Origin of the sequence: Pedobacter africanus, assembly GCF_040548825.1 — a bacterium.
Classification (GTDB): Bacteria; Bacteroidota; Bacteroidia; order Sphingobacteriales; family Sphingobacteriaceae; genus Pedobacter; species Pedobacter africanus_A.
In genome coordinates this window covers 230,687-288,357 of sequence record NZ_JBEPSL010000001.1, presented here as the reverse complement: position 1 = coordinate 288,357, position 57,671 = coordinate 230,687, and the positions used below count along the sequence as shown (strand labels likewise).

The window sequence follows — 57,671 nt, the reverse complement described above, 5'->3', positions numbered from 1 at the left end:
AATACAACCACAAAGTCATAGTAATTACCGTAACTGCTGCTGCAATCGCTGCTATTCTACGTGGCCAAAGGTTTAGCTTTTGGGCTTTGTAATGCAGAGGCAATCCATTTCGGATCTGGTTTAATTCAATCTGAATTTCCTCATCAGACAAATCCAGGTCACGCACCTTGCCAAGCATAATCCATTCCTCAATTAGGGCTAAGTCTTCGGGAGTTTCCTGCCCTGCCTTGTATTTACCTATTAACTCCTTTGCATTCTTTTTATTCATAAAGCTTGCCTATTGGGGCAATTCACTTACATGACAACTTACAAAGCCTAAAGGGTTAAAAAAAAATGAGAAAACTTTTAGAGCCTAATTTAGACTTCAAAATCTTAAGCGCATGGTGCATGTGACTCTTAACGGTTTCTTCCGAAAGATCTAATTCCGCGGCTATATCCTTGCGGCTATATTCTGTTTTACGGCTGAGTTCAAATACTTGTCTCATTTTACGAGGAAGAGCAGCAATCTCTTTTTCAATCAGAGTGGTAAGTTCATTGTGTCTTAAGAGATGATCAGCACTGTCTTCGCTAAACTCAAGGTAATTTTGGAAAGCGTCCAAATATCTCGCAGAAACCTTTTGATGCTTAATTCTATTCAATATCCTGTTCTTTACGGCAGTAAAAATAAAAGGCAGTATTCCTTTAATGATTACCACTTGCTCATGGTGTTCCCATAAATACAAGAAGACCTCGTGCAGGATGTCTCTGGCGTCTTCCTTATTCCCAATACGTTTGTAGGTAAACACATAAGCGACCTCTTCATACCGATGGTAAATTTCAGTATAAGCATATTGATCACCCTGCTTCAACAAAGCAAGAAGTTCTTGATCGGAATATGTGCGGTAAGGTAACATTTACTTATTTGCGCTCAGGGAAATTTTCAACATATCACAACAATGTTAATGCATTTCCTGCAAATAAGTATAAAATATCAAGGATATTTATATTAAGTTGTATGCTCCTCTATAGTATTACGAATAAGACAAAAGCTATTTCTGAACTTTAAAAGAGGATGCCTTTGACATCCTCTTTTGTTTACACTATTTATCAAAAATAACCAGACATTCAATTTTTCTCTCGACCTCTTCTACTGAGAAGCCATTACTTTCCATTGCTTTTTTCAAACTCACTAAATCATTGACCGCGAATTGGGATGCAACTCTTGTAATTAAAGGTACTCCTTCGATGATCAATGGTGGAAAATCGGGATTAGCGATTTCCAAGAGTGTTTTCCAGTTACCTATTTCAATATCACCGGATTGAACTTTATTTTTTAATTGGGGATCGGGTCTGATTAGCCATACCCTAGCTTTTTGATGCTCATAAGTCGCGTGAATATTTAAACGATTAGCAAGTTCTGTGAGTAAAGCACTATTCCTTTTAGAAGATTCCATGCTAGTTGGCCAATCCGAGGAAAAGCAAAAGGCATTTTTTTGTAGCCAAAAAGATTTTGGAATACTGTCTACATTAATAAATCTATCCAGATTACGGACGTTCAATATAATACGTTCCTTTTTCATCAGCGGCAATTTCTTTTCCAAGCCAATAACATAAAGCAAAGCGGGTATCGGATCCACATTGGTCATGTGATAGGTTAATTTTTGATTTGAAGTGTCGATCCGATACTGAAGCGGATAGCCGATTTTGTAGAATCCAAACTTTGAAATATAACTATCTTCCAGCTGTGAACCCCCAACTACGGCAGAATCAACCGCAAAGTCATTTTTAACCGGCCAATTGGTAATATCTTTTTTGCCCAAAACCTTTTCAATATTGTCCGAAGTGACCATATCTTTGCCCGTAATAGCTATCACGGTATCTTTATAAATCCACACCACATGTGGTACACCCTTGTGCGGAAAAGATCCACTAAACCATTTATCTTCTATCACAATCGGTAGCTTATTCCCTTTCACATAATCGTTCTTACTGAAAAACTTTTCGACAACAGTCCTACTTTCGGGCGTTACCATCAGCACCTGCACCTGATCTTTGAATTTCACCTGAAGATCATTCATAAACGGAAAGGACGCAATACAGGAGGTACACCAAGTCGTAAAAAAATCGAGCAACACCAGCTTGGATCCAAACTTTTTAATAGGCAGTTCGCTCTTCCCATCCAATAGCGTGTGATTTTTTTGCCATTGGATCACATTTTGAATAGCGAGTTTTCGTTCCTGCGCATTTAATACTACAGTATTGAATAGCATCCAGCAGATGAATAAATATTTTATATAATTTTTCATAATTCAATGTTATTATCTTGGATTTTGTTGAATAGTGTTCGTTAGGTTGACTACCCGAATTGGAATCAAAAATGCAAACCGAAGATCGCCAGTGGGTAGTATGTAGGTCTGATCTCCCAATTTTCTTTTCAGCTCGACAGCATATTCTTTTTCGGTGCTGAGGCGTTTGATATCCATCCACCTCGTATTTCTCAAGATCAGTGATTTGCGACGTTCATCTAAAATCTTCTGCATGGATTTCACAGCTCCTTCGTACTTTATATCAGCATAACTATCCCTTAGCCAGCGCTTACGCAATAGGGTATTGAGGGTCTGCAATCCCAAGTCCAATTGGCCGGTCCTTCCTGCTGCCTCTGCATGGATGAGGTACACCTCATCCATGGTCAGTCCACAAAAAGAAAACGAATTTTGAGCACCATCAAACTTTCCTTTGAATACCGCCTTTCCCGGGCTTCCCTTTGAAAAATAAATCACCTTTCGCAGGTCATTATCGTCATAGGAGCTGTACAAAACAGTATCTACAAAACAAGTACCCGGCGATAATGTGACATTCGCCCCAGTGACGGCATGGAACAACACCTCTTTATTGAACAACTCAAAAGGTGTCAGTGAAGTGCTGTTCAGCTGATTAAAATCAATCAGTTCACTGTTGATTGCCAAGCATTCTTGGGCAGCGTTCTGTGCCAAGGGCCAATCCTGCATGATCAATGCTACCCGGGCCAATAACGCATATGCAGCAGCCTTGGACGGCAGTGTCTTGACTGCCGCCTGAGCCGGAAGAAGGTCTATCGCCTGCAGCAATAGATTTTTGATCTCGGCATATGAACTTTCGAGGTCAGTGCGGTATGATATTTCATCCACATTGGGCGAATTACGCAATACAATACCCAGCAGTGACGCTGCTGTACTGTCGTCATACGGAAGTGTAAAGGCATCTGCGATCTGCTGATAAGCAAAGGCTTTAAAAAATAGTGCCTGCCCTTTGATCAGGTCATACTTAGTGGGATTATCGCTCCGATTTAATCCTGATAGGATATCGATCACCTGATTAGCTATTGCCACCACCTTGTAGCTTGCCTGCCAGTTGGTATAGTTGACGTCGAGCTTTGCTTCCCAGATGTATATGTTCTTTTCCGCTAGATTCGTAAAAGCATCAAAATTTGCCTTTTCAAGGTAATAGTTGTCGGCTGCAGCTTCAGCAATCGGCGAATAAGCAGAATTCATACTGGCGCGATCATTCAATAAAGCTTCGGCATCTTCCAAACTCGTAGGCACCCGCATTTTAGCATCGGGCTTTAGATCCAAAAATTTGGAACAGGATACAAACAGTATCCCCATTATTACTGGTACACATATTTTTAAGTTCATCTTTAACAATTTAAAATCCAACATTGATACCAAACGAAGCGGAGAAAGGCAGCGGAATAGCATCCCGATATTCTGGATCTATTCCATATTTATTGGCCCGCCATAGTATGGTATTCATATTCTTCAAAAAGGCGTTGACGGAAAGTGACCGGATCCCCTTCCATTTACCCAGGTCATAGGACACAAAGATATCCTGCAACCTGATGTGATCCCCCTTGATGACCAGCGCATCTGACTTCTGAAAGAAGCTATCCCTAAAGGAATCCATTGGATATTTAAGTGACGGTATAGCTGTCCCAGACTCATCACCTGGATTCCGCCACCTTAGCGCGTAGTCAGGGTGTCCTATCCGCGAATCTGCTGCACCGATCTGGGAGAATGTGCTCCTGAAAAATTTAAAGCCGAACCGTCCCTGTATATTGAAGCGCATCGAAAACTTTCCTACCACAAATTCATTAGCGATATTACCATAGTAAGTAGGTCTGCCCGGCCCTAGATCAACCAGATTTTCCGTACCACCATATAATATTGATAGATAATCTCTTGACAGCTCGCCGTTTAAGTAACCCTGCGGATCACCCGTATTCGGATCCAGACCTGCAAAAGGAAAGGCCAGTACGGCAGCTTCGTCATGTCCTTCCAGGAGAAATGAGCCCGCAGACCCCGAGTTGTAGACATAAGAATCCGCAGTAGGCAGTTTATAAGCGTATTTGACCACCTTGGTCCTGTTTTTACTCAGCATCATGGTCGATAACCAAGAAAAGCTGTTGGTCCTGACATTCATAGTATTCAGTGTTAGTTCAAATCCTTTTGAACGGAACTGCCCACCATTCATGATCATATTATCATATCCGGTTGTCGGATCGAGTTGCATATTGGCCAGCAGGTCTTTAACATTCCTGACATACCATTCAAAAGACCCCGAGAGCTTGTTGTTAAACACACCGAAGTCGACCCCAAGATTTATAGTCTGGCTCCGCTCCCACCTGAGCGAAGGATTGGCGGGCGTAGCAATATTGGCATATCTCAATCCAGTCAATAGGTCATTGCCACGATATTCAATGATCGGCAGCGCGGCATAGTTGCCATTCACCCTTCCCGAAAAGCCATAAGTTGCCCGCAGCTTGAGCAGATCAATCTGCCAATGCTTTAAAAAAGATTCTTTGGATAATATCCAGGCCATTCCGGCAGACCATAGCGGTTGCCATTTTTGGTTAGATTTGACCCCCAGTAAATTGGAAGCATCCTGCCTGACACTAGCATTCAATATATACCGCTCTTTAAACGTATAGTTCGCGTTTGCAAAAGCGGAAAGATAACGGTTGGTCAGCTGCTCTAAAATAATCCCTTCCTGAATACGTGATCCTCCAGTTTTGCGATTGAAAGTCGGAAATAAAGATATAAAATCCATGGATACAAAAGACAGGGTATTCGCATCATAGCCATAGATCAGCCTGTCATCCGATTGATAGTTCTTTTGCCTGACCTCAGCCCCAGCCAATATATCCAGCTTACTATTGCTGCTGTTTAGATCAGTACTATAATCCAGCTGTAACCTACCTGTATGTGCATTAGAATATCGATTCCCTTTGGACAATATCCCCCCGATCGGAACCGGAGTCCTGAGCACCACTTTATCATTGTACTGCGTATACAGATTAATCCGGTTGCGCGCACTAAAAGATCCTTGCCCTACCCAGTCATCTACCGCTGATGATACCGTCTGATATGCATAAATACCCTGGATACTTAGCTTAGGAAGTATCTTGTAAGATACATTCAGATTAATCATCAGGTCGCCAGTTCTATATTTATTAAAATTATCCTTCCGTTCTTTTAGCGGGTTGTAGCTCCAGTCCAGCAGCTTGCCATTCCCTGCTGTATCGCGGTATATCTTCCGATAAGGTACCGCATCCGATGTAATGAAATTACCCTGACCATCCGTCAATCTGAGATAAGGCCATTCCTGTCCTATGGTAGAGTTTTGGTAGCTAACCTCCTGGTTCATACTATAGTCCCGCGCCCCTACATGCGTATAATTAATATCCGTATTCAGGTTTAAATTTTTGATTGGATTGGACTTAACGGAAACGCGGAGTGTCTTACGGTTATTTTCCGAATAGTATTTCGAGTTTTTATTATCGTCCAGTCCAGCAGATACATTGTAGGCTATCCTAGAATTCCCACCCGATAAATTCAGTGCATACTGTTGCATGATGGATGGCCTGTACACATATTTGTAATAATCATCCCTGATGTCATAAGTACGGTATTCATCTATCAATCTATTTCCATCCGCTGCTGTCATCTCACCTTTCTTAATTTTATTCAGGATTTCGACTACTGGAGTGAGCGTCGGAAAGCTCGTTTTATTATTCAGTTTGCTATTAAAATAACTGTTGTTAAACAGATAGGTCTCATAATCTATGAAATCTGTACTTTTCATAAATGGGAGGGCATAGATATCTGGTCGCTCCTGAACCGTCAAATTGCTGGCGATAGAAAGTCTAAAGGGGCTATTAAAATTCCCCTTTTTCGAGGTAAGTACAATGACACCACCGCCACCATTGGTCCCCCATATGGAAGTAGCAACCGCATCTTTCAGCACCGATACGGACTCAATATCATTGGGATTGATATCCCGCAGGTCACCTTCAAACAATACATTATCCAAGACAATAGTCCTGGATGTATTACCAACCATCGCTGTACGCCCCCTATTTTCAAAATTGAACTGGGGTAAATCCGCATATTGGCTCTGATCTCCCCATTGATAGTCTTTTTCAAAACGGGTGCTTACGCTCGCATTTTCCAGACGATCCAAAATGGTCGCCCCCATACGCTTGTTTAGCAGTTTACTGTCGATGAGCTCAAAAGAACCGGCAGCCCGCTCTTTGGGTATTTTCTGAAAACCAGTATTTACAACCGCCACCTCTTCCAATTGATTCTCCAGCGGTATCAGTTTTACAGTCAATAATACTCCGGCGGTATACGGCACTTCCAATCGCTTGAATCCCACATGGGAGAAAGAGACAGTACCTTTAGCATTTGAGACTGGCAATGAAAACGAACCGTCCTTATTAGACGAGGTCCTACCCTTTTCACCTTCGACACGGATGGAAACACCTTGGATCGGCTTACCGTCAACAGAAGATACGACAGTACCGCTGATATCAATATCAGCCCAGCGCTTAGCCAGACGGTCAAGAAAGGCAGGTTCCTCTTTCTTCTTTATAGAAACACTCCTCCCCTCAATCTGAAAAACCAGATCCAGGCCATTCAAAGTATTTTTTAAGGTCTCTTCAATCGTAGCATTGGATACCACAACACTCACTTTCTGATTCTGGGAAATCGTATTCGCATCATAATAGAAATCATACCCGCTTTGTTTCCTGATCTCCTTTAACACAGAAAATATAGAAGCATTGGATTTATTCATCGTAATGCGCTGCCCGAAGCTCGCTGCACTCACCTGAATGAGGGATGCTATCAATATAACGGTAGTTAATCGCATAATTAGCATAATTTTATGGTACAGCCGAAGCCTACCAAATGGTGATATTTTATCGTACATTTGTTCAGTTTGGTTCTATGCAGGCGCCTCCTGTCTTCGAAAACTATGGCGTACTGCGGTTGACACTTTGTTGTTTAATAAATTGTTCCAAACACAAACCAGGGGTGTAATCACTTCTGGTTTGCTTGGTCTTTAATTTTTCTGTCGTAATAGTTTGTTCATGCGCTCGCTTTTGGTATAATTCTATTAATTGCTGTAATAAATTGATGAACGTTACTTAGTTATGAATACCTTCTTTCCTTCAATCCTGAAGTGCACCTGCCCGGACCGTTCAATTAATTTTAATACCGCCGATAAATCATTGTTACGGGAAATCACTCCATTGGACTTTATCGTATTAGGCACCGAACTATCGTAAACCAGTTCCACATCATACCAGCGGCTAATCTTTCTCATGACCGATCGGAAATCCACATTTTCAAAGTAAAAATCCCCTTCTTTCCAATCTACCACATCCTCTGTATTGACTTTTGCAGTCCTTATTGAACGGCCATCATTAACCGCCTGAAAGCCTGGTTTCAATACCTGCCGTACCGTACCAGAACTCACCTGAACAGCTCCTTCCAGCAGAGTAGTTTTAACTGCCACCTCATCCGAATAAGCATTCACATTAAAATGCGTACCCAGCACTTCCACCTCTTGTCCAGCAGTTTTCACTACAAATGGATGCACTTTATCCTTAGCAATTTCAAAATAACCTTCACCGCTTAGTTTGACTATGCGCTTCCCACGCTCATTTAAAGAAGCAGCATAGGTCAAACTCGAAGCAGCGTTTAAATAAACCAAAGAGCCGTCTGGCAAACGCACTTTATAAGTTTCCCCTTTAGCTGTAGATAAGGTATTGATCCTGGCAGGATCAGCCTTTCCCGCTTTTATTTCATAAACCAGCTGGCCATCCGCAGATTTGCTGATCGAAACACCCGCCTCACTAGCCAGCTCTCCATTAGCCACATCATCCAAACGGATCTTTTTACCATCAGCTAGTGTAAGCGTAGCCCCAACTTTTCCTGGCTTCGCGTCATGAATCGAAGCGCTGCTCAGACCAGCATCTGTTTGATCATTCCTATAATTAAAGAAATAAACACCTGAAACAATCAATGCTACTGCTGCAGCAACCGCCACTATACGTGGCCATAATTTCTGAATCTGTTTTCCCGATTTCAACCTTGCTGCTATGCCGGCATAGATGTCATTTACCTCTTGTACTGAGAGTTTGCTTTCTTTACCAGAACTCAGTACATCTTCCGCCTCATCATCAATCACCTTTTGCCATTCCAATGGATACAGACCATTTTTTAATATCGCAAATACTTCTTCAAGCTCCCCTTGGGTGCACTGCTCATTGATGTATTTCTGAAAGAGGGTTATGATTTGCCTATCCAATTTTCGCCATTTTGTAACTTATACAACTGGCAGCAGCACCCGGTATATTCCAGGTATTAAAAAAATGTGAACTAATTATTAACTCACTGATTTAAAGACTAATAATTTTTAAGATAAGCGAGCAATAACAGGATCGCATTTTTAAAGGTAATGTACTCCTTTATCAATCTTAAAGCTTTAACCATCTGTGCATGTACAGTACCTTCAGCGATTCCTAGCTCCTGGGCTGCATGCTTATAAGACATTCCCTGGATTTTACATTTGGTGAAAACCGCCTTACACTGAGGTGGCAATTTCTCTATTGCTTCTTTCAGCAATTCATTACTCTCAGTATAGTCCAACTGAAGATCAGTGGTATCTTCAGAGAAAGGAGTATATTTTTTGATCTGGTCCAGTATCAGCGTCTCATGCTGTACCCTTTTCAGCATATTCAGTAAATGACGCTTTGCAATGGTATACAAAAAAGTCTTAAAGGGTTGATCAGGATCGATCTGCCCACGGTTATCCCACAATTTAACAAATACATCCTGTACCACATCTTCAGCCAGTTCCTTAGATTTAGCAATACGCAGAATGAAATAATGCAATGGTTTTAGATGGCTTTCATACAATGGGCGTAATGCGCCCTGGTCACCTTGCTGAAGCAAAATAATCAGTTCTCTTTCTGTAAGCCCTTTATATTTCCCCATTACCTGAAATCATGAAATATTCGCAATTATAGATAATTTTGAAGTATAACCGTTATAAGAGCTGCCAAATTATTAAAAGAACATGGCACAGAAGGCAAACAGATCATCTATATCATTTACTATAGTCGATATGTCAAGTCCTATAACCTCATACAGAATAAAGATCTGGCGGCTTACCTGCATAGGAATGTCAGTTACTTCAGTCAATTGCTTAATACACCTATTCACATGGTAAACTTGGGGAGACAAAAGTTCAAGGGTAAAAAAACGGTCTGGCAAAAGGGGCACCCCGCCAGACTGTTAGTTATCAATGATGGTAGCTATTATGGGGGCCGGTATGGCTGCAGCGTACTGATCATTAACTTAAATTATTAACATTTTAAACCTTACAATTATGAGTTGGTATAGCTTCACAGGGTCAAACCCTGCCAATGCAAATGATTATACTCTGGTGAGTGGAACACCAAGCTGTTCTACCCCTACTCAACGATTGTGTGCCATTCAAGCTAATGATGATGGTTCAAATCATCCAGATTTGGATAATGCTATCTTATCTGAAATGGTGCAAGCTTTAGATTCGCAAAATAATACGGCAAATGTTCGACTTAAAGCAAGATAGTTGTTGAATTAAGTATATCCATGAGGAAAAGGATATGGCTATGCGCCATATCCTATCCTTTTTTAGTACTCTTCGATAACCAAAACATCCATTTCACTTAAGCCATATTCAGCCTTAATCCCATAACGGACAAGTTGCTTATTCAATTCTTCCAGACTATTGTATGGCGCAATTCTTAATTTAACATCGCTATTTACCTCGTCCAGTATCGGTGGAAATTGCATGCTCATATCCGTAAAGCCAGCAAATACCGCTGTCCCTCTATAGGTAACCGCATCAGTAGGTTCTGGGTTGTTTTCCGTTTGGGCCTTAGTTGGAACTAGGCGTAAAACCTTGATTTTACGCACATCAGGTTTTATGGTTACACCGTAGAAGCTTTTAAAGTCTTCTAGTATAATATGTGCGAGTACTGAATCTGGTCGGGTTACATGATCATATCGTTCATAGCAAATGCTATTTTTAGTCTCCCAAAACGGGTCGGATTGTTCGAAATCATAAAACTTCGAAGAGTCTTTCACCTGCCAGATCACTCGATCCATTCGTGGCACGTACATTTTCTTTTTCAATTTAGCTTTCGCTGCCAGTCCAAGCAATGCACTATAGATAGATGTATTATAAACTGAACTTTTGTAAAGTCCAGTTGTCGAGTCTGATTCCATTCTCCATGATTGATAAGGTATTCCCTCTTGAAAGCCGGAAATTAACGTACCTGCTTTAAAATTTGTTGATGCACTTTGCATCTGGCCTTTTAGGTCAGCCTTTCCATACTCGTCTCTTAAGGGGAGATTGATCTGCTTTTCTCTATGTAACTTAAGCAAATTTTCCGCAGTGATATAATTTGGGCCCGTTATAGCTTGCACACGACCTTGATAGATAAGTACTTCATGTGGCACAGACTGATGTGGAAATAGATCTTTTAAATAGGTGTCGTCATAAATTACGGGCAAATTTACTTTATGATCGATCAAATACTTATTTTGAGCAAAGAACTTCTCCATCGTTTCCCTATCTTGCCAGGTAACGGTAATTATTTGGATTTTATCACCATAGGTATTTTGTATATCCTGCAAATGCGGCATCAATTGTATGCATGAAGCACAATAGGTATCGAAAAAGTCTAATAGGACAACTTTTTTTTTCATCTTTTTCCAATCTATTTTCTTGAGGTTACCACGTATTAACGACACGTTATCTGGTGCTATGAAAGTATCCCCTACCAATAACCTTTTTTTAAGATCTATTTTATAATTTGGCTGAGCTTTCGCTACAAGTACACTGCATATCAGCGCAATTATGTATATGTATAATAGTCTATTTTTCATGTGTTTTGTTTTTATATTCTCATCTTTTATTTTGAGAAAGACCTGCCAAGTTTATCACCGTTTCTGATAACATGTAAGCATATTTAGGACTATTGGGCGCTAGAGAGTAACTCTTCTCCCCGAGTGTTCTTACTAATGTTTTCTGAAAGCGAGGGTCTAAATTGAGCCTTTTGAGGTCTGCCCAACGACGTCCTCTAAAAAGTAATTCTTTCCTGCGCTCGTTGACTATAAGTGACAATAACTTATTAGGATCATTCTCAGCAATTTCCTCATAAGATGTATTCTTGTTCCAACGGTTTTTGAGCAACTTATTTGTACAGGCTAAAGCCTCCCTCATATTTCCAATACGACAGGCTGCTTCTGCTTTGATCAAATAAACCTCACTGGTGGTAAGCCCCATAAAAATATTGGCTGAAGATTTATCATAACTACCTTTGAATAAAAAGGAATTTGGGGGATTGTTAGTAGCCTTAAAAAAGATGCCTTTGCGCAGGTCATTTGTATGATAGCTGTTATATAATTCTTTGTCCATCAAGGCAAAATTGGCTCCCATGATCCCTAAAGTTGTCGATAATGCTGAATACAAAACTTCAATATTAAACTTTGGAATTGGTAAAGCATCTGTTGCCTTAAGACTATTAAAATCGATCAACTCAGGTCTCAACCGCAGACAAGAGTCTGCGTATAAATATGCATTGTCGTAATCTCCCATATCTAAATAAGCTCTGGCAAGTCCCGCATAGGCCGATGCTTTAAAAGGCCTGCCTTTCACGCTTTCTACAATAGGGAGATAGGAAGCCGCTGATTTAAAATCGGAGATAATCTGATCGTACGTATCTTTCAGATTAGCACGGTTTGACTTACCGTCTATTCCGGGATCCAGGCGTAAAGGGATTCCAAAGTCATTAGGTGCTGTATTTATTGTATAAGCCGGACAATGCAATTCTGTCAATATATGAAATGAATACGCGCGTATAAAATGAGCGGCTCCTTTACAACGAGCATACTCCTCCATATTATCAGCGGCATTAAGCCGTTTTAAAATGTCCAATACTTGGTTTGCAACATAAACAGCTTTATATGGTCTTTGCCACTGAATAGCATCCGTGTAAGGTTCATCGGCCCAAATATAGGCATTGCGCTGATCCAATGAAGATGCTGCATTCCAGGTCGCATCAGTTACATAATAGTCATCCGTGCCCAGTTCCCCGTATATAGGAAACCCTCCTGTCAAATTGGTATAATCGTTTAACAACAGCTTTGCATCCTCCAAGGACTTGGGTATAGTCATATGGATATCGGATTTTTTATCCAAAAATGAATTACATCCTGTTAGTAATACTACCCATACAATGAAATAATGATAATATAGTTTCATATTCTTCAAATTATAAGTTAAAATTGATCCCTAGTGAACACATCAACGGATCAGGATAAGAATTTCCAAATTCAGGATCAATACCTTTTTTATTTGCGCGCCATAATGTTCCTATATTTTGAAAATAGCCGTAAAGACGGCAATCTTTCAGTCCAAAGCGACTTAAGTAAGGGATCTGGACACTACATTGGATGTCGCGCAACTTGATTTGTCCAGCATTTTCTACCAGTGTTGAGGATTGCATATAAATCTCACTTGCAAGCGAACTATTGGGATAGGTAAAAGCTGGTACATTGGTCGTCAGCTCATCTCCGGGCTTTTGCCAACGGAGCGCATAATCCGAATGGCCAATGTATCGGTCGATAAAATAACTATTACTGAATGATGAACGCAAAAATTTGTGCCCCAGTTGGAAAGCAATATTGAAAGAAAGTTCAACATTTTTAAATCTGACAGTATTCTGCAGTGAACCAAAATAGAGCGGCCTTGTCGACCCATTGTTCTGTAACTGATCCAATTTGCTATTTCTGATTGCCAGGTAATCCTTGCTGATTTCGCCATTAAGATAGGCCCTCGGGCTACCATCTTCCGGATCCAGTCCAGCCCAACTATAGCTCAGTAGCGCATATAGGTCGGCGCCCTCCACAGGAGTCATTGGACTCGAATTATTTCCAGCCATATACAGGTATGAAGGGTTTGACGGACTGGTATAAGCTTTGGTCACCAAGCTTTTGTTATAAGAAAAAACCAGATTATGCTGCCAGCCCCAATCTTTTGACTCTACGGATTTTGCCTGTAGTGAAATATCCCAACCCGTAGTTTTGGTATTTGCATAGTTCACTGTAAGTGTACTGTATCCTAGCGTCGGGTCCACTGGTGCAACCGAAATTAGATCTTTTCCCCACTTTTGATAATATTCGACACTACCATTCAGACGATGTTTAAATAAGCCAAAGTCAACGCCGAAGTTGAGATTAGCAATTCGTTCCCATCGTAGTTTAGGATTGGGCGGTGTACTCATTATTGCATAGTTCTGTCCCGTGATACTGTTTACCGCCGATTGAACACTGATAATGGGATAGGCTGCGACAGAATTGTTGACGTTACCATTATAACCATATGTCGTCCTAATTTTAAGCATGTCAATCCAGCGACTGCTCAGGAAGTCCTCTTTAGAAATAAGCCAAGCTAGTCCTGTAGACCAAAAAGGCTGTCCCCGATCATTGGCCTTGACACCAAACAGATTTGAGGCATCCTTTCGGAAACTAGCGCTTACGATATACTTTTGATCGTAGCTGTAAGAACCGTTGGCATAATACGATAAGTACCTATTCGTGAGTGCTTCTATTCGGCCATCGTCAGGTAAAGCATATGTACCAAACATTCCGTTGAGGTATGGTACTTCCTTTCCAAAAGCGGTCGATTTAAATGTTCCTGTCTCCCTATCGTAGCCATAGTACTGAGACACCAAAAGGTTCTTTTGCAATTGCCGGACATCATAGCCCGCCAGAAGATTTATCTCGTTTTTCAGATTCCATATTTTATTGTACTCCATATTTAATCTACCGTGATGGATATAACTGTTCCAGTTATTTGTAATTAACTGTTCACCTACAGGCAGATTCCATGTGACCTGCTTATCATCCCATGACGCATAATCGTTGATCATAGAACGGAGATAATAAGATCCGAGGCCACGCCAGGATTCTATTGGATTTTGGGTATTTTGATAAGAATATAGGGCATGGAGCTTCAGACCAAAGTTCAGGGAATAAGAAGCCGAAAAATTAGCCAGAATTTCATGAAGTTTTTGGGTTACTTTTGACTCATTGATTTCATTTAGCGGCGAATAGTTAAAGCTTTGCAACCTTCCATTGGCCAATGTATCACGATAAATACGGTTAAAACCTGAAATATCATAACTTAGCGGGATACCCTGTTGATCGGCCAAACGCAGGTAAGGCGGGTTTTCAACACCTTTCCCCAAGATGTTATAGCCAACAAAATCCCAACTATCCACTGATTTTGACCGGGTATAGGTCATCGATACATCTAGCAGGAGATTTTTTACGGGCTTAAACTGAGATGCCGATCTCAATACCACCCGATTGTAAGAAGAAGTGACAAGTTCGTTGTTGTTACCGTCATAGCCTATGGAGAACAATGTATTTGCTTTGTCTCCACCACCTGAGATCTGCACATTTACCTGTCGGTTTATCGCTTTACGGTAGATATATTTTAAAAAATCATTTCTTTGGTCCTGACGGCCAAGCTTATCCTTTAGCGCTTCTAATTCACCCTTGGAAATATTCCCATCACGTTGATCTTTCATTGACCAGACAATATCTATCGGGTTATAATACAAGTCATTAAAGTACGAATCATATCGCCCCTTATCAAATAAGAGTTGTGTCAGATCAATATAGTCCTTTGTTGTCATCTGGGGATAGTAAAAAAGATCAGGCTTGTTCTTAATACTTATATTTGAATTGAATGCGATCTTAGGCCGAGCATTAAATTTCCCCTTTTTGGTTGTAATGACTATGACACCATTACCCGATTGAGCTCCCCATATTGATGCTGCCGAAGCATCCTTTAAAACTGAAATATTCTCAATATCATTTGGGTTGATATTATTGAATTCACCAAGCCCATAATCAGCAAGTTTACTTTCATAGGGTACACCATCCACGACTATCAGCGGGCTTGCAGCTGTCAGCGAACTTTGCCCTCTGACATTCATCCGCATCAGAAACCCCTTCGTCTCCCGTTGCCCCTTATCGAAGATTGCTATACTGGGCACCACATCCTCCAGCCTGCTTATAAAATCTGTTGACACCTTGCGATTAAGCAGTTTATTATCCACAAACTCAAAACTCCCCGTTGCCCTTTCTTTCGGAATCTTTTGATATCCTGTCGACACCACCTCCACCTCTTCCAGCTTATCGGTACTTAAAACCAGCTTAATCGCTCCGATCTCCTTTGCTGCAAGTATCTCCCTATTCTGATACCCCATGAAACTAATGATCAGTACAGCTTTCTCGTCTACATTCTGCAAATAAAACTCGCCTGTAGCATTGGCTACTCCTCGCTGATTCGTTCCTTTAACTTTAATCGTTGCCCCTGGTAACGGCAAACCATTTTCGTCCAATACTTTCCCCCTCACATCTATGTTCTGGAATAAATTAAGAATGGCATCTTTGGTTTTATCAATAAACGAGGGCACTTTCTTCCGCACAACCACCATCTTCTCCTGAATTTCGAAATCAAGCCCCTGATCTATGAAAATTTTATCCAGCACTTCTTTAAGCTCCATGCTTTCTACCTTGATATTTATTGGTTTAGCATTACGGAGTAACGAAGCATGGATTACAAAATCGAAGCCTGTTTGAACATAAATCTTATCGAAGACTCTTTCTAGCGGTGCATTTTTCTCTGACAGGGAAATTTTCTGGGCAAGGCTAGCTGCACTAACCTGCATAAGAGATGCTATTAATATAACGGTGGTTAAGCGCATAATTAGCAGTATTTTTAGGTATACGCCATTGTGTATACCAATTTTGTTGGTATTTATTTTATACATTCGCATTGGTTTGGTGATGCAGAAGCCTTAACTGTCCAAGGCTCGGGCGACTGCGATTCAGTTGATAATTTATTATTGGCAAAGCCAAACGTACCAGATTCCGACCCCTTCGGAATCTGGTTAATTTAATTCCTGCTATTTGCTCACAATCACCTTCCTTCCCTCAACTTTAAAGTGAACTAACTTGGTGGCTTCAAGAGCTTTCAATACCTGACTAATATTTTTTGACCGTGAAACCCTTCCGGCTATACTTTCTTGCGGAATTTCTCCACTAAACACCACCTCAATATTATACCATCGGGCAATCTGTCGCATAATATTTTCTATCTTTTCATCCTTAAACTTAAAATATCCGTTTTTCCAGGCCACTGCTTGCTCAGTATTTACATTTTTAATGTTAAAATTGGTAGCACTAAGCAGAGACTGCTGGTTTGGTTTGAGTATATGGGCTTCACTACCTTTAATTATTTTCACACTTCCCTCAAGCAAGGTCGTGGTAGTCACAGGTTCATCAGCATAACTATTGACGTTGAAATGTGTTCCTAAAACTTCAATTTCCTGACCCGAAGTACTCACAACAAAAGGATGTAACTTGTCCTTATAAATTTCGAAATATGCCTCCCCTTTAAGCTTGATCTTTCGGACTCCATGATCCAGCAGGTCTGCAGAATAAGTCAGACTGGAAGCTGCATTTAACCAGACCCTTGATTTATCCGGTAATGTTAACATGTAAGTTTCGCCAACTGCTGTAGAGAGGGTGTTTGCAGAATTGCTCACTTGGGGAGAGCCTCCTTTTGCCAGGTCGGCGTTAATCTCGTATACAAGTTTTCCATCTGCTGTTTTTGTAACAACTACTCCCTCTTCTGTAGCTATTTCACCATTTGCTACATCGGTTAAACTAATTTTCTGGCCATTTGCAAGTGTTAAGGTTGCACCAGCTTTACCGGGGGCAATATCCTGAGCGGAGGCATTACTTTGTTCTGTTAAATTGTTCTCTTTTGAGAAGTAAAAAAGGCCAGCACCAAAAATGAATGCTGCTACAGCCACCGCCGCAGCAATACGTGGCCATAAGCTAAAGTTTCTTTTTACTGGTAAATTTTGACTTATTCTAGATTTCCAATAATCATAATCAGGCTCTGTTTCTAACTCTGCACTTTCCTGTTCAAACAGATTGTAACCGTGCATGATCAGTAACTTTTCTTCTGCTGTACAGTTTCCCTCAAAATATTTTATAAGTAATTCTTCAGCTTTTTCCTTCTCCATTTGAACTTGGTTTTTGTTCTATAATGGTAAAGACGTTTAAAGTATACCCGGGTAGACTTTTTTGGAAAAAATAATTTAAAAAATTAGTAGCAGGGTAGTAATTATAATAAGTTGGATACGCATTCGTAAAATTTTAATCGCTCTACCAATCTGTTTTTTTACTGTCGTTTCTGAAATGTCCAGTTTATCTGCAATTTCACTTTGTGAAAGACCGCTTTTTCGGCTCAACTCAAATACTCTCCGCATTTTTGGAGGAAGTTTAGCAATTCCTTCCTCAATGCGCATAGCCAGATCCTGTGCAATCAAATCTTCGTTTAGATGATAATGATTCTTTTCGCTTAAGGACATCATTGTCGTAATAAATTTATCACGGACTTTGCTACCCCGGATAAAATCTAAAGTTTTATTTCTTACTGATGCATATAAAAATCCAGAAATAGAGCCTGTGAAATTTAAACTATCTGCCTTGTTTAATATCATCGCAAAAATATCTTGTACAATATCAGCGGCCTCCTCCTCATTGCGAAGCATTTTTTGAGCATGCCGAAAAAGTCCAGCCCAGTAACGTTCATAGATTTCAGTAAATGCAGATTGATTGCCCTCCTTTAGGAGGAGGGTTAACTCTAAATCCGAAAGTTTTTCTAACGAGTCCAAGTCCCAATATTAAATAAATATTTCGTAAATATACTTATAGGACAAGGACCAATCAAATTACTTAATTTAAGAAACTGTCATCCACGACACCTTCTCTTATAAGATTTTAAGCAAAAATAACTGTGAAGGTCATTCAATAACTTTTTAAGGTCCATGTATGAAGATTCGCCCCCAACCTTTAACACTATTAGTTCCAGCCGTGGTATATAGGTAGGCTTTTTAATTCTTGACCATTTCACAGCGCCAAAAGTTCTGGTCAACCAGGCCATGCGTATTCTGTACAAAACAGCAATGGTCAGTTATTATGTCTATCTACTTTCCTCTTTAAACAAATCACTAAAAAACTTCTCTATTCTCAGAATACTTTGCCGGCCTTTTCTTCCTGGGCACTGTTCTTCGTAAAAGGCGGGAGCATAAAATGAAAGCTTCTTAATTTCTCCTTTTGTAATCAAATAAAGGTTTGTGGTGCCACCATCCAAAATTACAGATCGGTCTTTTTTGGGTGGACATCCTCGGCCATCAACTTTATCATCCGAAATACTCCATGGCCTTTCCGCCATCAAAATGGCCCACGCTTTTCCTTTTAACCTGCCAGGCATGGCAACGGGTCTGAAAAATTGATTTACTTCTATCTTCCGGAGTGGATCAAATCCACTCGCCTTTTGTATAGCTTTTCGAATAGCATTTGGAACCAGAGCATCGGCCTTGTGCGGCAAATCATAGATATAGGCAGTTGTGGTATCGCCTTTTTTACTCAGAATCCAATACTGAGGTGGGCCGATCCAGCCGCTTGCATGCTCAAGAAGGATCGTCGTATCGGCATTTACCTGCATAAATTTATGCAGGGGTGTTATTCCGTTTGTTTGTGCATTGACATCAAGGAATGGTATCAAACCGAAAAATAAAAGCAACGAGTAGATTTTTAAATACATCACAAGAATTAGGCTTATTTTCTATTGACTTCCGCCACAAATATCCTGCCCCTTCTTGCCTGGGAAATTCGGAGAATGTTGCCGAAATATACAAATAAGATCAGATAGCCAATTCTGAAAATGCTCTACCCGAGTCGCAATGGGATTAAACGGCATAATCATTCTTAGTTTTTTTCGATATTATAATAAATAAATTTGCTTGCCTGAGGATCTTTAGATGAAACTATTTCTTTTGCATCTAAAAATACACCTGCTATAGCGGCTTGGTTTCTTTCAAATATCCAATTGGTTACAATTGTTTTTACATTTTCTGTCCCAGTTATTTTTACATTTTTAATGGAAACGTTAATTGTTTTCAGGAATTCATCAGGCATACTGTGGCATTGAATCTGCAAGTATTTTTGATCCCCAAACATCTCAATTCTGAATGAGTTTGAAATTACTTTCCCATTTTCACTCGTTACGGTAATATATTCTGAAAAATTGGTTTCAGTTACACTATTTAGTAAATTATTGCCATCGACATCTGAAAATTTCAAATTAATCTGATATAAATGTGGAATAGGGGCTGGCCGATCTTTTGATTTACCACAACTCAAATTAATCTACACCATTTATCTTAACTGGAAGACCTTTCAAAGAGATATTGACAACTATATAACGGTTATTACCCATAAAAGATAAAATATCTATTTTATACGCTTTCCAGTAAAAAATCACCGCTGATTCCCAGTTTCGAGTGAACTGCTTTTAGAAATGGAACATCTGGCTCTCTTTTGCCGGTAAGTATTTGAGATAACTTAGAGGTTCCAATTCCCAGTAAATCAGCAAGCTTTGCCTGCGTAATGTTCAATTCCTTTATTTTATGCTGAATAACGGCATTTATAGTAACGGGGATTGGCATCACCTTTAACACCTTATCTTCGTATTGTTCTGCCAGCACACTTAATTGTTCCAGTTCATTCGCTTCAGCTTCAGAAAGTGTACAAAAACCACCATTATCTGTAGCTTTTTTTATAAATGATTCTATCAATTGTAGTATCTGATGATATTGTGCTTCAGTTCTTATTTTGCTTATCATATACTGGTGTTAAATCGTTGAACAATCAATTTTATCATACTCACTATGTGTGCCCACAAACCTGATAAAGACAGTACGTTTATCGAAAAAGATCATTGCTACTATCCTAAAGTCATTTCCCTTAATGTTAAATACATACCTGTCATTACCTACGTAGTCTACATGGTTAAAATCCGTGGCAACATCTGTCAAACGGCTCCAATCAGCACTTTTAACAGTATTATACCATTTGTTTAAAGCTGGTGCCGCTATAGGATGCTTCATTGCAAATTCCTGTATTGTCTTTTTAATAAGTATAACCATTACAAATGTACTGATATTTTATTTATTGAAATAAATTTAAAAAAACGAAATACACAATTACGATACTATATCGTTTCTATTGGTAAACTTATGAGGTCAATACCCTACTATCCACAAAAAATGGAGTATTTATTTTATAGCATTCTCTCTTTCTTAAGGCGTCTGTGCTCTTGAAAAGTGAAACAAGATGTGTAAAGTTGCCAGTGATATCTTTCCCAGATGGCAAAAGAATTTCCTTTGCCCCTACTCGGCTATTCTTCGGGTATTGGTTGAGTACTGGCCGGCCTGGGCCTTTGAATGGCCTATTTTTACACCAGCAAAAAAGGAAAATAACTTTACGCAGGCTAAAGTTTATTGCCGGTTTAAGCTAACCAAATTAGCTTAGTACCAGACTTAAACAAGCGCAGTATGGCAAAGCTAAACAATGGCATCTTTGGTGCCATAAGTGGTAAAATAGGCAATATTGAAGGTTACATCAGAAAAGGGCAGCCCTTAATCAGGCTTAAAAAACGAAAAAGCAATATTCCTCCCAGCTTAAAACAACTGGCCGTAAGGCAAAAAATGAAGGTAGTAAATACCTTTATCGGCAGCATGACCGAATTTGTGGCTGCTGGCTTTGGCCTGGCAGCGGCTAATGAAACCTATACTGCAAATAATGCCGCCAAATCTAACCAGCTGTTAAATGCCATACAAGGTGAGTACCCCGATTACAGTATAGATTATTCTAAAGTACGGCTTACCGAGGGCATATTGCCAATGGCCGATGATCCGCAAGTAACAACGTTGGCCAATGGCCTGCTTTTTACCTGGGGTTTTGATGTAAACGAGGGGTATTATTACCAGCGCCAGCAGGTAATGTTACTGGCATATGCACCGGCAATCAACAAGTCTTTTTATACAGTAAGCGGTGCACGCAGAATTACCGGTGCCGAAACCATGGAACTCCCCCATGAGCTTAGCGGCCAGGTATTGGAATGTTATATCAGTTTTGTGGCTGATGACAGGAAGGCGATATCGAATAGTGTTTATGTTGGGCAGATAACATACTGATTGCCTGTCAACTTATCTGGTAACAAGAGGTTCGTTGGTTATTTTTTCCATTTGAACTACCAAGCCATCCAGACATTCCATTCTGTCGTTGGTAAGGGTTAACAAAGGCGATGCTTTTAATGCGGCAATTTTTTCCAATAGCTTCTCGGCCTCAACTTTCATTGCTACCAGCTCGGTAATGGCATTTTTACTATCAGGGTTCATACGGTACAATCTGATGCTACTTTGTACCTCAGTGGCATATAAGAACTGTAGTACATCCCAATAGTTATCGTCATACTCTGGAGTTGATAAAAGATTTATCATTTTGTTCATCAGGGCAAAAAAATCTGGTTTTTGAGTAGACATGGCTTTACTATAGTTTAATTTATTCAAATGTATGAAAATGATTGGGTTAGTTGGTAATGCAGCTAAAGGGTAGAAAGACGGTTGTAATTGTAAATAAATAGCTTAAATAGAAATTTTATTTTCTTTTTAAAACTAGGTTTAAAGATAATTCAAAGCAGATTTTCTACTTAAACTACTGTGTGTAAGGCATACACTATTAAAATATTTCTAAAAATATTTTACCAGGCAATATATTTTTCTGTTTACACTTGCGATGTTAATGTCTATAGATTTGAGATTGGCGGTACTATCACTAACCTTCCGCATCGCTTCCTTTGAAGCGATTTTGCTTTCTGTTTTTGTCTCAACCAACTGGTCTTCAAACTGATCTTTACAGGATTGCAAGGATGCAATACCTGCAATTACTAAAATTGATAAAATGATTTTTTTCATGGATTCATTAGTTTAAATATTATTCTGGTCGGTTATTTAGGAATTATCATCAAGGAGACATTGCCCAATTTCGCTATCGTTTTTCTGTAATCCTAAAAGACACTAAATTATGTTTCCCAAGCACGACCTACGGCGAAAATAGATTAAACTTTTCATTTCCAAAAGAACGGAATATCGTAAAAGACAGTGTCAAAAACAGCCTTTACTAAGCAAAAATGATTCTGTATGCTCTTTTTGCTAAAAATTTAATAGTGGGGAATTAAGGAAATATCTTTAATATTGACCTTTATTTTTCGTAAATTTAAAGGGATAGGAACAAGGTAAATGGGAATAGAAACCCTTCATGATGAGACCGATTTGCTAGGTAGAATTGCCCGGGGGGATCAGCGTGCCTTCAGTACTATCTATCACTCCTATTACGATAAAATCTATAAATTTTCCTTCCGTTTGCTGCTCTCCGAAGAGTTATCCGAAGAAATAGTGCAGGAAACTATGTTGCTCATCTGGCAGGGTGGCGATAAGCTAAAAGAAATCAGAAACCTCGATGCTTACCTAAAGACAGTGGCCAAAAGGAAAGTAATTGCCCTGTTTCGACGTAAGGCTATTGAAGATCGTGCGGTCAAAGAATTAAAGGCGGCCTATTCTGATGTGCACAATGAAACTGAAGAAGGTATCTTGCATAGGGAATCCCGCAAAATCCTCGATGAAGGCATCATGCTTTTGCCGAGTCAGCAACGGCTGGTATACCAGTTATGTTATCAGGATGGCCTGAAGTATGAGGAAGCAGCCGAAAAGCTGCATATTTCTCATGGTACTGTTCAAAGCCACATGAAACAAGCATTGAAATTCTTACGAAACCACCTTTCCAGTCATTCGGACATTGCAGCACTTGTGATCGTTTTCCGCTTGCTTTAATTTTTTTTTCCAGTTCGACTACCCCGAAAGTCACAGGAGTTCTACTTACTATTAAGGGGATGTTAAATTCATGTGAAAAACAACCTCCAATCCCATATAGAAATGAAAAACGAAAGAGCAGTTTTCCTCTACGAAAAATATATCAAAGATGACCTTAGCGCTGAAGAGCAGCTGGAATGGGATAACCTTGGTCTGGATTTGGATAATGATCAAGTGTTCCAGGAATTGGTCGACAGCTTCTGGGACAGTAAAAATGAAGATGTGCCAGGAATGAATGCTGCCCATGTTTCCAATGTGGAAGCGTATATTCTTGCGCAACCTCAGCCAGAACTTAAGTATGAAAAACCGTTTGTCAAAAAACTATGGCCTAGGATTGCGGTTGCTGCTGCCATAGCGGTAGTTGTTTTTGGAGCAGGGTTATTTTACATCAATCAGAAGCCTCAAGGTAATTCACAAATAGCTGTGCATCAAAAGGATATTGAGCCTGCTGGCAATAAAGCTTATCTAACGCTTGCCAATGGAAAACGTATTGCGCTTACCGATGCAAGCAATGGTAACATTGCAAACCAGTCCAATGTCCAGATTACCAAGACCGCTGATGGGCAACTGGTTTACACCATAGCCGAAAACAAATCGAACGTTAATTCTCCTTTGGAGTACAATACCATAGAAACCCCCAATGGTGGCAAGTATGACATCACGCTACCGGACGGAACGGCTGTTTCACTAAATGCGGCATCAACTTTAAAATTCCCGGTGTCTTTTGCTTCCCAAAAAGAGCGAAGGGTTCAACTTCAGGGTGAAGCTTGTTTTCAGGTGGCACATAACAAACAAATACCATTCAGAGTGTCTTCACCTGGACAGACGGTTGAAGTATTGGGTACACATTTCAACATCAATGCCTATGCAAATGAGATGGTAGTGAAGACCACGCTGTTGGAAGGCTCGGTAAAAATATTGCCTGATCATTCCAAAAATTTCAAAATACTAAAGCCTGGTGAGCAGGGAACATTACAGGATGATGCGGTAGAAGTCTCTAAAGCTGATACAGAACAGGCACTCGGCTGGCGAAATGGAGACTTTGTTTTCAACGGGGAAGACCTAAAAGCGGTTATGCGCCAGGTGGCCAGATGGTATGATGTAGAGGTTGTATATAAGGGAGAGGTGAATATTTCTGGTATTGTGAGTGCTTTCCCTAGAAATAAAAAGCTTTCACAGTTGCTTAAGGCGCTGGAAGCTAGTCAGGGTATACATTTTAAGATTGAAGGAAGGAGGATTTTGGTTATGCCTTAAAATAAAATTAAGGTTGGCTGAAAGTAAACCGGAGGCGTTGGAAGCGCCCCCGATTAAATATTCAGCTAATCGGATAATAATGCGACTAAACACAATTTTCAACAACTAAACTGAACTAAACAAATGTATAAATTTTACTATACAATTGGATATGGTATAACTAGCCATGTCCGAAAGTCCATAACCAGTTTATGGCAAATTGCATGGAATCCAAATATTAGAAAATGGTTTATGAGGATAAATTTAACATGCTTAATATTATTGATGGCTTTTTTGCAGATTACGCTGGCTGCAAATGCCCAGAAAATCTCTTTGTCTAAAAAGAATGCACCACTTACCGAAGTTTTTAAGGAGCTGAAGAAGCAGAGCGGTTACGGGTTTATGATCAACAAGGAGCGGATCAAATTAGCGAAACCTGTTACCATTACCGTGAATGGAGAGGAGCTGATAGATGTACTCGATAAATGTTTCAAAGATCAGCCCTTTACCTACAGGGTTGAAGACAAGATGATCATCGTGGTGGATAAAAAACCTGAACAACCTAGAATTGGTCTGCTTGATATCGATGTTAAAGGTCGAATTCTGGATGAAAACGGACAGCCGCTTGCTGGTGCCAATGTTCGGGTGAAAGATGGCAGTAAGTCAACGCTAACTGATGACAAGGGAAATTTTTCGATCAAGGGAATAAATGAAAAAGCGGTCTTAGAGATTTCTTATCTGGGATATAAAACCAAAGAAGTTTCTGCAAAACCTGATTTGGGGATACTCGTAATGGTTATTAACACTGGTGACTTAGATGAGGTATCTGTTGTTGCAAGTGGTTATCAGTCCATTCCAAAAGAAAGAGCTACAGGCTCTTTTTCCAAAGTCGATAATGCTACATTTAACCGTCAGGTTTCTACCGATGTGATCAGCAGATTAAAGGGCATAGCACCTTCAATTCTGTTTGATGAGCGTTCAGGAAGTCCAAAGCTTACAATCCGTGGACAGGCTACGATATTTGGTAACGACCAACCGCTCATAGTGGTAGATAACTTTCCTTATGAGGGCGATATCAATAACATCAATCCGAACGATATTGAGGATATAGATATTTTAAAAGACGCTGCCGCCGCTTCTATTTGGGGCGTAAGGGCTGGTAATGGTGTAATCGTTATCAAAACCAAAAGAGGACGGGCTAACCAACCGATGAGCATTGGTATTACTTCGAATGTGACTATTGGCGAAAAACCTGATCTGTGGTATAATCCAATAATAGCCTCTACTGATTTTATCGATATTGAAAAAATGCTTTTCGATAAGGGGTACTATAATACGATTATCAGTAATACGGCCGCCAACAGACCTTATTCCCCTGTAGTGGAAATTCTCAACAATCAAAAGAACGGATTAATAATGGCACAACAGGCCAATGCTCAAATTGATGCTTTACGTGGTTACGATTTACGTAATGATATGGAAAAATACCTATATCAAACTACTGTAAAGCAGCAATATGCACTAAACCTCAGCGGAGGTACGGATAAAAACAGTTATTATTTTTCTTCAGGCTTTGACAAAAATAGGAACTCGGAGATTGGAAACAGTTTTGACAGGATTAGCTTGAATTCTAATCAAGTGTTTCGTCCTATCAAAAACTTAGAACTATCAATAGGTCTAAATTATAACCAGAACAGCCAATCCACTTCAAATGTGGTATCCATGCTTAACAATATGGGACAAGAAATGATGTATCCCTACGCCAGACTGGTAGATGATAATGGCAATCCCGCAGTAGTAATTAAAGATCATAGCACAGTTTTAAAACAAAAAGCTTTAAATGCTGGATTATTGAACTGGGATTTTGTACCGCTTGATGAACTGAATTATCAGGATAATAAGGTAAAGCAATCGGAAATGAGGTTGAATACCGCATTTAAATACACTATTATCCCATCCCTGTCTGCTGAAGTGCGTTTCCAATATGAAAATCAGACAGGAAAAAGCCGCAATTTGTACGACCAAGACAGCTATTTCACACGTAATCAGACAAACTTATATACCACTTTTTCAAGTGGCGTCATGAAAAGGAATATTCCATTGGGAGGGATATTAGATAATACAAATACCGAACTCAATGCATTAAATGGACGCTTACAGTTGAACTACGATAAGAAATGGAACAAGCATCAGGTGAATGCCATTGCGGGTTTTGAAGCTAGGCAGAATAAGACTAATGGGGTTTCCAGTAGATTATATGGATTTGATCCTAATGTTGGGTCTAGCATTATAGTAGATTATATCTCCCAATTTGAGCAATATGGAAAAGGATATACTAACTTAATTTCCCAGAATAACGACTATTCTGAAACCTTGGATAGAATTCGTTCTTATTACGTAAACGGGGCTTACAACTACGATTTGCGTTATGTGCTATCAGCAAGTGCCCGTGTAGATCAATCAAACCTTTTTGGTGTCAATACCAACCAGAAATCTGTACCCCTATGGTCGGTAGGTGGTAAATGGAACATTGACAAAGAGAATTTTTACAATTTTAGGTGGCTACAAACATTAAGCTTCAGATCCACTTTTGGATACAGTGGAAATGTAGACAGAAGAGTGACCGCATACACCACTGCAAGGCTAACAAGCAATAGCATTAACCAATTACCCGCCGCATATCTAGTAAATCCGCCGAATAAAAATTTGAGCTGGGAAAAAAATGCCATGTGGAATATTGGTATAGATTTTACTTTGAAAGGTAGCAAGCTATCTGGAAGCGTAGAGTACTTCAGCAGAAAAGGGACAGATTTGATAGGCAATGGACCGATAGATCCGACAACTGGGTTTACATCTTATCGAGGTAACCTGGCGAATATGAAAGGAAAGGGATTAGACGTTGAACTAAATTCCATCAATATCCAATCAAAAAACTTTAAATGGTTAACCACGGCAATATTCTCTTATGCTAAGGATGAAATAATTAAGTATCAACGTATAGTGGATATTAGTAGCTTTGTTAGAATAAATGATTATAGCATTGGAAGAACTCCTACCGGTTATTCGCCAGTTGTGGGAAGGCCTTTGTTTGGTATATACTCTTATCCTTGGGCAGGCCTAAACCCCAATACAGGACAGGCTCAGGGCTTTTTAAATGGACAGGCTTCTACCGAATATAGTCAAATTACAACTGCGCTCTCACAAGACCCAGCCAATAATCTGGTTTACAATGGGAATGCTTTGGCACCATATTTTGGAGCATTGCGCAATACATTTGGTTATAAACAGTTAGAACTTTCTTTCAACATAACCTATCGCTTTGGATACTATTTCAGACGATATTCATTTATCAACTCTGGCCTACAAAGCTATTCTGTCCACGGCGACTATTATAACCGTTGGCAAAATCCTGGAGATGAATTAAAGACAGATATCCCTGCTTTGATTTATCCTGCTAATAATTTAGCGGATAATTACTATCAGTTTTCTGAAGCATTGGTAAATAAGGGAGATCACATTCGTTTACAGGATATATCGTTGTCCTTTAATTTAAATAGTGATTTTTTGAAAAAACTTAACCTAAGAAATTTTAAGCTATTTGCCTACGCCAACAATATAGGTATTTTATGGCGAGCCAACAAGGTAGGGCTAGATCCTGATTTTTCTATTATGAAACCAATACGGACTTTGGCTTTGGGGTTAAACTGTAATTTTTAAATAGAGCGATCATGAAAAAAAATATTTTAAATATATTATTAGCAACAATCCTCCTATTGTCATCTTCTTGCTCTAAGGAATGGCTTGAAGAAAAGCAGGATATTAAATTGGTCGTTCCAACTACGTTAAGCGACATGGATTTATTATTAAATACTGGCACTCTTGGCTACGATGCTAGAGGGGCATCAGAAATTGCATGTGATGACTATGAGTTTACTCCTGAGCAATTAGATGCTTTTTACTGGAGTATCGATAGAGACATGATTAAATGGAAATCGTTTGAAATACCTCAATACGGAATCTCAGATTTCGATGAATGGGATTTATCATACGCCCAAATTCAGATTGCAAATATTGTACTTGATGGTCTCGAAAAGATCCAACGGAATGATAATAACAAAGTACAATATGATCGAATTAAAGGTTCGGCATTATATTTTAGAGCCAAGCAGTTCTTAAATCTTTCCATGACATTCTGTAAATATTACAATAAAAATACAGCGACTTCAGATCTTGGAATTCCCTTAAAGCTTAGTTCTGATATCTCTGAAAAAATATTAAGAGATAATTTAGAGAATACCTATCAAAAAATTATATCAGATCTTCAGCAAGCAGCCAACCTTTTACCTGTTACTCAATCTAACCAATTTGCTATAGCAAAAGGAGGGGCTTTTGGGTTACTTGCTAGAGCATATTTATATATGGACAATTATACTAGTGCATTTAATGCTGCAGATTCGAGTTATAAATATCATAGTTATATTGAAAATTATAATACTGTCAATGCAACTCCCTCCAGGCCATTAAATATTGGAACAAAAGAAATGCATATCATTAGCGATCTTAGACGGCAGGTTTCGAGTTTTACGTTGGGAAGAACAGACGGGGAACTATTCAAACTTTACGAAGATAATGACCTTAGAAAAACACTCTTTTTTAGAATAAATGCTGATGGAAAGCCGAATTATAGAGGAAGTTATAGAGGTGGACAATTGTTCACAGCTACCGCCACTGATGAAGTTTTATTGATTAAAGCAGAATGTGCTGCCAGATTAGGCAGGTTGGACATTGCAAATGCCGCTTTGAATCTCTTATTAGAAAAAAGATATAAGACAGGAACCTACCAGCCGTTTTCCATCGCGAATCAAGATCAGCTTTTGGAAACAGTATTGAAAGAAAGACGCAAGGAGTTATTAGGAAGAGGACTAAGGTGGCAAGACTTAAAGCGCTTAAACAAGGAACCAAAATATACAAAAACTCTTGTTAGAAAGATTGGAAGCGAAGAGTTCAGGTTATTACCAAATGACGCTAGATATGTATTCCCAATACCTCAGTATGTCATCAATTTTAACGGCATCATTCAAAATCAATATTAAAACAACAACATGAAAAAGTTAATATATATAATCACTCTGCTTTGTTGCTCAATTAATGTTTTGGCGCAAGGAAATACAAAAATATCGGGAACAGTTGCAAATGCAAAGGACTCTTTACTTAATATAAACATTCAGATTAAAGGTCTTTTAGATGATAAAGATTACAAACTTGCAACAAGGACTGGAAATTTTGAATTGAAATTTAATATCGACAGGCCAACGCAAGTGGCGATAATAATTAATGATAATTTCGTTTTTTTTCCAGGTGTATTTAATATCCTCGTGGAGCCTGGCGATAATATCCATATTGCTATACCAGAGCTGAAAAGAAATTTAGGTTATCCTTGGGGAATCACGAAACTTAGTTTTTCTGGTAAAGGAAGTGAGAAAATTAATCTGCTACAAAGTGCTGTAGTTAGTTCTTTTAAAATTTGGAACTCGGAACCTAATTATCAGAAACAATCGTTGACCTACAAATACGAAAGCGCAGATAGAAAGTTAAGTTTGATAGATTCGGTGTTTAACACCTTCAAGGGTAATGTTTCTATAAATGCAAAGAACATTATGAAGGCAAGCTTATACGACGGAATATTGGACATGCTTTTTTACTCCTCTGTATACACCGAAAATGATTCATTGAGGTTTTTGTTCAATAAATACATCATTGAAAAAAGTAGAGTGGATGTCTTTTTTATTGATAATGTAATCTATTATGAAGGTTTCAAGACAATTTCCAATTATATTGTTCTTTCAGAATTCAATAATCCAGTATATGTTGGAGGGGAGTCTTTCAGGAAAAAAAACAGATTCAGTATTGCAAAGATGAGCTTAAAACGTGTAAATGGTAAACCCATTGTTAGAGATTATCTATTATCAATGTGTTTGCTTGAAGACTTTAAGTCAAGACTAGACGAGTCCGCATTAAAAGAATTTTATCAATTCTATCTAAACAATGCAGATCCGAAAAATCCATTATATGGCGAAGTAAAATCTACTTATGAACACGTACAATACAATCTCGCCTCTGGTAAACCTTTTTTTAATTTTTCCTTACCTGATCCCAGTGGTAAGATATATCAACTAGCAGATTTTAACGGAAAGGTATTAGTATTTGATTTTTGGTTCAATGGATGTTCGGGCTGTAAACAAATGGTTCCAGTTATGGAAGAACTAGAAAAGGAGTATCACGGTAAGAATATTGAATTCGTTTCAGTAAACGTAGATAAAAGAGCTGACTGGCTTGGGGGTGTAGGAAAGTATTCAAGTAAAAGCTCATTGCAGTTGTATACGGAAGAAAAACGCTTTGATCATCCTTTTATAAAGTATCTAAATTTTACTGCTTATCCAAAATTGATAGTTGTCGATAAAGATGGAAATATGGGCGGCACACCTCCCGATCCTCGTAGTGACAAGGCTGGTTTTAAGAAATTTGTAGATAAGTATTTGTAGTTAAATGGATAATAAGCTAATCAGACCAAAAACATACATGAAAAAAATATTAAGTTTAAGCACCCTTATATTGATCGCTTTTCATTTAAATGCACAAATTATAGATCCCGTAAGTTGGATTTACAAGGTCAAAAGAACTTCCATTACTCATTGTTGCTTATTAAAGCAACAATGAGTAATGGATGGCATATTTATTCGGCTACCCAAAAAGGTGGAGGGCCACAACCTACTATTTTTCAGTTTGCTCAATCAAAAGATTATGAACTCGTTGGAAAATTGATAGAGCCTAAGCCATTGGTGAAGTATGAGAAAGTATTCGAAATGAATGTCTATTATTTTTCAAATACCGTTTTATTTTCGCAGAAGATAAAACTTAGGGCTAAACAAACCAAGGTTAAGGTTAACGTGAGCTTCATGGCCTGTACCGATAGCCAATGCTTACCGCCAAAAGAAGTGTCACTAAGTATTCCAGTTACATAATAAGAATTTAGGTTACATAGTTAATAGCCAAAGGGGAAACTGCCAGGATTGGTAAGTCCCCTTTTTGATAAGTTTTTTACTCAATCCTCACCTATATGATAAAAGCTAACTTAGATAATAAATCGTTGGAAGTCGATGTTTAACCACTGCCCTTTTAATATCAAAATCCCTTCCTATTTTATATATCCAAGGTATGTGAGCCTTTTAGTATCCACCATTTGATGTTGTGTTCTTTTAAGGTCTACAAGCTGTTGTCGCAAGCTGTCGATTCAGCAAGCATAAATGTTTTGATTAAGGACTATATAGGTGGTAAACCTATTTTATCATAGAGGAATATTAAAATTAATGTTGTTTGCAGTCATGTATAGCTGGGGTGCATTGTCGTCTTCGCCAGGAATAGGACCTATTACAGGAAATAATGCCCGGCTATACCTGACTGTTACAGTGAAAATATGGCAGCGTGGGCGCATGTGTGGCTTTTTAGGCTTATGACCTACTAACAAAAATCATCCCACGCTGTTTTTAGAGGCTTTTATTCAATGTATAACATCAAAGAAGTATGGAACACGTTAAGCAGAAAAAGTATACTTATTTTATTGGAACCGATATCTCACGCAACAAGTTGGATCATGCAGTAATGAAAGGAAAGGTGCTGTTATTTCATAGGGAGACGGGTAATGATAAAGAAAGCATTAGCGATTTTATCTCTGAATTGAAAAAGTTGCCTGGATTTACGCTGACCAGAGCGGTTTTTTGCATGGAGCAGACGGGTATCTATACAAACCACCTAATATACGGCTTACAACGTTTGAAGACGAACCTTGTGGTAGAGGCGCCTTTACAGATTAGAAATTCACTGGGTAACATCAGGTCTAAAAATGATAAAATTGATGCCATCCGTATTGCTGAGTATGCTTACAAAAGTAGGGAACATCTTCGGTTGTATATCCCTCGCCGATTGGTTATCCAGCAATTAGCCGATTTGACTTCAATCCGGACACGCCTAGTTAACTTGAGGTTGATTCTTACCATTCCATTGCAAGAGCAGATCAGTTTTGTTAAAAAAGGTATTGCTAAGGAAGGGCATCGCTTATGCCAGAGGAGCAGTGAAGCGCTTAAGGATGACTTAATCGAGGTAGAACAGACTATTTCGGATATAATGGCAGCAGATGAACGTCTAAAGCAATTGATGAAATTGATAACTTCGGTTAAAGGTGTTGGACCAGTTACTGCTACACATATTATTATTTGTACAAATGAATTCCGGGATATTAATAATCCGAAAAAATTTGCCTGTTATGCAGGCGTAGCACCTTTTGTAAAGGAATCGGGTAATAACAGAGGCAGGCCTAGGGTTTCAAAGGTGGCAAATAAGAAAATGAAATCGCTGTTACATACCTGCGCCATACAGGCCATTCGTTTGATCCCAGAGCTTAAAGCCTATTTCCTTCGCAAGACAGTTGTGGAGGGTAAACACAAAATGTCTGTATATAATGCGCTGCGTTATAAAATGATCCTTAGAATTTTTGCCTGTGTAAACCAGAACAGATGCTATGAACAAACGCATATACGGGAAAGTTCAATCTCGCAAGCTACTCAGTTTGATGAGCAGGTATTTAACGGAGAGATCTCTTAATGGAAAGGATTGCAATGAAATGCTTAAATAATTTAGAGACAGTTAATAAAAGATGAATACGGCTGGATGATTCTCGCCATGTTTTTTAAAAATTAGTTGTTGACTATTTATTTTGAATGTCTGGGGCTTATACAACACTTGTCTTACTTGAACATCTTGAATTATTTTAAATATCGTCCCTTAATTCCCCACCAAGGGTATAAACCATAGCGAACTTGCTTTCAAATAAGGAAAACATGAAAAATATTGATTTTGAAAAAGCAAGTTTTAAGGACTTCGAGAACATACAAGGGATGGATCCCTATGGATGGGCAAAACTTTGGGGTGATTATGTTATTGACCGGAGCAAGAATGGACAGTTTAATTATCGGCAGGAAAACCTTTCTGGCTGTGGCCCTGAGATCGAACTCAATCTGCCTAGTAATCCACATCGTAATTTTGTGAGTTTGGTTTCAAACGACTATCTGGGATTTACCCAGCATCCAAAGGTCAAGGCTGCTGCTATTGCGGCGATAGAAAAGTATGGCTCTGGCGCTGGTGCATCTCCCGCAATCGGTGCCACTATTTGTTTAATGAAGAGCTCGAGCGGAAGATCACATTTTTTTAAGCGGAGCTGGTCACCTGACTGGTTCCGCTTTTTTCTTTAACAGCGTTTCAATAAAAGTAGCTGTACCAATGTTAATTATCATTGATCTTTATCCTTTGGCGGAGGATCAGCGGTTAAAGTCTCAGAGTTTATACTTCTTAAATATGTAGCATTTTTAGTACTATCATTATCAAGGTATTGCTTATTCTTCTTTTTCGCTATCTTGTAATCCCCCCAGGAACTAAAATACATTTTCCAGGGCACCTGCTGCAAAACTAATGGATCTTTTTTTCCACTATTTGCAATATTGTAAGCTGATGCCTCAAGGACAAGTTATAGCCGCAAGACATAACCAGGTATTTTTACAGATAGATGCTATTGCCCATACAGGGGGGGGGTATCAGTTCGGTTATTCAGGAAATATTAAGTATCATTGCCGCCTGAATTGCGTAAATTTATAATAAATAGATAGCTATAATGCCTGTTAAACCCATTGACCATGAAAGCGAATTGCTGGCCAAAATCGCCGGGGGTGATCAATATGCTTTTACAGTTTTGTTCAATCATTATGAGCGGGATGTGTACGCTGTGGGAAAAAAACTTACCTGGTCGCATGATCGGGCAATAGAAATCGTACAGGAGATCTTTATTAAAATCTGGGATAACCGTGCATCTTTGATAACCGTGGAAAATTTTGGCGCTTATCTGAACCGTCTTGTAAAAAACCATTCGCTGAATGTGCTGAAAAAGATGTCAAGAGAAAGCAGGAATAACCAGGTATTACAATCAGTTTCGACTGAACTGGACGATTCGACTAGCATTCAGCTCGATTATAATGATGCGTTGGGAGTACTAAATGAGGCTTTGGACTCGCTTACCCCTCAGCAGCGCAAGGTTTACATACTTTGTCATCAGCAAGGACTGAAATATGAGGAAGCTGCTGCGCAATTGAATATTTCATCAAGTACAGTAAATGTGCATATGACCCTTGCACTGAAAAAGATCAGGGCGCACTTCGCTAAAAATGCAGTGTTTTATCCTTTACTGGTGATGATGCTATCAAAATAATCTTATTGATTATCAATAACTTAACTTACATTCTTAACTTTATTTTAACATAGACTAATTGCCTGGATGCCCGGCAGTTGTCATACCATTAAAAGGGGAATAAAAATTCTAAAAGGTATGACTAAGAATACAGAACGTCTGGACGAGCTTTTTGCTTTGCATCTTAATCAGTCTGCAACAGAGATGGAACAGGAAGAATTCTGGAGTTATGTAAATGACCCTATGTATGAGCAGGAAGTGAAAAATCTGGTAGCGGTGCTTTATTCGGAATCTGAGAACGTCTCGGTGATCTCTGAAGATGAGCGGGCGGTAATCCTTGCTGAGGTATTTAGTCCGCAAAGAAAACCTGTTCCCCTTCCCCCACCTGTTGCACGCAAATTAAATCTTTGGCCACGCATTGCGATCGCTGCTGCCATTGCTACGATTATTTTCGGTGCGGGTTTATATTATTATAACCTAAATAATAACATAGAGCAATCGGACCAGGTTGCACTGAAAAATGATGTTGCTCCAGGAAAATCCGGAGCAACTTTAACGCTTGCTAACGGTAAAAAAATCAAGCTAAGTGATGCAACCAATGGCGAACTGGCCAAAGAAGCTGGTGTGGTGATTAGCAAGACTGCTGATGGTCAATTGGTATATGAGATTAAGGGATCGAAATCCGGACCAGGCAAAATAAATACATTATCTACTGCCAAAGGGGAAACCTATCAGGTTCGGTTGCCAGATGGTTCTTTGGTTTATTTAAACGCTGCATCAAGTTTAACATACTCTGCTAACCTAAATGAGCGTGGGAAACGCAGGGTCAAACTTGACGGCGAAGGATATTTCGAAATTGCGAAGGATAAAGCCCATCCGTTTATAGTTTCGACTGACAAGCAGGAAGTAGAGGTTTTAGGTACCCATTTCAATATAAATAGTTATGTGGATGAGCCTGTGACTGCAACTACCTTACTGGAAGGTTCTGTAAAAGTCACTTCACTGGTAGGAGCCAGGCAAACTCCTACACTGAAGCCTGACCAGCAAGCGCTAAATGACGGAAGGGCAATTGTGGTGAAGGCTGTGGATACAGACAACATCACGGACTGGAAAGATGGTGATTTCAATTTGAACCGGGTGGATTTCAAGTCTGCGATGCGAAAGATTGCCCGCTGGTATGATGTGGAAGTAATTTATGAAGATGCTGTGCCCGAGGATTTTGAAACGGTGGGCTGGGTGTCGCGGGACAGGAAATTATCCAGTGTGTTAAAATCGATTGAGTCGATGGGCATCATCCGGTTTAAGGTGGAGGGACGAAAAATTTATGTGCTGAAAAACAATAAGAGATCATCTCCCTAGAGTGAAACAAAAATTAACAGAGTTATGAACCTAAATCAAATCGGAGATGAAAGAAATTTTACGACGGTAAGAATAAGATAAAAAAGCAAACCAGAAGCGGAATGCCCCTGGTCTGTGTTTGGACAATTAATTTAATCAACTGTTTTAACTGCAGGCCGCCGAAAGTTTACCAGGCCTGAGGCACCTGCATAGAACCAAACTAAACAAATGTATCATTATTATACCAAAAAAACTGGTATAACGTATGCGTTATACCTTAAAATATGGCTCATTATGCGACTGACCACTGTATTATTATTAGTATCGCTTATGCAGCTTAGTGCAGCTACTTTTGGTCAGCACATTACTATGAACCAGAGAAATGCACCGCTTGATCTGGTGTTGAAGGAGATCAGGAAGCAGAGTGGCTACGATATTTTGTCGGAAAGCAAGACGGTGCTGAAGAATGTAAAGGTTAGTGTAGTCGTGGTTAATGCCACTGTGGAGGAAGCGCTGAGCAGTGCTTTGAAAGGCCTTGAATTGACTTATGAAATGTCTGACAAGATCATCACCATTAAGAAAAAGCCAGAATCATTTATTGATAACCTTATTGCCCGATTTCAGAAGGTAGATGTAAAAGGAAAAATCGTTGATGAAAACGGGAATAATCTGCCGGGGGCTGCGATCAAAGTCAAGGGTACGAACCAGAGTACCAGAGCAAATGAAAATGGGGAGTTTTATTTAAGTGGAATAGATGAAAAAGCGGTCTTAGAGATTTCTTATCTGGGGTATAAAACCATAGAAGTTTCTGCAAAACCAGATCTGGGGATACTGGTAATGGTTATTAACACTGGTGAATTAGATGAGGTGAAAGTCGTATCTACAGGTTATCAAAATATTCCTAAAGAAAGAGCCACGGGCTCATTCACTCAAATAGATAATGAATTACTAAATAGACGAGTAAGCACGAATATTTTAGATCGTTTAGATGGTATTACCAGTGGTTTGAGCTTTAGTAAAGCTTCAAGTTCGACAGGTCTTTTGCCTTCTAATTCTAAAACTGGTATTTCCATAAGAGGAACAAGCACAATTGATACCAAAGTAAGCGCTGATCCACTGATAGTTCTTGACAATTTTCCATACGAGGGTAATTTAGACAATATAAATCCCAACGACATTGAAAGCATAACTGTTCTTAAGGATGCTGCCGCTGCATCAATTTGGGGCGCAAGATCGGGTAATGGCGTGATTGTAATAACAACGAAGAAAGGTAAACTCAATCAATCCTTAAATATCGAGTTTAATTCAAATTTTACGATTGGTGAAAAGCCTAATCTAAAATATTCCCGAAATTTTATTCAATCTACCGACTATTTAGAAATAGAAAAATATCTTTTTGACCAAGGTTACTACGATTCTGATATTACAAATACCATGACTTATCCTGCATTATCGGGAGGTGTAGAAATCTATTCAAAACAAAAGTTGGGGATTATCACTGATAAGGAGGCAAATGACCAATTATCCATATTGAGGAATTTGGACGTTCGTGATGAAATTTCAAAATATTTTTATCAGAAAAGCTTTAATCAGCAATATGCATTAAATCTGCGGGGAGGTACACAAAAAGCAACCTACGCCTTGACATTTGGTATTGATAAAAATAGGAACTATATGGTCAATCATGACTATAATAGGACTAGTTTCAGCTCTACCAATACATTCAGACCTATAAAGAATTTAGAGTTTTCTGCTGGTATTATCTATAATCGGACAAATAATGTTCTTGGATCAGGTTACAGCTCAAGTTTGCCTTATAACAAGTTGTCGGATCAGAATGGTAATGCTCTTAGTGTTCCATACGTGTATAGCGATGCTTATAAAAAATCAAAGGAAGATTTGGGCTTTCTAGATTGGGCTTATAGGCCATTAGCCGAAAGGGATTTCTCTAAGAACAAAACCACTTATAATAATGTACTATTAAAAGGAGGTGCAGCCTATACATTTACAAATTTCCTAAAAACCCAGATTCAATACCAAATGGAAAATGAAATTGGTGAAAATTCTAATTTCAACAGTGTACAAAGCTATTATGCTAGAAATCTGATCAATACCTATACCCAGTATGACAATATTACCAAGGCGTTTTCATATCCATTTCCAAAAGGTGGTATTCTTGGTAACGTCGATATGGAAACAAAAGCAAACTCATTCAGATGGCAAGTAAATTATGATCAAAGTTTTAAAGATAAGCATCAAATTAATGCTATAGCAGGAACTGAAATCCGTCAGGTAGTTACGAAATCTTTTACGAATAACCTTTATGGTTATGATGATGAGCTTGGAATTTCTGTTACAAATTTAAATTACGATACATACTACAGTGTAAATCCAGAGGCATATGGAACCAGGTTACTACCAGCGGCTGATGGAGACGTTGCTCCAACAGAGTTTACCAATCGCTTTGTTTCCTATTTTGCAAATGCCTCATATGTGTATAATAAAAGATATGTGGTTTCATTAAGCGGTAGAAAAGATGGCGCAAACATTTTTGGTGTCAATACCAATGATAAAGTGACACCATTGTGGTCTGCAGGTTTAACATGGAATATTAGTAATGAATCATTCTACCATTTTAAACTTTTGCCATATCTAAAATTGCGTAGTACCTACGGATTTAATGGCAATGTATATAACGCATCAGCATATCTGACAGCTGAATATTCAACCAGTCTTTTAACACGTGCCAGGATAGCAACAATTAAGAGTCCCCCAAATCCAGAACTTCGCTGGGAAAAAATCAAAAACTTAAATTTGGCCATCGATTTTGCATCAATAAATAATCGAATTACAGGAACAATAGAATGGTTTGACAAAGTTGGTGATGATCTTATACAAAACACCATATTGGCTCCCTCAACAGGATTTGAAACCTACAAGGCAAATTCAGCCCAAGTGGAAACAAAAGGTTTCGAGGTAAATCTTACCTCACAGAATATTAAAGGAAAGTTTAATTGGACGACAAATTTTATATTTAATTTTATAAAAGATAAAGTAAAAAAATACGATTTAAAGTATTCAAATTCTGAACTTGCCCTAAACAATTCCATCTTAGCGTTCAATGGTGGACTCTTTCCAGTAAAGGGTAACTCATTGTTTGGCGTCTATTCCTATAAATGGGCAGGTCTTGATCCTACAAATGGAGACCCACAGGGCTATCTTAATGGCGAATCTTCAAAAGACTATGTTGGCTTAATAAATTCCAATGATAATAGTGCCCTTGTTTATCACGGCTCATCCAGACCAACAACTATTGGCTCATTTAGGAATACATTCTCTTACGGCGATTTTTCAATTTCAGCAAATATAACGTACAGGTTAAATTATTACTTCAGAAAAATTTCAGCTAATACGAATTATACTGAAACCTTGAAATTTTTAAATACAGATTATAATAGTCGTTGGCAAAAAACTGGTGATGAATCTAACACTAATGTTCCTTCCTTCACGTATGATACCAATGCCAATAGAAATAGTTTTTATCAGAGTTCGGAGGCGTTGGTGGAAAAGGGGGACCATATCAGATTACAGGATGTATCAATTGCGTACAATTTTCCAAAAGGTTTTTCTTCTAAAATTGGTTTAAAATCGGCTCAAATCTACGGCTATGTTAATAATATCGGCATTCTATGGAAAGCTAATAATTCAGGTATTGATCCTGATTACAATCAAAATCTTTTTTCTGGATATACAGGAAATATCGTTTCACCTCGTACTTATGCATTGGGCATAAGAGCGAATTTTTAATCTTGAAAAATGAAAACATTAACATTGATTTTAATGATATCACTTTCATTACTTAGTTGCAAAAAACAAGATGAATGGTTAGATAAGAAATCTAGTAAATCTGATGTCGTTCCAAGTACTTTAGAGGACTATCAGGCAATACTTGATAATACCGACATCATGAATACATATTATCCTTCGCTAGGTGTAATTGGGGCTGACAATTATATCATTAGTGATGATTCATTCAATTCTATTTCTGATACCAAGGTAAAGAACATGTATTCATGGACATCAGATATTTACGAAGGTTCAACAACAACCCCGATCTGGGAATGGTCAAAACCCTATCAAATAGTAGAATATTCAAATATAGCTTTAGAGGGAGTTGAGAAAATAAATGTTAATGAAGTGAATCGGAATAAGTGGAATAGTCTTAAAGGCAGCGCTTTATTTTTCAGAGCCTTTGTCTTTTACAATCTTGCTCAATTATTCTGTAAGCCTTTTGAGTCGGAAAAAGCTAATTCTGATTTGGGAATTCCTATAAGATTAAGTTCGGACGTAAATATCAAGTCAACCCGGTCGACTGTGAGGCAAACCTATGATCAAATACTTAAGGACCTTCTAGTGGCCGAAGAATTACTTCCAGAAATACCGTCTTATAAAACAAGGCCTTCAAAATCAGCAGCAGCAGGTCTGCTGGCTAAAACATATCTTGTTATGGGAGATTATCAGAATGCACTAAAATATGCAGAAAAGGTTTTGGCGACAAATAACACGCTTATAGATTACAATACTTTAAGTTCGTCTACGACTTATTCTCTTCCAAATTTCAGAACAAATAATCCGGAAATTATTTTCTATTCAACTAACACTGGATATGCGGTGGTAAGTTCAAGATCAACACGGATTGTCTCTCCAGATTTATTCAATTCTTATACTGCTGGCGACTTAAGGAAAAAGATATTCTATAGAGGAATCTTACCAAACATTTCTTTTACAGGAAATCAAAATGGCAGTAGTAGCGATTTTGCAGGAGTTGCAACGAATGAATTGTTCCTTATCAAATCAGAATGTCTTTTTAGACTTGGAGATCTTCAAAGTGGGATCACCGTTTTAGACCAATTATTAAAAATGCGCTGGGATAGAAATGTGGCTTACAAATCGCCTTCAGTATCGAATGAAGAAGGAGCACTAAAACTTATCCTCTCCGAAAGACGCAAGGAACTGCCATTTACATCCAATACACGCTGGGAAGATTTAAGGCGGTTTAATAAAGATCCTCGCTTTGCAACCACGTTAACAAAGACTGTCAATGGAAAAATATATAGCTTACCGCCTAATGATCCTAGGTATGTTTATCCGATTCCTCCACTGGAAATTTTAAAATCAAATATTGAACAAAATATCCGCTAACAATGAAAAATATAATTAAAGTGTTCCTAGTTGCGTTTATTTGTCAACTATGTGTAATAGCTAAGGCCGAGAAATTAAAAAAACAAATTAGTCTTGGAGCTAAAGTACGTGTTATCCTAGATAGTAATTCTACCGCCGATAAGGTATGGGTAACTTATAAAAATCACCTTTGGTCCACTCGTTTTTATAAAATTCCCAATATACAAATGGAAAGAACAGAAAAAGACAATTTGTTCCATATTTCATTTTTACCCACCGAAAAAGGGGCATACATTTCTATTAACTTTAAGAGAGATCTAAGTATAGAAGATTTTATTATCGAACCTGGAGATAGCATAGTGTGTACATTATATAATGATAAATGGTACTTTACTGGCCGTGGGCATGAAAAATTTCAATGTCAGTATGATGTTTTGGAGGCAAAGAAGTTTATTCCAAGGGATATGTCTACCCCACCTAAAGAAACGCGTATTAGTAAGCTGGTAGTCCTTGATGATCCTTACACTGAATACCTTATTAAGGATTTTAAAAGAAATCTAAAAAGCACTTATACTGCAAGCGAGATAGCATTGAACGTGTTGGAGTGGCATAAAGAAAATCTTTCTGATTTCGCATATAACCTCATCAAAGCAAATATTGTTAGTCAATCAGAAGATGCGAGTACAAAATTGCTCCTAAAAGTAAAAAGCGTTTATGGAGAGAATAATACCAATGAGACAAATAGAATACAGCTCTTAAAAAAAGTTTCCGAGCTGTATTCCGCACGGAGAAAATACGACTTGAGAATCTTTTCCGACACGGTATTGGCTTCCTCTGCCATGTTTTTAAGTTTTGAGACTTCTTCTTCAGATATAGCTTCCTACAATAATTTAAAAAACAATTTTAAAGGTTTTTTGAGGGACAGGCTCTTGACAGTATTTTTTTTAAGAAATCTTAATCTAGTAAATTGGTTAAGAGACGTACTTCCTTTGATTGATGACAAAAACTGTAAAGAGTTGCTATTGACGAAGGTTAACGCTCTGGCGCCTGGACAACCCGCATTCGATTTTTCTTTACAGAACACTAGTAAAAAGAATGTCAGTTTAAAGGACTTTAAAGGGAAAGTTATTCTTATGGACTTTTGGTTTACCGGATGCGGAAGTTGCGAGCAATTAACCGAAGCTTTAAAGCCTGTTGTAGACCACTTTAGAAATAATTCAAATGTTGCTTTCGTAGGAGTAAGTATTGATGGAGATTTCGAGGGATGGAAGAAAAGTGTCAAATCCGGATTATACAGTAACGAAGGTAGCATTGACCTTTATACAAACGGTCTAAAGTCAAAACACCCAATAATCAAACATTACGGCTTTTCAGGTTATCCAAATTTGTTATTAATAGATGGATATGGAAAAATTATAACTGGAAGTCCGCCAAGACCAGGTTGGACTGCTCCAAGCAAAGCGAAAGAATTGATTGAATTAATAGAGAGAAATTTAGCAAAAATATAATTTTTTTAAATAAAGAAGTTGGATAGTCTTTCTGGTAATTATCACAGATAGACCTATCCAATCCCGCCATTAGAAATTTTTAAATCAAATTTTAACAAAAGATCCACTAACAATGAAAAAAATATTTTTTTTTACAATTGCTTTCTTTTGTGTGGTTTTATCTTCCGCACAGAACAAAAGCAGAACGATACATATAGACGTAATTTATCCAATTATCGTAAAAGATACTATTTCAATAGAATATCAACATAATGGATGGTCGCTTAGAGCACTTGAAACTATAAAACTTGAAGATAGCTTAAGTAACAATCATTTTGAAATTTATCCAGAAAATGAGGAAAAGTTTTTTTATCTGAACCTACGGGGAAAGAACAGGTATTTATTAGTAAATTACATAGCTGAACCTGGGGATAGTATTCAAGTTTACATAGAGCCTGAGAAAGTGATGTTTAGAGGAAGAGGTTCTGAGAAGTATCAATGTAGGTATGATATGGATAGAATCTCTAAAATTTTTCCTTATCCCAATACCGGATCGAAATACAATTCGGTTGGTGGGGAATTAGTGAAAGACTCGTTGTATTATACAAATTATATTCCAGACGCCCATTCCAGCCTAAAACGAATTTATGCTTCCTCAAAATGTAGTCAGGAAGTTCTGAATTGGTATAAATCACAGTTATCTAATAAAGTCTATAATGTTTTAATGGGTAATTTGTTAGCTGAAACAGAGAATAAAATTTGGAGCAGTTTTACCAGAATGTACAATGGATTCAACTCAAATTCAGATGATACTCAAAAAAGAAATATTCGAGATTCTTTAACTAATATTTATAGGAATAGAGAAGCTTGCGATTTTTCAAGAATACCCGATTCATTACTAGCTTATTCGCAAGAGTACTTATATTATCTATCATCCCTATATTTGAGAAAAACTGATGGATTTGCTGAATCTTTAGCAATGCATAGAGATCCTATATTAACAAAGAATGGAAGTCAGGAAATTGAACAAAAATTTAACGGAATATTAAGGGATAGAGCTGTTACCCAATATTTAATTCGAGGATTTAGTGATTTACCAAAAGTGTCAGATCAAATTGAGAGAACACTAAGCTTTATCAAAGACCCAGATTGTAGGAGCTTATTGTTCTCGCTAAAGAATACTAATTCAGAGGGGAGTAAAGCATTCGCATTTCAATTACCTGACTTCAATAATAGAACAAGAAGCCTAAAAGAATTCAAAGGAAAGCTTATACTCATGGATTATTGGTTTACAGGTTGTAGTGGATGCATGGTGATGGCAAAAAATTTAAAACCAGTAGCAGAATATTTTAAAAATAACAAAAATGTAGTCTTTATAAGTATTAGCGCGGATGAAGATTTTTCAACTTGGAAAAGTAGTGTAAAAGAAGGAATTTATACCAATAAATACAGCATTGATCTATTTACACAGGGCAAAGGAACAGACCATCCAATTATTAAAAATTTCAAAGTGATGAAATATCCTACACTCATTATGATTGGAAAAGACGGAAAGGTGATAACTACGGCTGTCATTAAACCATACAATGAAAAAGATCAAAAAAAATTAATTTCTTTCATAGAACAGAATATATAAATAAATATAGTAAAGAAGTAAATTGATTACGATTTGGCAATGTACAAGTTCTGGTACGGTAAAGAGAAAATTTTTAATTGTTAATTATTATGATATGTCGGGAAGCGTGTTCAGCTATTTTTTTAACCTTTTGGTGACATAAATATAGGTTGAACAAAAGCGCCAAAATTAATATCTGAAATAGTATGAGAAAGTAATCCAAGATAACTGTTTGGAAGCAGTTAAGCCACTGGTTTGGCTTTTAATTTTATGTTGTTTGAGTTGTGTCTAGTTACTTAAATAAGTACACTCTTATACACTTCAATTGTAAGTTACGCAATTCTAAAAAAATCAAGCCTTCTAATGCGTTCAATCAAAATTCTGTACAAACATCCAATTTTTAAGAAATAAACACACAAAATTAATCATTAAGAAATATTTGGTTGTTTTAGTTATTTTTAATATATTTGATTATTAGTAATAATCCGTATAACAAAACGAACAGCCAATGAAATAAAAACCAACAGTAACATATAACTTACTTCTTAATGAGGTATTAATAAAGAGTCTCGCCAACCAAATTCTCACAATAAAGAGCCGAGACAATAGATTAATGCCCATAACAAATATTGTTGTACTTTTGAAGGTGCACTATAGCGTTATGGGCTCTATTGTAAATCCGTGCTCGAGGCCGTGAGAAGCCTGGTTGGGCGGTATTTAGAGCCCGCTATAGTGCATCTTTGCTTTTAAGCCTTGCCAGTTCTAAACTAAAAGTATAATAGATTCCAACGCTACTCTTCTAAATCCCTTCCGAGGCTCATTTTAAGCTTTAAACTAACCAAATTAAAACTGAAAATGACCATGAGCCAAGCCCAAACCATCACCTACTCGCTGGAAAGCTGCCAGCAATACATTGAATTGTTCCTGAAAAGCCTATATGCATTAAACCTCGAGACGCTGGATACAAACCAGCGCTTAAAGCTGCTGATATTTTATGAGGAGTTGATCGGGTTTCTACACGACAATACTTCCCTATTCAATATTGATATCCTATCCTCAACCCTCAGAACAGCTAAATCATAACTTATGGAACTTCAGTTCATGAAACACACACCTGGCGAAAAATTAACAATGCTAAGGCAAAAAGCCCGGAGATCCAAAGCCGAAACTGCTGGTTTGCTAAACCTAACACTGCATGTTTATGTGGCTCTGGAAGAAGATTTCCTGTACCCTTCCGACATGATGTTCCATAAAATAGCCAAGCTGTACGGAATAACTTACGACCAGCTATTAGCTGTAGGGGAACCGCCTTAGCCACACTGACAACATTCAACTAACTCTGTAACTATTCATAAATAAACTAAGTATGCAAAAAACGATAAAATTAATCGTGCTGGCCGCGCTTTGCCTAAATTTTACAGCATTGGCGCAGCATCCACAAGCCAAACAGCCGCACAATAAACAGGATACCACAACCAAAGTTCTTAACGAAGTAACCATAAATGCAGGCTACTACACCGTTAAGCAGCGGGAACTAACTGGGAACATCACCAAAATTACCGCCAAAACAATAGAAAAGCAGCCTATTAACAATCCGCTGCAAGCGCTGCAAAACCGGGTGGCAGGCCTCGAGATCACGCAGCTAACCGGTGTTCCCGGTGGTGGTTACAAAGTACAGATCAGGGGTCGCAACAGCATTTCGAGCGGCAACGCACCCTTGTACCTTGTTGATGGGGTAACCTACCCCTCTAGCCGCATCAATACAGCAAACTCTTCTATTTTAGGGGATGCCAGTCCTTTAAGCCTGGTCAATCCGGCTGATATTGAAAGCATAGAGGTACTCAAAGATGCGGATGCCACGGCAATTTATGGTTCCAGGGGCGCCAATGGGGTTATCCTGATTACCACTAAGAAAGGCGCTTTGGGAGAAATCCGGATAGAAGGAAGTACATCTTATGGTTTTGCTCAGCTAGGCCATAAACTCCAGCTGATGAATACCCGGCAATACCTTGCCATGCGTACCGAAGCTTTAAAGAACAGTGGGCTAAGCCCTTCTGCAGCAGATATGGACCTTACTGCATGGGACCAGGATAAATATACAGACTGGCAGGACCTGCTCATTGGTGGAACAGCCAACATCAGCAATAGTGCCGTTAAAATCTCGGGTGGAACTACCAAAAGTAGTTATCTGCTTGGCGCAAACTATTATACCGAAGGCACAGTATTTCCCGGCAGTTTCGGTTTCAAAAGAGGCGGGGCCCACAGCAATATCAATTTCGGAGGGGCAAAAAGCCCTTTTAAAGCAAGTTTTACTGCAAGCTACACCTACAGCAGCAATAACCTACCTTCTATTGAACCTACTACCAACATTGTACGTACACCCAACGCTCCCGATGTTTATGACCAATATGGCAACCTGCACTGGTACCACAATAACCTTGCAATTGGTAGCAACCCAATTGCAAACCTGCTGAACACCACTGTTTCAAAAGGCGACAATCTGCTGGCCAATGCCGATTTGAGTTACCGTATTTTGAAGGGTTTAATCCTAAAAGCCAGTATTGGCTATACTACTTTAAAACGGGAAGAACTCAGTAAATTACCTAACGCCGCCCGTAACCCGGCAACCAACCCTAACCCTGCCAACAGGCAAAGCCAGTTCGGCAATATTTCCAACAGCTCTTATGTTGCAGAGCCACAACTTACTTACGAGCACAAAATAGGCGCAGGGAAACTGAACGCATTAGCAGGCCTGAGCTTTCAGGAAAGTACGGCACAATACCGGAATATTTTTGCCGCTAATTTCAGTAGTGATGAACTGATGGAAAACATTTCGTCTGCTTCTGTTTTCAGCATCAATGAGAACAGCTACACTAAATACAAATACACTGCCGTATTTGCCCGGCTTAATTATTCCTTAAAAGCAAGGTATTACTTTAACCTAACCGGTCGTAGGGATGGCTCATCCAGGTTTGGCCCCGGCAGGCAATTCGCCAATTTCGGAGCAGTTGGTGCAGCCTGGATATTTTCCGATGAAGAACTGATCCGCAGGCACCTGCCCTTTTTAAGTTTTGGTAAATTGAGGGCAAGCTATGGCATAACCGGTAACGACCAGATAGCCGACTATCAATACATGCAGTTGTATTCGGGTAGTTCCTCTTACCAGGGCAGTCCATCAATTTACATCAACAGGATAGCCAATCCGGATTTTGCCTGGGAAACCAACATTAAAGCTGAAGCCGCCCTGCAATTGGGCTTCCTACAAGATAGGATCAATATGCAGCTTGCTTATTTCAGAAACAGGTCTTCCAATCAGCTATTGGGTACCCCCCTGCCACCTAGCGTGGGTGCTGCATCCATCATTGCCAATTTACCCGCTACTGTTCAGAATACGGGTTTAGAATTTGAAACCTCTGTCGGGCTGATCAGCAGTAAAAAATGGAACTGGCAAACAAGTTTCAACTTTACCCTCCCTAAAAACAAACTCCTGTCCTATCCGGATCTGGCCAATTCCGGGAATGCAACCAGTTATATTATTGGCCAGCCACTGGATATCCGCCGTTACTATAACACTTATGTCGACCCGCAGACGGGTGTTTATGTAGCGGAAGACATTGATGGCAATGGATTAAGGAACGATGCCGACCGCTACCTGTACAAATTTATGGGTCAGGTGTTTTATGGGGGCTGGCAAAATACGGTTCAGTATAAAAGCTTTAGTCTGGATTTTCTGATTTCTTTTGTTAAACAGAACGGTAACAGCCTCTTATCGGGAATAGGTCTTTCGCCCGGCTTCTTTTTGGCCGCCTCGCCGGTAAGCAATCAACCGGTAGCCCTGTTAAACCGCTGGCAAAACCCGGGAGATGCTACAGACATCCCTAAATTTTCAGGTAATATTGCTGGTTTTACCAATTTTGGCATTGGCAGCAAAGAAGGAAGCCAGTCAGTTTCCGATAATTCTTTTGCCCGCCTTAAAAATGTTTCCCTTAGCTATCAGTTCTCCAAACAGTGGCTTAACCGACTTAAAATAAAGTATCTGGATCTTAACCTGCAGGGGCAGAATTTGCTTACCCTTACCGGTTTTAAAGGGCTGGACCCGGAAAACCCGGGTTCCCTGGCCAGCAAACTGCCACCGCTACAAACACTTACCATCGGTTTAAAACTCATCCTATAAAATCAACAATCATGTATACATATAAAATAACCCTTCTGGTATTGTTAACACTGGGTGTTTGTCTTTGCTCCTGTAAAGACTTGGTTGAAATTGAAGCCCCTAAAAACAGCCTGGTACCGGCTACCGTGTTCAGGAGCAATGACCTGGCTACGGCAGCAGTACTGGGCATTTACCAGCAAATGGCAGCCAGTGGTTATGCATCTGGCGGTGCGCAAAGCCTTTCTGTAGCCCTTGGCCTTTCGGCCGATGAATTTATAGGTTACAGTACAGAAAACCAGCAGCTGGCACAAAACCAATTGCTTAGCTACAATGCCTTTGCCTTAAGCACCTGGACAGCCCTGTATGCCCGGATATACAATGCCAACACCATACTGGAAGGGCTGGAGCGTTCTGAAGGTGTAACCCCTCCCGTTAAAAATCAACTCAAAGGCGAAGTGCTTTTTACCCGGGCATTCAATTATTTTTACCTGGTAAACCTTTATGGCCCCGTTCCTTTACACCTGGGTACAGATTACCAGTTGAACAGTAAGGCATCCAGAGCGGAGGTAAATCAGATCTACCATCAGGTGCTTGCAGATCTGCAAATGGCGGAACAATTGTTGCCCGATGCCTATATTACAACTGAAAGGGTGAGGCCAAACAGGGCTGCTGTTCATATGCTGCTTGCCAGAACATACCTGTACCTGCAAAACTGGCCCAATGCAGAAAAGTATGCCAGCAGGGTTATTGAAAAAACAGCCACCTATAAACTTACCGGTTTAGACCAGGTTTTCCTGAGCAACAGCCAAGAAAACATCTGGCAGCTGGCCCCGCCTGCCGGTTCCAATACCCCTGCCGGTGCTTTGCTCAACTTAACCACTGCCCCTGCCGGCAGCCAGGTTGCTTTAAGGCCAGACTTTGTGCTGAATGCTTTTGAACCTGCTGACCAGAGAAAAACAACATGGGCAAAAAGCATTGCTGCCGGAAACAGCACTTTTTATTATCCCTACAAATACAAGGTCAGGGCATCAACAGTGGTAACCGAGTACACTTCGGTATTGCGCCTGGCCGAGCTATTGCTGATCAGGGCCGAGGCCAGGGCACTGCAAAACAATTTACCGGGTGCTATAGATGATCTGGATGCCATCCGCTTCAGGGCTGGCCTGTTTCTCGTAAAAAACACCGACCCGGATATCAGCAAAACAGACCTGTTAAAATTAATTGAAAAGGAAAGGCGGGTTGAACTGTTTTCAGAATGGGGGCACCGTTGGTTCGACCTGAAACGCGCGGGCAGGTCTGCCGCTGTACTGGCTCCCATAAAACCGAAATGGAAGGCAACTTATACCCTCTTCCCTATCCCAAAGGCCGAGACAGAACGCAACCGCAACATCAGCCAGAACGAGGGTTACGAAAACTAAAATCAATATTCATTTCAAAAAACGAACATGAAATTCATACAAAAAACTTTAGTAGCGCCCCTGTTTATACTCATTTGCATGGTGGGCGTATTGAATGCACAGCCAAGGTTCAGCGGAACCCTAAGGTCACTTCAAAACGGTAAAAGCAGCTTCGATTCTGTAGTTATTTCCTTTTTCAGGCCAAACTGCCCGGAAGGAGTTGTAGGCCAGGCGATAAGGCTACGCACAGATAAAGATGGAAATTTTAGTTTTCAGCTTCCAAAGTATGAAGGTATCAGCCGCATGGTGTTCTGGACCCGTTACAAACAAAAAACGGTAAACGGCACAGGCTTCCTGCACTATATGGTAGAGCCAGAAGATCAGATAAAGATCGATATCATCCGGAATGATTCAACACAACATGCGGAGCTTGCTTTTTCAGGGTATGGCGCAGAAAAATACAATATTGCTTACCAGCTGGAAAAGATTGCGCCAAGCCGTGGGCCATTTGGCACCTATCGCAAAACCATCAATAAAGACATCGTGTTAGACAAACCTGAAAATTTTGCGCACAAACTTTTGCAACTGGAAAAACTGACCATAGAAACGGCACAAGCTAAAACCGACCTGATTCAGCAATCTGGCCTGAGCAAGAAAATTAAAAAAATGCTGACCTATAATTATGGTGCAATTTACCATGAATGGACCTGGAGAATGAACGATTACCGGGCCAAATACAGCAAACAAAACCCGGAAGTAAGCGAGCTGATCAAAGCCAGTTTTCTGAAAAACAAACAGCGTTTTTCTTATCCTTTTGATCCCTTAATGGCCAACTGCCCAAATTACCTGGCGACAGTAGCTGTAGATGAAGCACGGAACCTGTATTTAACCAATGGCAAAGTTGATCTGCCTGCGCTCTATAAAGTTTTTGAAAGTAAATACAGCGGGCTAACCAGGGAATTGCTCATAGCCAATATGGCCCTGAAAAAAATAGGCTTTGTGCGGGAAATGGCAATAGACAACCATGTAATTGATTCGCTGCTGGTAGCTTATGAGAAATACATTACAAAGCCATTTATTAAAGAAGCTTATACCACAAAAGTAAGGTTACTGGCCGGCACTCCAATCTTTAACGGGGTATTTAAAGACATTAGCGGTAGCGAAGTAGCTATGGCTTCATTAAAGGGTAAGGTATTATTCATAGACATGTGGTTTACCGGATGTGGGGCATGCATGGAATTTCATAAAATTTTCCATAAACAGGTATACCCGGTTTTCAAAGAGAACAAGGATTTTCTCTGCATATCCCTTTGTATTGACAAAAACAACAGCCAGTGGCTCAACAGCGTTAAAAGTGGCAAATATACTTCCCAGGAATACCTGAACCTGAACTCAACGCTTGGTGTAGATCATCCGTTTTTTAAACATTATGGAATTTCTGGTTTTCCTTTCCTGATCCTGCTGGATAAAAACGGAAAAATATATGCAAGTAACATCAACCCCAAACCCGACGCCATCATTACCCTCATAAACAAGGCGCTGATGCTATAGGCGAAGTATCAAGGCGGTGTTTATAGCAATAACGCCGCCTTGTTAAATTTAAATTTTACAAGGTTAGTGCCAAAAACAGCGAACATAAAATCATCTGCTATTCTAAAATCGTTCAGTTTTAGTCCCAGATATTTAGGGATATAAAAACTATATAAATATTTGCCGCTATTGATAGCATAAACATCTATAACCTGATTACTTTTAAAATCGGTTTTGGCTTCGTTATCTGCTTTAATTGTGGAAACCATAAAAACGAGGTTCCTATGGACAATAAGATTTCGGTTTACCGGCTTTGGTGGTTTTGACTGGGTAACTGAAACCAACTGACCATTATTGACCTTCCTGTTGACAGTTATTTCGGCCCTGCTCACCGTGTCTATGGTCTTGCTTTTATAAAGCAGGTTCAGATTGGTATCCAGACAAAGAAATTCTCCGCGGTAAACATACATATAAATTAGCCTGCCGGCGGCAGGATCATATCTCAGTAAGCCGTCTGTACAAAAGTACCCGTCTACCTGCTTTTCCAACTGAAAGGTATTTTTGGTTTTAGCCTCTGAATAATTAAGTTTTATCAATTGTCTGCCCGTGATAGCACCATTTATTATGGTACTCCTCCCAATCAACGATTGATCGGAGATCAAGATAGTATTGTCTATCCTGACCTGCGGTTCTTTAAAACGCCTGATTTTACGGGTCATTTTATTGAGGAGGGTTACCTGTCCGGTTTTATGATCTATTGCATGTATAATCGTATCGGAAACCCCGATGTTTATTTTTTTTCGCTTATCATCAATGCCAGGTATTGGGCTTAGATTTACCCTGTGTACCCTGGAAAGATCATGGCCGGTTATGAACAGGCTGTTTGCTTGTTTCAAGTCCTTCAGGTACAGACCCCTTTCTGCGTGATCAACAAAATAATAGGCACCTGATGGAAGCTGAAGCACTTTTGCGATATAAAAATCCTGCTCGATTATCTTTCTGTGAAAGCCCTTATTTCTATCTGCTTTAAAAAGCTTAGAACCCAGAAACACCGCAACAAAAGACAATACAATTCCTCCTGTTATATATAATAATTTTCTCATCATTCAATAGCGTTAGCAACTGGCCTGTGTGCAATTGCAGGCAGGCCAGCTGGGTTATTAAAAATTAAGGGAGTATTCAATAAGGTCTACCCTATTGTGATCTCCCTGATTTGGATAGGCATCAGAATAGCCTTCCGTAGTTCCGGCATACATTGCACAGGTAAAGAATCCCGGATCACAAGGTAACGGGGTTGTACCAAGTGGTGCATAAACCTGTGCAGTTGCGGCGCCTACGGCTAATGTTGCCAAAAGCGCCAGTGTTAAAAACGACTTTTTCATAATAAAAGTGGTTAGAGTTAAATGCCTACTATGTTTGCTCGGGTTTTCGGCATCTCCCGATTCAATCGCGAATAGAATATTTTATTAAATACCGCTCGTGCAGGGCTATCAATGCTCTTCCACGCACTGCAAAACCGGTCAGTTTCTTATCCTTATATTTTGGCAGGTAAATGCTGTGGCTATATTCTCCGTTATCCTGCAGATACACATCTATTACCTCATGTTGCTTAAATTTTTCTTTGTTTTCATTATCGGCCATCAAAGCCGATTGGATGTAAATGTAATTGCCATTGCTGTACCCTCGTTTGTTTACATATAGTGGTGGAGCCGCCAGTGTGCGAAGCTTTTTGCCATCTTTTTCTATTTCTGCTACTTTTATTTTAGCCTTTGAATTGGTATCGATGGTTTTTCCGGTATACCGTAAATTCAGATTAGTATCCAGGCAAACAAAATCGTTCCTGTAGTAATACACAAACAGGATGGTACCTTTCTCCTTATTCAGGAACATGAACCCATCAATAGAGAAACTCCCATCCTGCTGCGATTGGTGCGCGTGTTTATTGGTTTGGTTTAGTTTAGGTTGTAATGTTATCTTTTGCAGCACTTTTTGTTTTAATTCTGCATCGTAGCCGTTTATAATTACGCTATTTGGTGAGAGGGCTAGTATCAGTTCAGCCTGTATACTTTGTAGAATATGGTTTCTTTCATTTTTGAAAGGTACTTTTGCTGATACAAATGAAGGTGTTTTGTATTCAGTTAAATACAACCACGGACTATCAACCTGCATTTTGGCCAACTGCCAGTTTATTTTGCTGCTATAGGTAAAAGGGATCTTTTCATATCGCGTATCGGTTAAGCTGTATGAGCAGCCGAACAGCCTGAGCGGAGCGTTGTAATTCCCCAGGAAGATCCGGCTGTCACTTAGACCGCTAATAAAGTAGGAGTTGTATTTCATGTCCAGTTCGTTCAGTTTTTTAGCGATGTAAATATCCTTTCTATTAAATCCGTTTTTTACCTGCCTTTCTGGCGAATAACAAAGCAAAGCAATAGCACCTGCGCTAATCAGCAGCGCAATCAATAAGCCATACAGCGTTTTCATATTGGGTTGGATAAATCAGGGAAGCAGGCCGCTTCCCTGAAATTGATTACAATGGCAGCCTGCCCAGGACATTTGTCACCTCATGCCCACCCAGACATCCTGGAGAATTATATACCGTTACATCAGAGTAAACGTCGGCACAAACCGGCCCTTCATATTCTGTGCTGCAGATTACGGGTTTATCACAGTCATTTTCGATGTAATAAACATAAGAATTAAGTGGTGTTTGTGCTACCGGTGCCTTCTGTGTAGCAAACACCCCGCCTACAGCAACTATTGCCAGCAGAACGAATGTTAAAAATGATCGTTTCATTTTCGTTTAAATTTGGTTAATGCTTACTATGTTTTACAGTTGTTCAGCTTCTCCTGATTCATGAATACGTTGTATAATATTATTCCTATTAGCCCCAACACTGCAAATACCGAGTTAAATACCAGGTGCTGTGTCCAGCTCATTGCATCGAGCAAACCGCCGCAATTGCACGGTATCTGTTCACCGGAATACAGGATAACAAGTATGTACCCGATAAACATCAGCATCAGGCCAAAGGCAGCATACAATCCGACCAGCAACGTTCTTTGGAAAACCAGCAGTACTGCTATAGCAATTTCAACAACTGGAATTAACCACACAACTATACCTGCATAACCTGTAAGCACTGGCGATTGGCCCAGTTGTACCTTGAACTCCTGAAAACCCATCAGTTTACTAGCTGCTGCGTATAAATACAATAGTATAAAGCTATAACTGATCAGGTTCAAAATCTTTTTCATCATCGTTCCATTTTATTTCTCCGTACTCGGTACGCTTCCACATTAACGCATCCAGCAACTTGGCCCGAATGGCGATAGCTCGCGCTAATGCTTCCTTGCGGTTTGGAGCCATGAGCAGAATGTTGATGATTTCAGCATCGTCTTCGTTCCAAACACCATGAATGGAATAAGTTTCTTTATGGGCCATCAGCAAAAATTCTTCAGTTCGCCTTTCTTTTTCAACGGGATGAAGTTCAATAGGCTTCATTTCTGTTTTAGTTAAAGACACATGGTAAGGGATCATAGCTTTCCCAGCTAGCGCTGTCTGGGTTGGGCTTAGACTCTTTCGGTTTGTTTTGGTCATTCTTCTGTTTTTTATTTGGTTAGTAATGTCAAATTTCAAGAGTATTTTTGAGAGCGACTTGTAGAATTCTGCAAACTTTCACGCCATTGTATTAAATATTTGCAGGATTTTCACAGTATTTGTTATTCTAAATCATTATAAGAGCAGAGCTTGTATTTCTGTAGGTGCTATTTTATGGTATCGTTTAAATTCCCTGCTGAAATATCCCGGATCGTTATATCCAACCATGAATGCAACTTCAGAGATCGATTTTGTGGTTGTAACCAGATAGAATAATCCGTAATTCATTCTCAAATCGATCACATATTGGTGAAGCGACTTCTGGAAAGCCTTTTTGCATAAATGGGAGAACAATCTTTCAGATACGTTGAACATCGAAGCAAGCCGCGCCACATTATCAACAATTCCATCACCATAATTCTCCCGAATAAACTTTGCAATCTCCTTTGCTTTTATTTCATGCAAAGCGTCCGTCATCAAACGACCGGTAACGAGCATTTGATGATAATTGTAAATTACTTCACTTGAAAAATCATGCATTGCCTTGTTGAGTTCTTTTTCATTGCTCCCATCATGCTCCTGAAACTTTTTTAAGGGTTTTAAGATGGCTGATGTTATCGGGCAACCGGGCAAAGCATAAATGGGTTTGACAGGGCTTATATAATTTTCAACCAAAGGTTTGAATTGAGTAAAGTTTTTAGTTATCCGCACAAACCATTCCGGACGTATAGTTAAAACCAGTATCTTATGCTCGCCTTTAAACAAAGTACGCTTGTAAATCCCCTCTCCAACATGCTGAATTGAACAGCTGTTTCCCTGAGCTTCGGTGATGAAGTTCTTTGCAGGATCTGTAAATACAGAATGTCCCTGAAGCATAAGTAATATGAATATGCCAGATGTATGAACATTAAAATCCAGCGTAAATTCTTTTTCCAGGATGTACTCAAACAAATCAATATGAGCAAAGTAATTGCTGAAAGATTGTCTGCAAAACTGTCCTTCTCTTATAGATATCAATTGCGCAAGTGCACATTTTAATGGCATACAAAACTCAGGAAGCTGGTTAAACTGGAGGGTTTTAATAACTGCACCCACAAGGTCTAATGTAATGTGTGATTGCATAGCGCATTTAATTTAGTTTTGGCTAAACCAAAGTTCCCTACTTTGTTAATCGAAAAAAATGTAGATATGGGACAATTTTTGAATAAAAAACTGCAATAAGGGTTATAATTTTACTAAAACAGCGTAAGCATATTGTTAAAGCTTCCTGAAAGGTGCCTCTTTAGCTGAAAACCCATGATACTTTTTGAATGCTTTATTGAAATAATAGATATCCTTATAGCCTACCTCGAGATTCACCTCATTATATGGGATTTTATTTTCGACAATAAGAGAAAATGCCTTTTCCATGCGTATCCTTAAAAGTAGTTTATGCACACTGGTACCTAAAACCTCCCCGAATGCCCTGGCCAATGTTTTTGGACTGGTATTAAAGTGAGATGCAATTTCATTGACACTATTGCCTTCTTGCCGGGCATAATTGTTTTTCAGATATTGTTTTACTTCATAAACACTTTGCCTCTTAAATGTACGATTAACTGGCTTAACATTTTGCAGAGGCACCTTAATTTCACCTGAATCCAATAGCATTACTTTTAACTCCAGGTACTCATCCAGGGGTATTCGTAAAAAATTAGCTGCATATTTATCTGGCAAGTCAAAAATATCATAATCCTGAAAGAACTTAATTATGCGTTCCTTTTTGGGTAGCAAAAGCATTTTATCTTTCAAAGCCTCGCGGTCATATTCTTTAATACTGATTTCAAGCCAAAGCTTACCGGTTTCGGGATATTTGTTTAGTTTTTTAAACTGAACCTGCGTCATTTGAAGCGCTTGCACCTTACCAATAGCAACAAATTCATAAAGTGCAGGCTGCTCATTAAGCAAATTAGATATTTCCGTAAAAAATTGCCCCGAAGTGTAGATATTCATAGCCAATAAATTACCGTTGGCATCTTTTGTAAATGCAATTACGTAGCCGGAAATGAGTTGCCATGACCCTCTAACTACCTTTCCGGATTTTATAAACCTATAGCCACTCTTTTTAATGGCAAATTTTGGTAAAGGCCGTAACTTTTCTTCATATACTTTTGACAGAGAAACCATTTTGTTGAGCTTTTCCAGAAGCCGGTCGATATTGTTCATGGCAGAGAGATCGGGTCAATTTAAAGGTAAATATAATAAATTAACCTTAAAGAACAATGAACCGCTCATCGATGCCGGTATACTCGCAAAATTCTTTTACAGTAATATACTGATGTTTTTTTTTGTTTAATGCAAAACGGATGTTTCTGAACAGTCTTTGTGCTTGCCTATCCCCGATATTTAAAAGCCGGGCGGCTTCTTTGGGATAAATACATAGTCTTTCCATGTTAAGGTGTGTTATACCGCAACAATAAGGTAGCGCTAGCGCAAGGTCATTATCCCTTACGGAACCCAACCGGGCAGTGGGTTAAAAATAATCAGTACACAATATAATGATTTTCAGTTAGTTAATCAAATCTCAAATAGTGTATCTGCCTAATTTAACGACATAAAGTCCATTTTGTGCCAAAAGGTTTGAAAACTAC

48 protein-coding genes (1 of these 48 cut by a window edge) are annotated in these 57,671 nt (G+C 39.1%); 21 read left to right on the top strand and 27 right to left on the bottom strand.

Going from position 1 to position 57,671, the window contains the following annotated elements; translation table 11 throughout:
- From ABIE26_RS01185 to ABIE26_RS01155, 7 genes are all read right to left on the bottom strand, one after another.
- Positions 1-268 carry the 5' end (the start) of a FecR family protein gene (locus ABIE26_RS01185; protein ID WP_310140994.1) on the bottom strand. The gene continues 851 nt to the left of window position 1, outside the view, so only the first 268 of its 1,119 coding nucleotides appear in the window; the start codon lies at positions 266-268; its stop codon lies beyond the left edge, outside the window.
- Between the two features lie 55 nt (positions 269-323).
- Entirely contained in the window at positions 324-893 is a 570-nt protein-coding gene (locus ABIE26_RS01180; RefSeq protein ID WP_310140996.1) for an RNA polymerase sigma factor, read from the bottom strand.
- Between the two features lie 186 nt (positions 894-1,079).
- Complete coding sequence (locus ABIE26_RS01175) at positions 1,080-2,285, bottom strand: TlpA family protein disulfide reductase (RefSeq protein ID WP_310140997.1); 1,206 nt, start codon at positions 2,283-2,285, stop codon at positions 1,080-1,082.
- A gap of 12 nt (positions 2,286-2,297) precedes the next feature.
- Complete coding sequence (locus tag ABIE26_RS01170; protein WP_310140999.1) at positions 2,298-3,653, bottom strand: RagB/SusD family nutrient uptake outer membrane protein; 1,356 nt, start codon at positions 3,651-3,653, stop codon at positions 2,298-2,300.
- Between the two features lie 10 nt (positions 3,654-3,663).
- Entirely contained in the window at positions 3,664-7,167 is a 3,504-nt protein-coding gene (locus ABIE26_RS01165) for a SusC/RagA family TonB-linked outer membrane protein (RefSeq protein WP_310141001.1), read from the bottom strand.
- 273 nt (positions 7,168-7,440) lie between these two features.
- Complete coding sequence (locus ABIE26_RS01160; RefSeq protein ID WP_310141002.1) at positions 7,441-8,610, bottom strand: FecR family protein; 1,170 nt, start codon at positions 8,608-8,610, stop codon at positions 7,441-7,443.
- A 98-nt stretch (positions 8,611-8,708) separates the two neighbouring features.
- A complete protein-coding gene (locus tag ABIE26_RS01155; RefSeq protein ID WP_310141004.1) occupies positions 8,709-9,299 on the bottom strand; it encodes an RNA polymerase sigma factor in 591 nt (196 codons plus the stop codon).
- 394 nt (positions 9,300-9,693) lie between these two features.
- Between ABIE26_RS01155 and ABIE26_RS01150 the strand changes: the two genes are divergently transcribed.
- Positions 9,694-9,918: a hypothetical protein gene (locus ABIE26_RS01150; RefSeq protein ID WP_153848719.1), complete on the top strand. Its 225-nt coding sequence runs from the start codon at positions 9,694-9,696 to the stop codon at positions 9,916-9,918.
- Between the two features lie 62 nt (positions 9,919-9,980).
- On the opposite strand, the gene ABIE26_RS01145 is transcribed toward ABIE26_RS01150, so the two are convergent.
- The 9 genes from ABIE26_RS01145 to ABIE26_RS01105 all read right to left on the bottom strand — a co-directional run bounded on the left by ABIE26_RS01145 (position 9,981) and on the right by ABIE26_RS01105 (position 20,395).
- A complete protein-coding gene (locus tag ABIE26_RS01145) occupies positions 9,981-11,240 on the bottom strand; it encodes a TlpA family protein disulfide reductase (protein ID WP_310141009.1) in 1,260 nt (419 codons plus the stop codon).
- A 19-nt stretch (positions 11,241-11,259) separates the two neighbouring features.
- On the bottom strand, positions 11,260-12,618 hold the full coding sequence (locus ABIE26_RS01140; RefSeq protein WP_310141011.1) for a RagB/SusD family nutrient uptake outer membrane protein: 1,359 nt from the start codon (positions 12,616-12,618) through the stop codon (positions 11,260-11,262).
- Between the two features lie 10 nt (positions 12,619-12,628).
- Positions 12,629-16,201, bottom strand: a complete 3,573-nt coding sequence (locus ABIE26_RS01135) for a SusC/RagA family TonB-linked outer membrane protein (protein ID WP_310141012.1) — start codon at positions 16,199-16,201, stop codon at positions 12,629-12,631.
- Between the two features lie 135 nt (positions 16,202-16,336).
- On the bottom strand, positions 16,337-17,464 hold the full coding sequence (locus ABIE26_RS01130; RefSeq protein ID WP_310141013.1) for a FecR family protein: 1,128 nt from the start codon (positions 17,462-17,464) through the stop codon (positions 16,337-16,339).
- A gap of 75 nt (positions 17,465-17,539) precedes the next feature.
- Entirely contained in the window at positions 17,540-18,118 is a 579-nt protein-coding gene (locus ABIE26_RS01125) for an RNA polymerase sigma factor (RefSeq protein ID WP_310141015.1), read from the bottom strand.
- Between the two features lie 308 nt (positions 18,119-18,426).
- Positions 18,427-19,050, bottom strand: coding sequence for a hypothetical protein (locus tag ABIE26_RS01120; RefSeq protein ID WP_354374865.1), 624 nt, complete (start codon positions 19,048-19,050; stop codon positions 18,427-18,429).
- A gap of 164 nt (positions 19,051-19,214) precedes the next feature.
- Positions 19,215-19,589: a hypothetical protein gene (locus ABIE26_RS01115; protein ID WP_310141020.1), complete on the bottom strand. Its 375-nt coding sequence runs from the start codon at positions 19,587-19,589 to the stop codon at positions 19,215-19,217.
- Positions 19,590-19,744: 155 nt separating this feature from the next.
- The gene (locus tag ABIE26_RS01110; protein ID WP_310141021.1) at positions 19,745-20,131 is read right to left on the bottom strand and encodes a helix-turn-helix domain-containing protein; all 387 of its coding nucleotides are present in this window, start codon (positions 20,129-20,131) and stop codon (positions 19,745-19,747) included.
- A 9-nt stretch (positions 20,132-20,140) separates the two neighbouring features.
- Complete coding sequence (locus tag ABIE26_RS01105) at positions 20,141-20,395, bottom strand: type II toxin-antitoxin system HigB family toxin (RefSeq protein WP_310141023.1); 255 nt, start codon at positions 20,393-20,395, stop codon at positions 20,141-20,143.
- A 447-nt stretch (positions 20,396-20,842) separates the two neighbouring features.
- Here ABIE26_RS01105 and ABIE26_RS01100 point away from each other — a divergent pair, with 447 nt between their 5' ends.
- Positions 20,843-21,484: a DUF6266 family protein gene (locus ABIE26_RS01100; protein ID WP_310141026.1), complete on the top strand. Its 642-nt coding sequence runs from the start codon at positions 20,843-20,845 to the stop codon at positions 21,482-21,484.
- Positions 21,485-21,496: 12 nt separating this feature from the next.
- Here the strand turns inward: ABIE26_RS01100 and ABIE26_RS01095 are convergent, their stop codons facing one another.
- Entirely contained in the window at positions 21,497-21,832 is a 336-nt protein-coding gene (locus tag ABIE26_RS01095) for a hypothetical protein (RefSeq protein ID WP_310141029.1), read from the bottom strand.
- 207 nt (positions 21,833-22,039) lie between these two features.
- The gene (locus ABIE26_RS01090; protein WP_310141032.1) at positions 22,040-22,264 is read right to left on the bottom strand and encodes a hypothetical protein; all 225 of its coding nucleotides are present in this window, start codon (positions 22,262-22,264) and stop codon (positions 22,040-22,042) included.
- A gap of 324 nt (positions 22,265-22,588) precedes the next feature.
- Between ABIE26_RS01090 and ABIE26_RS01085 the strand changes: the two genes are divergently transcribed.
- The 19 genes from ABIE26_RS01085 (at position 22,589) to ABIE26_RS00995 (ending at position 51,464) form a co-directional block, all read left to right on the top strand.
- The gene (locus ABIE26_RS01085) at positions 22,589-23,179 is read left to right on the top strand and encodes an RNA polymerase sigma factor (RefSeq protein WP_310141033.1); all 591 of its coding nucleotides are present in this window, start codon (positions 22,589-22,591) and stop codon (positions 23,177-23,179) included.
- Positions 23,180-23,281: 102 nt separating this feature from the next.
- Positions 23,282-24,472: a FecR family protein gene (locus ABIE26_RS01080; RefSeq protein ID WP_310141038.1), complete on the top strand. Its 1,191-nt coding sequence runs from the start codon at positions 23,282-23,284 to the stop codon at positions 24,470-24,472.
- A gap of 123 nt (positions 24,473-24,595) precedes the next feature.
- Positions 24,596-28,168, top strand: a complete 3,573-nt coding sequence (locus tag ABIE26_RS01075; protein ID WP_310141041.1) for a SusC/RagA family TonB-linked outer membrane protein — start codon at positions 24,596-24,598, stop codon at positions 28,166-28,168.
- Positions 28,169-28,179: 11 nt separating this feature from the next.
- Entirely contained in the window at positions 28,180-29,544 is a 1,365-nt protein-coding gene (locus tag ABIE26_RS01070; RefSeq protein WP_310141044.1) for a RagB/SusD family nutrient uptake outer membrane protein, read from the top strand.
- Positions 29,545-29,553: 9 nt separating this feature from the next.
- Entirely contained in the window at positions 29,554-30,993 is a 1,440-nt protein-coding gene (locus tag ABIE26_RS01065; protein ID WP_310141045.1) for a TlpA family protein disulfide reductase, read from the top strand.
- A 114-nt stretch (positions 30,994-31,107) separates the two neighbouring features.
- Positions 31,108-31,473 (top strand): protein-disulfide reductase DsbD domain-containing protein, encoded by a 366-nt coding sequence (locus ABIE26_RS01060; RefSeq protein ID WP_310141046.1) that lies wholly within the window; start codon positions 31,108-31,110, stop codon positions 31,471-31,473.
- 559 nt (positions 31,474-32,032) lie between these two features.
- Positions 32,033-33,109, top strand: a complete 1,077-nt coding sequence (locus ABIE26_RS01055) for an IS110 family transposase (RefSeq protein ID WP_310141048.1) — start codon at positions 32,033-32,035, stop codon at positions 33,107-33,109.
- Between the two features lie 236 nt (positions 33,110-33,345).
- On the top strand, positions 33,346-33,756 hold the full coding sequence (locus ABIE26_RS01050) for a hypothetical protein (RefSeq protein WP_310141050.1): 411 nt from the start codon (positions 33,346-33,348) through the stop codon (positions 33,754-33,756).
- Between the two features lie 416 nt (positions 33,757-34,172).
- A complete protein-coding gene (locus ABIE26_RS01045; protein WP_310141052.1) occupies positions 34,173-34,763 on the top strand; it encodes an RNA polymerase sigma-70 factor in 591 nt (196 codons plus the stop codon).
- Between the two features lie 117 nt (positions 34,764-34,880).
- Positions 34,881-36,101 (top strand): FecR family protein, encoded by a 1,221-nt coding sequence (locus ABIE26_RS01040; RefSeq protein ID WP_310141055.1) that lies wholly within the window; start codon positions 34,881-34,883, stop codon positions 36,099-36,101.
- Positions 36,102-36,374: 273 nt separating this feature from the next.
- Positions 36,375-39,887 carry a SusC/RagA family TonB-linked outer membrane protein gene (locus ABIE26_RS01035; protein WP_310141058.1) on the top strand — a complete coding sequence of 1,171 codons (3,513 nt, stop codon included), beginning with the start codon at positions 36,375-36,377 and terminating at the stop codon, positions 39,885-39,887.
- Positions 39,888-39,896: 9 nt separating this feature from the next.
- On the top strand, positions 39,897-41,282 hold the full coding sequence (locus ABIE26_RS01030) for a RagB/SusD family nutrient uptake outer membrane protein (protein WP_310141061.1): 1,386 nt from the start codon (positions 39,897-39,899) through the stop codon (positions 41,280-41,282).
- Between the two features lie 2 nt (positions 41,283-41,284).
- Positions 41,285-42,769 carry a TlpA family protein disulfide reductase gene (locus ABIE26_RS01025; RefSeq protein WP_310141064.1) on the top strand — a complete coding sequence of 495 codons (1,485 nt, stop codon included), beginning with the start codon at positions 41,285-41,287 and terminating at the stop codon, positions 42,767-42,769.
- 112 nt (positions 42,770-42,881) lie between these two features.
- Entirely contained in the window at positions 42,882-44,384 is a 1,503-nt protein-coding gene (locus ABIE26_RS01020) for a TlpA family protein disulfide reductase (RefSeq protein ID WP_310141067.1), read from the top strand.
- Positions 44,385-45,224: 840 nt separating this feature from the next.
- The gene (locus ABIE26_RS01015) at positions 45,225-45,446 is read left to right on the top strand and encodes a hypothetical protein (protein WP_310141069.1); all 222 of its coding nucleotides are present in this window, start codon (positions 45,225-45,227) and stop codon (positions 45,444-45,446) included.
- Positions 45,447-45,449: 3 nt separating this feature from the next.
- The gene (locus ABIE26_RS01010) at positions 45,450-45,677 is read left to right on the top strand and encodes a hypothetical protein (RefSeq protein ID WP_310141071.1); all 228 of its coding nucleotides are present in this window, start codon (positions 45,450-45,452) and stop codon (positions 45,675-45,677) included.
- A gap of 52 nt (positions 45,678-45,729) precedes the next feature.
- Positions 45,730-48,537: a SusC/RagA family TonB-linked outer membrane protein gene (locus tag ABIE26_RS01005; protein ID WP_310141074.1), complete on the top strand. Its 2,808-nt coding sequence runs from the start codon at positions 45,730-45,732 to the stop codon at positions 48,535-48,537.
- Positions 48,538-48,548: 11 nt separating this feature from the next.
- Positions 48,549-49,934: a RagB/SusD family nutrient uptake outer membrane protein gene (locus tag ABIE26_RS01000; RefSeq protein ID WP_310141077.1), complete on the top strand. Its 1,386-nt coding sequence runs from the start codon at positions 48,549-48,551 to the stop codon at positions 49,932-49,934.
- A 27-nt stretch (positions 49,935-49,961) separates the two neighbouring features.
- Positions 49,962-51,464, top strand: a complete 1,503-nt coding sequence (locus ABIE26_RS00995; RefSeq protein WP_310141080.1) for a TlpA family protein disulfide reductase — start codon at positions 49,962-49,964, stop codon at positions 51,462-51,464.
- A 20-nt stretch (positions 51,465-51,484) separates the two neighbouring features.
- On the opposite strand, the gene ABIE26_RS00990 is transcribed toward ABIE26_RS00995, so the two are convergent.
- From ABIE26_RS00990 to ABIE26_RS00950, 9 genes are all read right to left on the bottom strand, one after another.
- The gene (locus tag ABIE26_RS00990) at positions 51,485-52,549 is read right to left on the bottom strand and encodes a hypothetical protein (protein ID WP_310141082.1); all 1,065 of its coding nucleotides are present in this window, start codon (positions 52,547-52,549) and stop codon (positions 51,485-51,487) included.
- A gap of 54 nt (positions 52,550-52,603) precedes the next feature.
- Positions 52,604-52,825 (bottom strand): hypothetical protein, encoded by a 222-nt coding sequence (locus ABIE26_RS00985; protein WP_310141083.1) that lies wholly within the window; start codon positions 52,823-52,825, stop codon positions 52,604-52,606.
- Between the two features lie 61 nt (positions 52,826-52,886).
- The gene (locus ABIE26_RS00980; protein WP_310141084.1) at positions 52,887-53,924 is read right to left on the bottom strand and encodes a hypothetical protein; all 1,038 of its coding nucleotides are present in this window, start codon (positions 53,922-53,924) and stop codon (positions 52,887-52,889) included.
- Positions 53,925-53,970: 46 nt separating this feature from the next.
- A complete protein-coding gene (locus ABIE26_RS00975; RefSeq protein WP_310141086.1) occupies positions 53,971-54,237 on the bottom strand; it encodes a hypothetical protein in 267 nt (88 codons plus the stop codon).
- 26 nt (positions 54,238-54,263) lie between these two features.
- Complete coding sequence (locus tag ABIE26_RS00970) at positions 54,264-54,701, bottom strand: MauE/DoxX family redox-associated membrane protein (RefSeq protein WP_310141087.1); 438 nt, start codon at positions 54,699-54,701, stop codon at positions 54,264-54,266.
- The gene (locus tag ABIE26_RS00965; RefSeq protein WP_310141088.1) at positions 54,667-55,041 is read right to left on the bottom strand and encodes a hypothetical protein; all 375 of its coding nucleotides are present in this window, start codon (positions 55,039-55,041) and stop codon (positions 54,667-54,669) included. The genes ABIE26_RS00970 and ABIE26_RS00965 overlap by 35 nt, the downstream gene beginning before the upstream one ends.
- A gap of 135 nt (positions 55,042-55,176) precedes the next feature.
- The gene (locus tag ABIE26_RS00960; protein WP_310141091.1) at positions 55,177-56,163 is read right to left on the bottom strand and encodes a helix-turn-helix transcriptional regulator; all 987 of its coding nucleotides are present in this window, start codon (positions 56,161-56,163) and stop codon (positions 55,177-55,179) included.
- A gap of 135 nt (positions 56,164-56,298) precedes the next feature.
- The gene (locus tag ABIE26_RS00955; RefSeq protein WP_310141093.1) at positions 56,299-57,246 is read right to left on the bottom strand and encodes a helix-turn-helix domain-containing protein; all 948 of its coding nucleotides are present in this window, start codon (positions 57,244-57,246) and stop codon (positions 56,299-56,301) included.
- Between the two features lie 46 nt (positions 57,247-57,292).
- On the bottom strand, positions 57,293-57,472 hold the full coding sequence (locus ABIE26_RS00950; RefSeq protein ID WP_310141095.1) for a hypothetical protein: 180 nt from the start codon (positions 57,470-57,472) through the stop codon (positions 57,293-57,295).
- Positions 57,473-57,671: the final 199 nt, after the last annotated feature.

What these genes read in the sequence shown, in the direction of transcription:
- ABIE26_RS01180 (WP_310140996.1), bottom strand. Translation starts at nt 893, where the DNA reads ATGTTACCTTACCGCACATATTCCGATCAAGAACTTCTTGCTTTGTTG.
- ABIE26_RS01175 (WP_310140997.1), bottom strand. Translation starts at nt 2,285, where the DNA reads ATGAAAAATTATATAAAATATTTATTCATCTGCTGGATGCTATTCAAT.
- ABIE26_RS01170 (WP_310140999.1), bottom strand. Translation starts at nt 3,653, where the DNA reads ATGAACTTAAAAATATGTGTACCAGTAATAATGGGGATACTGTTTGTA.
- ABIE26_RS01165 (WP_310141001.1), bottom strand. Translation starts at nt 7,167, where the DNA reads ATGCGATTAACTACCGTTATATTGATAGCATCCCTCATTCAGGTGAGT.
- ABIE26_RS01155 (WP_310141004.1), bottom strand. Translation starts at nt 9,299, where the DNA reads ATGGGGAAATATAAAGGGCTTACAGAAAGAGAACTGATTATTTTGCTT.
- ABIE26_RS01150 (WP_153848719.1), top strand. Translation starts at nt 9,694, where the DNA reads ATGAGTTGGTATAGCTTCACAGGGTCAAACCCTGCCAATGCAAATGAT.
- ABIE26_RS01145 (WP_310141009.1), bottom strand. Translation starts at nt 11,240, where the DNA reads ATGAAAAATAGACTATTATACATATACATAATTGCGCTGATATGCAGT.
- ABIE26_RS01140 (WP_310141011.1), bottom strand. Translation starts at nt 12,618, where the DNA reads ATGAAACTATATTATCATTATTTCATTGTATGGGTAGTATTACTAACA.
- ABIE26_RS01135 (WP_310141012.1), bottom strand. Translation starts at nt 16,201, where the DNA reads ATGTATAAAATAAATACCAACAAAATTGGTATACACAATGGCGTATAC.
- ABIE26_RS01130 (WP_310141013.1), bottom strand. Translation starts at nt 17,464, where the DNA reads ATGGAGAAGGAAAAAGCTGAAGAATTACTTATAAAATATTTTGAGGGA.
- ABIE26_RS01120 (WP_354374865.1), bottom strand. Translation starts at nt 19,050, where the DNA reads ATGTATTTAAAAATCTACTCGTTGCTTTTATTTTTCGGTTTGATACCA.
- ABIE26_RS01110 (WP_310141021.1), bottom strand. Translation starts at nt 20,131, where the DNA reads ATGATAAGCAAAATAAGAACTGAAGCACAATATCATCAGATACTACAA.
- ABIE26_RS01105 (WP_310141023.1), bottom strand. Translation starts at nt 20,395, where the DNA reads ATGAAGCATCCTATAGCGGCACCAGCTTTAAACAAATGGTATAATACT.
- ABIE26_RS01100 (WP_310141026.1), top strand. Translation starts at nt 20,843, where the DNA reads ATGGCAAAGCTAAACAATGGCATCTTTGGTGCCATAAGTGGTAAAATA.
- ABIE26_RS01095 (WP_310141029.1), bottom strand. Translation starts at nt 21,832, where the DNA reads ATGTCTACTCAAAAACCAGATTTTTTTGCCCTGATGAACAAAATGATA.
- ABIE26_RS01090 (WP_310141032.1), bottom strand. Translation starts at nt 22,264, where the DNA reads ATGAAAAAAATCATTTTATCAATTTTAGTAATTGCAGGTATTGCATCC.
- ABIE26_RS01085 (WP_310141033.1), top strand. Translation starts at nt 22,589, where the DNA reads ATGGGAATAGAAACCCTTCATGATGAGACCGATTTGCTAGGTAGAATT.
- ABIE26_RS01080 (WP_310141038.1), top strand. Translation starts at nt 23,282, where the DNA reads ATGAAAAACGAAAGAGCAGTTTTCCTCTACGAAAAATATATCAAAGAT.
- ABIE26_RS01075 (WP_310141041.1), top strand. Translation starts at nt 24,596, where the DNA reads ATGTATAAATTTTACTATACAATTGGATATGGTATAACTAGCCATGTC.
- ABIE26_RS01070 (WP_310141044.1), top strand. Translation starts at nt 28,180, where the DNA reads ATGAAAAAAAATATTTTAAATATATTATTAGCAACAATCCTCCTATTG.
- ABIE26_RS01065 (WP_310141045.1), top strand. Translation starts at nt 29,554, where the DNA reads ATGAAAAAGTTAATATATATAATCACTCTGCTTTGTTGCTCAATTAAT.
- ABIE26_RS01055 (WP_310141048.1), top strand. Translation starts at nt 32,033, where the DNA reads ATGGAACACGTTAAGCAGAAAAAGTATACTTATTTTATTGGAACCGAT.
- ABIE26_RS01050 (WP_310141050.1), top strand. Translation starts at nt 33,346, where the DNA reads ATGAAAAATATTGATTTTGAAAAAGCAAGTTTTAAGGACTTCGAGAAC.
- ABIE26_RS01045 (WP_310141052.1), top strand. Translation starts at nt 34,173, where the DNA reads ATGCCTGTTAAACCCATTGACCATGAAAGCGAATTGCTGGCCAAAATC.
- ABIE26_RS01040 (WP_310141055.1), top strand. Translation starts at nt 34,881, where the DNA reads ATGACTAAGAATACAGAACGTCTGGACGAGCTTTTTGCTTTGCATCTT.
- ABIE26_RS01035 (WP_310141058.1), top strand. Translation starts at nt 36,375, where the DNA reads ATGCGACTGACCACTGTATTATTATTAGTATCGCTTATGCAGCTTAGT.
- ABIE26_RS01030 (WP_310141061.1), top strand. Translation starts at nt 39,897, where the DNA reads ATGAAAACATTAACATTGATTTTAATGATATCACTTTCATTACTTAGT.
- ABIE26_RS01025 (WP_310141064.1), top strand. Translation starts at nt 41,285, where the DNA reads ATGAAAAATATAATTAAAGTGTTCCTAGTTGCGTTTATTTGTCAACTA.
- ABIE26_RS01020 (WP_310141067.1), top strand. Translation starts at nt 42,882, where the DNA reads ATGAAAAAAATATTTTTTTTTACAATTGCTTTCTTTTGTGTGGTTTTA.
- ABIE26_RS01015 (WP_310141069.1), top strand. Translation starts at nt 45,225, where the DNA reads ATGAGCCAAGCCCAAACCATCACCTACTCGCTGGAAAGCTGCCAGCAA.
- ABIE26_RS01010 (WP_310141071.1), top strand. Translation starts at nt 45,450, where the DNA reads ATGGAACTTCAGTTCATGAAACACACACCTGGCGAAAAATTAACAATG.
- ABIE26_RS01005 (WP_310141074.1), top strand. Translation starts at nt 45,730, where the DNA reads ATGCAAAAAACGATAAAATTAATCGTGCTGGCCGCGCTTTGCCTAAAT.
- ABIE26_RS01000 (WP_310141077.1), top strand. Translation starts at nt 48,549, where the DNA reads ATGTATACATATAAAATAACCCTTCTGGTATTGTTAACACTGGGTGTT.
- ABIE26_RS00995 (WP_310141080.1), top strand. Translation starts at nt 49,962, where the DNA reads ATGAAATTCATACAAAAAACTTTAGTAGCGCCCCTGTTTATACTCATT.
- ABIE26_RS00990 (WP_310141082.1), bottom strand. Translation starts at nt 52,549, where the DNA reads ATGATGAGAAAATTATTATATATAACAGGAGGAATTGTATTGTCTTTT.
- ABIE26_RS00985 (WP_310141083.1), bottom strand. Translation starts at nt 52,825, where the DNA reads ATGAAAAAGTCGTTTTTAACACTGGCGCTTTTGGCAACATTAGCCGTA.
- ABIE26_RS00980 (WP_310141084.1), bottom strand. Translation starts at nt 53,924, where the DNA reads ATGAAAACGCTGTATGGCTTATTGATTGCGCTGCTGATTAGCGCAGGT.
- ABIE26_RS00975 (WP_310141086.1), bottom strand. Translation starts at nt 54,237, where the DNA reads ATGAAACGATCATTTTTAACATTCGTTCTGCTGGCAATAGTTGCTGTA.
- ABIE26_RS00970 (WP_310141087.1), bottom strand. Translation starts at nt 54,701, where the DNA reads ATGATGAAAAAGATTTTGAACCTGATCAGTTATAGCTTTATACTATTG.
- ABIE26_RS00965 (WP_310141088.1), bottom strand. Translation starts at nt 55,041, where the DNA reads ATGACCAAAACAAACCGAAAGAGTCTAAGCCCAACCCAGACAGCGCTA.
- ABIE26_RS00960 (WP_310141091.1), bottom strand. Translation starts at nt 56,163, where the DNA reads ATGCAATCACACATTACATTAGACCTTGTGGGTGCAGTTATTAAAACC.
- ABIE26_RS00955 (WP_310141093.1), bottom strand. Translation starts at nt 57,246, where the DNA reads ATGAACAATATCGACCGGCTTCTGGAAAAGCTCAACAAAATGGTTTCT.
- ABIE26_RS00950 (WP_310141095.1), bottom strand. Translation starts at nt 57,472, where the DNA reads ATGGAAAGACTATGTATTTATCCCAAAGAAGCCGCCCGGCTTTTAAAT.